General features: G+C 44.1%; 46 protein-coding genes. 43 read left to right on the top strand and 3 right to left on the bottom strand.

Going from position 1 to position 41,817, the window contains the following annotated elements; all coding sequences use genetic code 11:
* The 8 genes from PGZ10_RS08275 to PGZ10_RS08240 all read left to right on the top strand — a co-directional run.
* Positions 1 to 986: acyltransferase family protein (locus PGZ10_RS08275; protein WP_270541109.1), on the top strand; the 986-nt coding region annotated here is incomplete at its 5' end.
* A 154-nt stretch (positions 987 to 1,140) separates the two neighbouring features.
* The gene (locus tag PGZ10_RS08270; protein WP_118618477.1) at positions 1,141 to 1,341 is read left to right on the top strand and encodes a 4Fe-4S binding protein; all 201 of its coding nucleotides are present in this window, start codon (positions 1,141 to 1,143) and stop codon (positions 1,339 to 1,341) included.
* An 8-nt stretch (positions 1,342 to 1,349) separates the two neighbouring features.
* Positions 1,350 to 2,252, top strand: a complete 903-nt coding sequence (locus PGZ10_RS08265) for a sugar phosphate nucleotidyltransferase (protein WP_118618475.1) — start codon at positions 1,350 to 1,352, stop codon at positions 2,250 to 2,252.
* A 131-nt stretch (positions 2,253 to 2,383) separates the two neighbouring features.
* Positions 2,384 to 3,316, top strand: coding sequence for a hypothetical protein (locus tag PGZ10_RS08260; protein ID WP_055058494.1), 933 nt, complete (start codon positions 2,384 to 2,386; stop codon positions 3,314 to 3,316).
* Positions 3,317 to 3,380: 64 nt separating this feature from the next.
* Positions 3,381 to 3,710, top strand: a complete 330-nt coding sequence (locus PGZ10_RS08255) for a hypothetical protein (protein WP_118217758.1) — start codon at positions 3,381 to 3,383, stop codon at positions 3,708 to 3,710.
* A gap of 141 nt (positions 3,711 to 3,851) precedes the next feature.
* Entirely contained in the window at positions 3,852 to 4,235 is a 384-nt protein-coding gene (gene gloA2 / locus PGZ10_RS08250; RefSeq protein WP_118217759.1) for an SMU1112c/YaeR family gloxylase I-like metalloprotein, read from the top strand.
* Between the two features lies 1 nt (position 4,236).
* Positions 4,237 to 5,007: a hypothetical protein gene (locus PGZ10_RS08245; RefSeq protein WP_270541108.1), complete on the top strand. Its 771-nt coding sequence runs from the start codon at positions 4,237 to 4,239 to the stop codon at positions 5,005 to 5,007.
* Positions 5,008 to 5,118: 111 nt separating this feature from the next.
* Positions 5,119 to 5,442: a hypothetical protein gene (locus PGZ10_RS08240; RefSeq protein WP_147357692.1), complete on the top strand. Its 324-nt coding sequence runs from the start codon at positions 5,119 to 5,121 to the stop codon at positions 5,440 to 5,442.
* Positions 5,443 to 5,501: 59 nt separating this feature from the next.
* Here PGZ10_RS08240 and PGZ10_RS08235 read toward each other — a convergent pair whose 3' ends face one another.
* Positions 5,502 to 5,693 carry a DUF6219 family protein gene (locus PGZ10_RS08235; RefSeq protein ID WP_055247149.1) on the bottom strand — a complete coding sequence of 64 codons (192 nt, stop codon included), beginning with the start codon at positions 5,691 to 5,693 and terminating at the stop codon, positions 5,502 to 5,504.
* A gap of 57 nt (positions 5,694 to 5,750) precedes the next feature.
* The gene (locus PGZ10_RS16825) at positions 5,751 to 5,930 is read right to left on the bottom strand and encodes a Fic family protein (protein WP_334294844.1); all 180 of its coding nucleotides are present in this window, start codon (positions 5,928 to 5,930) and stop codon (positions 5,751 to 5,753) included.
* Positions 5,931 to 6,664: 734 nt separating this feature from the next.
* On the opposite strand from PGZ10_RS16825, the gene PGZ10_RS08230 reads away from it, so the two are divergent.
* The 23 genes from PGZ10_RS08230 (at position 6,665) to greA (ending at position 27,231) form a co-directional block, all read left to right on the top strand.
* A complete protein-coding gene (locus PGZ10_RS08230) occupies positions 6,665 to 8,062 on the top strand; it encodes an ATP-binding protein (RefSeq protein WP_270541107.1) in 1,398 nt (465 codons plus the stop codon).
* Positions 8,063 to 8,165: 103 nt separating this feature from the next.
* The gene (locus PGZ10_RS08225) at positions 8,166 to 8,408 is read left to right on the top strand and encodes a hypothetical protein (protein ID WP_182450933.1); all 243 of its coding nucleotides are present in this window, start codon (positions 8,166 to 8,168) and stop codon (positions 8,406 to 8,408) included.
* Between the two features lie 271 nt (positions 8,409 to 8,679).
* Positions 8,680 to 9,426: an IS1096 element passenger TnpR family protein gene (locus PGZ10_RS08220; protein WP_270541106.1), complete on the top strand. Its 747-nt coding sequence runs from the start codon at positions 8,680 to 8,682 to the stop codon at positions 9,424 to 9,426.
* A gap of 41 nt (positions 9,427 to 9,467) precedes the next feature.
* Positions 9,468 to 10,130 carry a hypothetical protein gene (locus PGZ10_RS08215; RefSeq protein ID WP_270541105.1) on the top strand — a complete coding sequence of 221 codons (663 nt, stop codon included), beginning with the start codon at positions 9,468 to 9,470 and terminating at the stop codon, positions 10,128 to 10,130.
* A 29-nt stretch (positions 10,131 to 10,159) separates the two neighbouring features.
* Complete coding sequence (locus PGZ10_RS08210; RefSeq protein ID WP_270541103.1) at positions 10,160 to 11,080, top strand: glycoside hydrolase family 25 protein; 921 nt, start codon at positions 10,160 to 10,162, stop codon at positions 11,078 to 11,080.
* A gap of 96 nt (positions 11,081 to 11,176) precedes the next feature.
* A complete protein-coding gene (locus PGZ10_RS08205; protein ID WP_270541102.1) occupies positions 11,177 to 12,694 on the top strand; it encodes a Y-family DNA polymerase in 1,518 nt (505 codons plus the stop codon).
* Entirely contained in the window at positions 12,691 to 13,110 is a 420-nt protein-coding gene (locus PGZ10_RS08200; RefSeq protein ID WP_270541100.1) for a hypothetical protein, read from the top strand. Before PGZ10_RS08205 ends, PGZ10_RS08200 begins: the two co-directional genes overlap by 4 nt.
* A gap of 172 nt (positions 13,111 to 13,282) precedes the next feature.
* Entirely contained in the window at positions 13,283 to 14,329 is a 1,047-nt protein-coding gene (gene hydE / locus PGZ10_RS08195; RefSeq protein WP_334304121.1) for a [FeFe] hydrogenase H-cluster radical SAM maturase HydE, read from the top strand.
* A gap of 666 nt (positions 14,330 to 14,995) precedes the next feature.
* Positions 14,996 to 16,426: a DUF512 domain-containing protein gene (locus tag PGZ10_RS08190; RefSeq protein ID WP_055296706.1), complete on the top strand. Its 1,431-nt coding sequence runs from the start codon at positions 14,996 to 14,998 to the stop codon at positions 16,424 to 16,426.
* Position 16,427: 1 nt separating this feature from the next.
* The gene (locus PGZ10_RS08185) at positions 16,428 to 17,102 is read left to right on the top strand and encodes a YoaK family protein (RefSeq protein WP_022220568.1); all 675 of its coding nucleotides are present in this window, start codon (positions 16,428 to 16,430) and stop codon (positions 17,100 to 17,102) included.
* Complete coding sequence (gene tsaA / locus PGZ10_RS08180; protein ID WP_270203065.1) at positions 17,093 to 17,767, top strand: tRNA (N6-threonylcarbamoyladenosine(37)-N6)-methyltransferase TrmO; 675 nt, start codon at positions 17,093 to 17,095, stop codon at positions 17,765 to 17,767. Before PGZ10_RS08185 ends, tsaA begins: the two co-directional genes overlap by 10 nt.
* Positions 17,764 to 18,699, top strand: coding sequence for a tRNA dihydrouridine synthase (locus PGZ10_RS08175; protein WP_270541096.1), 936 nt, complete (start codon positions 17,764 to 17,766; stop codon positions 18,697 to 18,699). Before tsaA ends, PGZ10_RS08175 begins: the two co-directional genes overlap by 4 nt.
* A 313-nt stretch (positions 18,700 to 19,012) precedes the next feature.
* Complete coding sequence (locus tag PGZ10_RS08170) at positions 19,013 to 19,534, top strand: CarD family transcriptional regulator (RefSeq protein WP_117556644.1); 522 nt, start codon at positions 19,013 to 19,015, stop codon at positions 19,532 to 19,534.
* 42 nt (positions 19,535 to 19,576) lie between these two features.
* Positions 19,577 to 19,708, top strand: a complete 132-nt coding sequence (locus PGZ10_RS08165) for a hypothetical protein (protein ID WP_256170983.1) — start codon at positions 19,577 to 19,579, stop codon at positions 19,706 to 19,708.
* A 2-nt stretch (positions 19,709 to 19,710) separates the two neighbouring features.
* On the top strand, positions 19,711 to 20,439 hold the full coding sequence (locus PGZ10_RS08160; protein WP_008372369.1) for an amino acid kinase family protein: 729 nt from the start codon (positions 19,711 to 19,713) through the stop codon (positions 20,437 to 20,439).
* An 11-nt stretch (positions 20,440 to 20,450) separates the two neighbouring features.
* Entirely contained in the window at positions 20,451 to 21,371 is a 921-nt protein-coding gene (locus PGZ10_RS08155) for a DMT family transporter (protein WP_182438649.1), read from the top strand.
* Positions 21,372 to 21,538: 167 nt separating this feature from the next.
* Positions 21,539 to 22,234: a UMP kinase gene (gene pyrH / locus PGZ10_RS08150; RefSeq protein WP_022220574.1), complete on the top strand. Its 696-nt coding sequence runs from the start codon at positions 21,539 to 21,541 to the stop codon at positions 22,232 to 22,234.
* Between the two features lie 27 nt (positions 22,235 to 22,261).
* Positions 22,262 to 22,813: a ribosome recycling factor gene (gene frr, locus PGZ10_RS08145; RefSeq protein ID WP_008372365.1), complete on the top strand. Its 552-nt coding sequence runs from the start codon at positions 22,262 to 22,264 to the stop codon at positions 22,811 to 22,813.
* A 90-nt stretch (positions 22,814 to 22,903) separates the two neighbouring features.
* Positions 22,904 to 23,623, top strand: coding sequence for an isoprenyl transferase (locus PGZ10_RS08140; RefSeq protein WP_055158498.1), 720 nt, complete (start codon positions 22,904 to 22,906; stop codon positions 23,621 to 23,623).
* Positions 23,616 to 24,413: a phosphatidate cytidylyltransferase gene (locus tag PGZ10_RS08135; RefSeq protein ID WP_270541095.1), complete on the top strand. Its 798-nt coding sequence runs from the start codon at positions 23,616 to 23,618 to the stop codon at positions 24,411 to 24,413. Before PGZ10_RS08140 ends, PGZ10_RS08135 begins: the two co-directional genes overlap by 8 nt.
* Before the next feature lie 18 nt (positions 24,414 to 24,431).
* Positions 24,432 to 25,577 carry a 1-deoxy-D-xylulose-5-phosphate reductoisomerase gene (locus PGZ10_RS08130; protein WP_270541093.1) on the top strand — a complete coding sequence of 382 codons (1,146 nt, stop codon included), beginning with the start codon at positions 24,432 to 24,434 and terminating at the stop codon, positions 25,575 to 25,577.
* 3 nt (positions 25,578 to 25,580) lie between these two features.
* A complete protein-coding gene (gene rseP, locus PGZ10_RS08125) occupies positions 25,581 to 26,609 on the top strand; it encodes an RIP metalloprotease RseP (RefSeq protein WP_055248262.1) in 1,029 nt (342 codons plus the stop codon).
* A 118-nt stretch (positions 26,610 to 26,727) separates the two neighbouring features.
* On the top strand, positions 26,728 to 27,231 hold the full coding sequence (greA, locus tag PGZ10_RS08120; protein ID WP_008372359.1) for a transcription elongation factor GreA: 504 nt from the start codon (positions 26,728 to 26,730) through the stop codon (positions 27,229 to 27,231).
* Between the two features lie 57 nt (positions 27,232 to 27,288).
* Here the strand turns inward: greA and PGZ10_RS08115 are convergent, their stop codons facing one another.
* Positions 27,289 to 28,011 carry a hypothetical protein gene (locus tag PGZ10_RS08115; protein WP_270541092.1) on the bottom strand — a complete coding sequence of 241 codons (723 nt, stop codon included), beginning with the start codon at positions 28,009 to 28,011 and terminating at the stop codon, positions 27,289 to 27,291.
* Positions 28,012 to 28,398: 387 nt separating this feature from the next.
* On the opposite strand from PGZ10_RS08115, the gene PGZ10_RS08110 reads away from it, so the two are divergent.
* The 12 genes from PGZ10_RS08110 (at position 28,399) to PGZ10_RS08055 (ending at position 41,577) form a co-directional block, all read left to right on the top strand.
* A complete protein-coding gene (locus PGZ10_RS08110) occupies positions 28,399 to 29,154 on the top strand; it encodes a nitrogenase iron protein NifH (protein ID WP_270541090.1) in 756 nt (251 codons plus the stop codon).
* A gap of 5 nt (positions 29,155 to 29,159) precedes the next feature.
* On the top strand, positions 29,160 to 30,440 hold the full coding sequence (locus tag PGZ10_RS08105) for a nitrogenase component 1 (RefSeq protein ID WP_270541088.1): 1,281 nt from the start codon (positions 29,160 to 29,162) through the stop codon (positions 30,438 to 30,440).
* A gap of 1 nt (position 30,441) precedes the next feature.
* The gene (locus PGZ10_RS08100) at positions 30,442 to 31,482 is read left to right on the top strand and encodes a nitrogenase component 1 (RefSeq protein WP_270541087.1); all 1,041 of its coding nucleotides are present in this window, start codon (positions 30,442 to 30,444) and stop codon (positions 31,480 to 31,482) included.
* Positions 31,483 to 33,813 (top strand): carbamoyltransferase HypF, encoded by a 2,331-nt coding sequence (hypF, locus tag PGZ10_RS08095; RefSeq protein ID WP_270541085.1) that lies wholly within the window; start codon positions 31,483 to 31,485, stop codon positions 33,811 to 33,813. It begins immediately after the preceding gene.
* A gap of 113 nt (positions 33,814 to 33,926) precedes the next feature.
* Positions 33,927 to 34,136, top strand: a complete 210-nt coding sequence (locus PGZ10_RS08090) for a HypC/HybG/HupF family hydrogenase formation chaperone (RefSeq protein WP_022220582.1) — start codon at positions 33,927 to 33,929, stop codon at positions 34,134 to 34,136.
* Positions 34,136 to 35,188: a hydrogenase formation protein HypD gene (hypD, locus tag PGZ10_RS08085; protein WP_270541083.1), complete on the top strand. Its 1,053-nt coding sequence runs from the start codon at positions 34,136 to 34,138 to the stop codon at positions 35,186 to 35,188. The genes PGZ10_RS08090 and hypD overlap by 1 nt, the downstream gene beginning before the upstream one ends.
* A 233-nt stretch (positions 35,189 to 35,421) precedes the next feature.
* On the top strand, positions 35,422 to 36,441 hold the full coding sequence (gene hypE, locus PGZ10_RS08080; protein WP_117823915.1) for a hydrogenase expression/formation protein HypE: 1,020 nt from the start codon (positions 35,422 to 35,424) through the stop codon (positions 36,439 to 36,441).
* A gap of 52 nt (positions 36,442 to 36,493) precedes the next feature.
* Positions 36,494 to 36,766 carry a TM1266 family iron-only hydrogenase system putative regulator gene (locus tag PGZ10_RS08075; protein WP_008372338.1) on the top strand — a complete coding sequence of 91 codons (273 nt, stop codon included), beginning with the start codon at positions 36,494 to 36,496 and terminating at the stop codon, positions 36,764 to 36,766.
* Entirely contained in the window at positions 36,763 to 37,530 is a 768-nt protein-coding gene (locus tag PGZ10_RS08070) for a nucleotide-binding protein (protein WP_118217775.1), read from the top strand. Before PGZ10_RS08075 ends, PGZ10_RS08070 begins: the two co-directional genes overlap by 4 nt.
* On the top strand, positions 37,524 to 38,864 hold the full coding sequence (locus tag PGZ10_RS08065; protein WP_270541080.1) for a nitrogenase component 1: 1,341 nt from the start codon (positions 37,524 to 37,526) through the stop codon (positions 38,862 to 38,864). The genes PGZ10_RS08070 and PGZ10_RS08065 overlap by 7 nt, the downstream gene beginning before the upstream one ends.
* Positions 38,861 to 39,976 carry a nitrogenase component 1 gene (locus PGZ10_RS08060; RefSeq protein ID WP_270541079.1) on the top strand — a complete coding sequence of 372 codons (1,116 nt, stop codon included), beginning with the start codon at positions 38,861 to 38,863 and terminating at the stop codon, positions 39,974 to 39,976. Before PGZ10_RS08065 ends, PGZ10_RS08060 begins: the two co-directional genes overlap by 4 nt.
* 287 nt (positions 39,977 to 40,263) lie before the next feature.
* Entirely contained in the window at positions 40,264 to 41,577 is a 1,314-nt protein-coding gene (locus PGZ10_RS08055; RefSeq protein ID WP_070100053.1) for an IS30 family transposase, read from the top strand.
* Positions 41,578 to 41,817 lie beyond the last annotated feature (240 nt).

The following is a 41,817-nucleotide window of genomic DNA, read 5'->3' as shown; positions in this document are numbered from 1 at the left end:
AGCAGAGCAGAGCAGAGCAGAGCAGAGCAGAGCAGAGCAGAGCAGAGCAGAGCAGAGCAGAGCAGAGCAGAGCAGAGCAGAGCAGAGCAGAGCAGAGCAGAGCAGAGCAGAGCAGAGCTATTGATGTCGTAAAGTTTTTAATGGCAATATGTGTCGTTGCTATTCATACACAGCCGCTGCAAAGTGTAAATGGAATTGGGAAAAATTTATATGAAACGACTGTGGCATTATCCGTTCCATTCTTTTTTATGTCGACAGGATACCTGGTATTTGGAAAATTAATTTTGCCATATGACTGTGAATATAACAAGAAAAAGGCAAAAAAACAAATACTGAAAATGTTAAGGGCTTATTTTATTTGGAGTATACTATACCTTCCTCTTGCGTTCTACGGCTTTTTCTCTGTTGATAAATATGGTATATTCAAATCCGGTATTTTATATATTAGAAATATTTTGTTCCAAGGACAAAACTATTTTTCTTATCCGCTTTGGTATTTGCTGGCAGCTATATATGCATCTATTGTATTTTATTTCCTTATCAGAAATGGATTTCAGACACCTAAGGTTATTTGGACTATTAGTATTTCCTTTATAATATCGAAAGGCACTGATTATCTGGTCATTAATCAGAATTCTTTTCATGGGTTCAGTAGATTGCTTGCAGTGTGTTTAGCAAAAACCTTTTCTGAAGGAAGAGTGTTTTCCGGAATATATCTAATGCTTATAGGAGCATTAATACAGAAGTATAGCAAGTGGATTAATAATGCTGTGGTCAGATATTCGTGCATTATTTTTGTGACTCTTTTTATATTTGATGTTTTTATTGACAATGTATTTTTGCGACTTAGCGTTTGTGTGGCTTTTTTTATCTTTGTTCAGAATCTTAAAGTTGAAAAAGTGACTGATGCACAGAGTCATTTTTTAAGACGAATGAGTACAGTCGTCTTTTATACACATATGATAATTTTTTTCTCTGGGGTTTAATTGATGGGAAAGAACCATCATATGGATTTACGGGATTTGTAGCATGTTTAATTGGGACTGTTGTATTGGCAGTGATTATTAGTGCCAATAGAATAAAGAATAGTCGTTTAGTTAGAGAGTTGTTTGGCTAACAGTAAAGGTGAAGATGAGAAAAATGGAAAGAGAAATACCAGTACTATATAAAAGAAAAGAAGAATGCTGTGGATGTACGGCTTGTTATGCCATCTGTCCGAAAGAAGCTATTTCTATGGTAGAGGACGAAGAGGGATTTGAATATCCACAGATTGATGAAAGCAAGTGCGTGCGGTGCTATCAATGCATTAAGGTATGTCCGATAAAAGCAGCACGAGCATAGGAGAGATTATGAAAACAACATTACTTATCATGGCAGCCGGAATCGGCAGCCGTTTCGGAACAGGAATCAAGCAGTTGGAGCCGGTAGACGCTTCGAATCATATCATTATGGACTACTCAATCCATGATGCAATCGAGGCCGGTTTCAACCATGTAGTTTTTATTATCCGTAAGGATATCGAGAAGGAATTCAAAGAGGTGATCGGTGATCGCATTGCCTCTATTTGCTCCTCTCACAATGTAACTGTAGACTACGCTTTCCAGGATATCAACGATATTCCGGGAGAACTTCCGGCAGGCCGTACAAAGCCGTGGGGAACCGGTCAGGCTGTGCTTGCAGCGAAGGACGTAATTAAAACTCCGTTCATCGTGATCAATGCAGATGATTACTATGGCAAGGAAGGCTTCAAGGCTGTCCATGAGTATCTAGTGAATGGCGGCAAGTCCTGCATGGCTGGTTTCGTTCTGAAGAACACTCTGTCCGATAACGGCGGTGTGACTCGCGGTATCTGCAAGATGGACGAGGATAACAACTTGACTGAGGTTGTGGAGACCAAGAACATCGTGAAGACTGCAGATGGAGCAGAGGCAGACGGAAAAGTGATTGATGTTGATTCTCTGGTTTCTATGAATATGTGGGGATTAACTCCTGATTTTCTGGATGTACTGGAAGAGGGCTTCAAAGAGTTCTTTGAGAAAGAAGTACCGAGCAATCCTCAGAAAGCCGAGTATCTGATCCCAATCTTCATCGGTGAGCTGCTGGAGCAGGGCAAGATGTCTGTGAAGGTTCTGAAGACCAACGACACCTGGTACGGCATGACCTACCATGAGGATGTCGCAGCAGTGAAAGACAGCTTCAAGAAAATGTTGGCGGATGGCGTGTATAAGGCTGATCTATTTGCAGACTTGTGATATAATGGGAGCGGTAGCTCCCCACGCTGCTCGTAATAATCACACACCTCTCCGTGGTGAGCAGCAGGCAACGATCTTATGATCGGCTGAGATGTGAGAAAAGAAATCTGTTAGATTGGAGGGATTTCGTAATGACAAGTCTTGAAATGAGAAATTTGATATTTGAAGCTCTTGCAGAAAAAAATCCAGAAAAGACTCCTTGGAAAAAGACATTTGAAATGTACGGCTATAGGGGAACTGTTTCAGCTCTGCGAGCATTAGTCGAGTATATCGGCATTGAACATGGCGTGATAGAAAAAGTGGTAGAAATCCCGACAATGGCATGGGGAGTTCCGGGTGAATATCCATATTATCTGAGCAATACAAATTTAGATAATGATAATCTGGATTTGTTTAATGAAGAAGTTCATTTGATGACATATCATAATATTTTATCTCCTGGTGCAATTGGTGGTTACGGAGATAGCCTTCCATATTTTCATGTTACGAAATATGGATTGAAATGTATAGAAGAACGCGATATTTTTCCATATGACCCAGATGCCTATATGCAGAAGATTTCTTCGATTTCATCTATTGATGAATGGGAAAAATTCTATATTGAACAAAGTTTAAAATGCTATAATGCAGATGCGTTTGAATCAGCACTTATTATGCTTGGATTGGCTGGTGAGTATTTGGCAACGCAACTTATAGAAAAAATGGAAAGCTTTCTTGCTAATAAAGAACCGACATTACAAGCAACTTATGTAAATGCTTTACAGGGGAAGAATGTGGTTTCGCAGCGGTATGCGGAATATGAAAACATATTGCTAGAAGTTCTTAAGTTGAAAGATGCGACTACAAATCAGATTAAATATCCGACAGTGAAGGGTTTGTCGCCTTCGCTTGATAATGCGGCAAAGGCAATATATGCTACATATTTAAGATTAACTCGCAATGAACTGGCACACCCGTCTGGATTAAAAGTAGACAGAGTGCAATGCCTTTCTTTGATGACAAGCTATATCAAATACTGTGAGACACAGCATAAATATTTGGATTTTTATACTGCGAATTCATGATATTGCCCGTCCCCCAACACAGTGCTATACTTAAACCACTATAAAAGGAAAGAGGTTATCACCTATGCCCAGAACAAAAGGCAGCAAAAACCGTCCCAAAACTACCCGTACCGACTACGCATCTCAGATCGCGGAGAAGCAGGAATCTATCACTTCCCTGACTGCTGAGATTTCATCCATCACCGCAAACATTGACACTTTGAAGGCTGATCTGAAAGAGAAGAAGACTGCTCTGAAGAAGGCCGAAAAAGAAGTGGCATCCCTGGAATCGAAGAAGGCAAAGGCAGATGCTAAGGCCGCTGAAGAAGCGAAGAAGACCGAAGCAGAGGCTGTGCTGAAGAGGCTGCTGGCAAGCGGGATGAGTGCGGATGAGATTCTCGAAAAACTGAAATAAACAAGAACCCAAGAAAAAAATAAATGCCGTGTGGACAAACTGAACTCCAGGAGTTTACACGGTATTTTTTGAAGGCTGTCATATAGCTTGTGATGGAAATAAAAGAAGGACAAAATTAAAAGAAATGGAGTGTGATATAAAATGAACTTATCAAAAATACATCATATTGCAATCATCGTATCTGACTACGAAGCTGCAAAGGATTTCTATGTGAACAAGCTGGGATTCTCTGTTATCAGAGAGAACTACCGTCCAGAGCGTAAGGACTGGAAGCTAGATCTGCGTGTTAACGAACACACAGAGCTGGAGATTTTTGCAGAAGAAAACCCACCGAAGCGTGTGAACCGCCCGGAGGCCTGTGGGCTGCGTCATCTTGCATTTTGTGTGGAGAGCGTGGAGCAGACAGTGAATGAGTTGGCAGAGGTAGGAATTGAATGTGAACCAATTCGTGTGGATGATTACACCGGCAAGAAGATGACTTTCTTCCATGACCCGGACGGACTGCCGTTGGAGCTGCATGAATAAAATGAAGAAAACAAGAAAACCAGGCGGTGGCCGGAAGAAGTTGAAGCCAGAGTACGATGCCGGGAAAAATCTGAAAGAGCAGATGGAAAGTGCTGTGGCACTTTATGATTCTGAGATGTCCTTGCAGGCCATCGGCGAAGAACTGGGATTAAATCCAATCAAAGTAAGAAAGCTGCTCATCACGGCCGGTGTGTATGAATCTGAAGTGGCAGAGAAGGTGCAAGGTACCTTTCAAGAATACCGTGAAACACAAGACTACAAAACCTCCATACTCTCAACATCCTCTACTCTTCAACTCTCCAAAGCCTCCGTTACCTCGTACCTGCCATATCAGAAAGGCGTGTATTTTCCAAGTACAGAGAAAGATAAAATCAGTGTTGGAGCAGAGCGGCAGCGGAGATACAGAGCGATGAAGCGGTGGAGGGCTGATCCGACAGAAGAGAACTTCTGGGGAGTGGTTCTGGCCTATGCCGGTGTGAAATTCAAAACCTACTCCGGGTTGCCATTTACTTATGAGGTGAGGAAAGGAAGAAGCGGCGAGTACACGAAAGAGCTGTGGATCGACCGCCGGGAGAAGAGTAAAAGTTTAGCGTGGAGTTCAGTGCTGCTGGCGCTGAAGAATATTAAAGGAGAAGTGGTAGACCGCCCGAAAGCTTTGGGCGATATCCGGGGAGTGACCTACATATACGGAATGTTCTATCGATTCGGGCTGATCGATGTGCCGGACAAGGTAAAGGAGAAGATGGGCCGTCCAAAAGACCGCAAAAAATAGGTTGCTATGTACAGAAGTGTGCGGTAATATGTGCCATAACTGAGGATGTGAATCTCAGTTGGGAAGGATGGTAGCATTATAGAAAAACTGAAGGAAATGCTGGAGGAGTATTTGAAGAAAACAGAGCCGGAGTATTACCCGCCGGTAGAGAACCTGCTGGATCTGATCTACGAGCATTACACGGAGAACAACCCAGTAGAGAAAAACACAGATGCCGGGAAAGCAGCAAAGGCCAAGGAAAAAGAACTGGAAGAGTGGCTGCGTAGCTTGAACGGAATGAATAGACTCGTAGATGACTATGTTGGAGATAAGATTCCGCTATGGGAAAAGATCATGGACCGGCAGGGGACGGTGTGCTGTGCATGGGAGAAGACCGCTTTTGAGGAAGGCCTGAAAGTCGGAATTCGGCTCATGATGGAAGCGTATAGTTTGTGATGGAAATAAAGTGAACTTCTGGAGTTCAAAAAAGCCCTCGCTTGTTGCGGCGTGTGTTCTTATTTTTCAGGCTTTTCAGCTTTTTTCTTCTTCGGTGCAATTTTGTGGCCTGAGTAGATTGCCATGCCCATGCAGACCAGAGAGCCACAAGCAAAATACTTGTGAGCCTGCATCAGTTTCTTGCAGCCTGTGTAGAAGCACCCTGCCATGCAGGCAAGTGCGCCGAGTGACCAATATTTATGTGCTTTCATTTTGTGTGTCCTCCTATATGTTTAGATTTCTCCGTGGTGGTGTGCCGCGGAGTTTATTTATGTCTTGACGTACTTTTGTAGTCGGCTGTTTGGCTTGTCTGGAATAGTCATTTTCAGTTTTCCAGAAGCTAAGAGTGGTTTTAAATATTTATCATTAAAGTTGTTTCTTCCGGTGAGACCAAGATATGCTTGAATCTCTTTCCTGGAACGTGGAATAGAACAAAAGTCAAGTATCACTGCAACCTTATCATCCTGTACGGTCGAGTTTGTGACTTGCCCTCTGACTTGCTCTGCCTACTGATGCGCGGCAAGCAGAGTGAGAATTACCTGAATAAGCCAACGCATTCTCTCATCGAACTTAGTATGCAGAAAATTGTCAACGAGTGTATCCGTTTGGTGTACCACGCTTTGATATTGTGATTTGACCCGATTGTCAAATCCATCAATTTCTGTGGTGTCATCAAAAGGGAGATTTAATCCGTGTGAAACCTTACATGCACGATAGTCTGATGTATTGCCACCAAAAGTCTTTCCGACTGAAGGCTGCTGGAAGGATGGTACGATAAGTTGAATAAGTGCTTCAAGTGGGCAATGCCGTTGGATGTTGTTGGTACACACCGTCTGGATCATAACAGCGACAGCCGCGAACAGAGCCACAGCGATTTCAGCCTGAGCAACGATGGTACGGACTGGGAGAATAAAGCACCCCGCTCTTTTTGCTGCGCTGTGTACAGCTCGGTATCAGCATCGCCGACCTCGACCTGCCGACCATCGGGTTGGTCAACGATATGTTCACGGAACGGCAGAATGACGACTATTCGTACAAAGAGCTGGCAAGTCAGTCGGACTTCGATTGATTCTAAAGGTTCGACTTATTTTACTTGACTTTGTAGACTATCTGATTTATTATACTCGTAAAGAAGTAACTTACGAGTTACTAACTCACGAGTATAATTATTGGAGGTGAGCAGATGAGTCAATTCTATTGCCGTGAGGATGAGCTGCGGAAACTGAATAAACGGTACGCAGGTGATAAGTTTGAGTGCATTGTCATCTACGGCAGACGGCGTGTTGGTAAAACGGCACTGATCAACGAGTTCTGCAAAGATAAGCCTACCATTTTCTTTTCTGCATTGAACACGACAGGAAAGGGAAATCTGGAAGCTCTCTCAAAGTCGATTATGAGTTTTGAGCGGCCGGATATGGAGACTGCACCGGAGTTCAGGTCCTATGATGCAGCTTTGGATGAGCTGACAGCACTTTCAAAGGAAAAGAGGATTGTCTTTGTCATTGATGAGTATCCTTATCTTGCAAAAGCAAAACCAGCTATTTCAGCGATGCTGCAGCACATCATCGATCACAAATGGACAGAGTCCAAGATGTACCTGATTCTTTGCGGCTCCTCTATGAGCTTCATGGAGAGTCAGGTGCTTGGCAAAGAAAGTCCGTTGTATGGCAGACGTACTGGTCAGTTTAAGATTGAGCCGCTAGACTATAAAGAAACCGCTGTGTTCCACTCAAATCTGTCTGCAGAAGACAATTCCCTGATTTATGGAATCACGGGAGGAGTTCCCCACTATATCAATAAGTTGGATGTGCGAGATAGTGTGGATGAAGCTCTGTTGGATAATTTCTTTGACCGCTCCAGCTATCTGTATGAGGAACCGGGAAACTTACTGAAGCAGGAACTCCGGGAGCCGGCTATTTATAATGCAATCATTAAAGCGATTGCAGAAGGTGCTTCCCGAATGAACGATATCAAGATGAAGGTCGGCGAGGAAAACTCGGTCGTATCGAAGTACCTGAAAACGCTGATCGACCTTGGCATTGCTAAGAAAGAAACACCGATTACAGAAAAACCGGGTAAGAAAACCATCTATCTGCTGGCTGATAACTTCTTCCGTTTCTGGTATCGGTTTGTGCCAATCAATATGAGTGCCATTGACTCTGGCAGAATTGCAAAGACCTATCCACACGCTGTAAAACAGTATCTTCCTGATTACATGGGTCTAATTTATGAGAAGATGTGTCAGGATTACCTGCTCTATTATTCGGATAGCCTTCCTATTGAGCTGAGTGAAATCGGCCAGTGGTGGGGGACAGACCCGAAGAAGAAAAAGCAGATACAGATTGATATCGTTGGAACTCCTGTTGAGGGCAAAGACTATATCATCGGTTCATGCAAATACCGGAATGAGAAAATCGGTGTGGATGAACTCGATTTGATTCGGGATTATGCCTCAGTTTTTGGAAAGGGCAACAACTATCACTACTATATCTTCTCGAAAGGCGGATTCACAGATGGACTTCTTCAGGCACAAGAGCGAGGTGAAGTTCGGCTGATAACGTTGGAAGACCTTTACAAGTAAAAATTCTAATCAACCTTGCTGGTGAAAGCTGGCAGGGTATTTTTATCCCCATTTTTAGTCTGTCTGCTCCGTGCAGATGGGCTTTTCTTATGCCTGTGAGGAGGTGGTTACGCAAATAGCATCCAGAATCCAGGGCATCACCGTTGAAATCGGCGGCGATACCACAAAGCTCTCCAAAGCACTGGAAAGTGTAAACAAGTCAATCGAGGGGACGCAGTCCGGACTGAAGGATGTCAACAAACTCCTGAAACTGGACCCTTCCAATGAGAAGCCTGAACGATATCCTTGCGGACTGCCGTGTGGAACTGCACGAATAATCATGGGAATTGTTCTCTCCAATCTATAGCAGATTCTCTAGACTTAAATCCAATCAAAATAAGAAAACTGCTCATCACGACAGGTGTGTACTTCCCAAGTACAGCAGCCAAATTATTCTGCTGTTCAAGCAAAGGTAAACGAACTTTTACATTAGTAACCTGATAGAAACAAAAGAGTGACAAACACATCAGAAAGCCTTACAATATAGGAAACACAGTTATCTTGGAACTATCAAAACAGTAATTTGGATTATAAATTACAGTAATATGGGTTACAAAAGTTGTGAAGGAGAACATCAAATGGGAAAAAGTACGAGAGGCTATTGTAAATATTGCGGTAAAGAATATACCAGAACAGGCATGGTAAAACATTTGCAAACGTGTAAGAAAAGAGTTGATTTATACGAAAAAGCAACAGAAACAGAGAAGTATTTTGAACTGCTGTTATATGGAGCGTACAACAAAGATTACTGGCTTATTATACAGATCAAAGAGAATGCAACATTGGATGATCTGGATCAGTTTATCCGTGATATCTGGGTAGAATGCTGTGGACATTTAAGTGCGTTTGAGATTAATGGCGTAAGCTATGAAAAGGAACCAGATGATGATTTTTGCTGGGATGAGCCGGCAGAAAGTACGGAACACAAATTAAAAGAAATACTTGAATCGGATATGTTGTTTGGATATGAGTATGATTTTGGATCTACTACGGAACTTGCGATCAAAGTATTGAATTATTATAATGCACCAAAGCAGAGTAAAAAAGTGGTGATATTATCCAGAAACAATCCACCGGAATTTCAGTGTTCGATTTGTGGGGAACACAGAGCATCCTGGATAAATGCTGTGGATATTTATGGTGAAGAACCATTTTGGTGTGACGAGTGTGCAGACAAGCTTGAAGAAGACAAATTTGAAGAAGAAATTGACAGTGAAGAGGTGTGGCTACTTCCGGTTACGAATTCGCCAAGGATGGGAGTCTGTGGATATGAAGGAAGCAGTGTGTATCCGGAGCAGTTTGAACCGGATGAAATAGTTAGATAAATGAAGGTATAATTAAAGATTATGGAGAATAATAAACAGCTATGTCGATTAAAGAACGAGAGGAGCTTTTATTTCAAAAATTAAGAGAAAAAGATACCAGTATTGTAGCCGATGGAGTGATCTGCGAGCAGGAATTTTTAAATGCCAGATATAAGATCGTATATATCTTAAAAGAAGTAAATGGCGGAAAAAGCTGGGACCTGCGGGATTTTGTTTATGAGGGTGGAAGACCACAGACATGGGATAATATTGCACGCTGGACGGAAGGAATTCTGTCCTGGGAAAAAGAATTTCTGTGGTCTGAGATGGAGACGGACAATGAACAGAGACGCTTACGGGAGTTGAAGAAAATAGCAGCGGTCAATTTGAAGAAAACTTCTGGTGGACATACTTCAAATAATGGTGAAATTTACAGGGCAGCAGTTGAACATCATGACATTATCAAGGAGCAGATTGATTTGTATAAAGCAGACTTTATTATTTGCTGTGGCACGGAGTATGCTTTTATGGATGCATGTTATAAGGACAGAGAGGTTGACTGGAAAATGACTTCAAGGGGAATCTGGTATTTCAGAGATGGCAAATCTGTTGTCATCTCATTTTCGCATCCGGAAGCAAGAGTGAAAGATGCGTATTTGTTTTATGCACTGACGGATGCGGTGAAGGAAATCATGCGCTGTGAAGAGTTTGAAGAACAACTATAAGGAGTATAAGAAAAAAGAAAAAGCCTTTTGTGGCGGTTTGGTGTGATAAAAGTGCCGGAAAATACAGTGAAGAAAATGGAGATCAGATGAGAAGAGTAAGATGGATTATTTTCGGAATGTTAGTAGCTTTGCTTGCAGGATGTTCTGGAAAGAAAACAGCAGAAACTTCTGCGGATGCAAAAAATGCGGAAAGTACAGATGAGAAAAATACGCTTGATTTTGTAGATGCACACGGAGAGTGTTATACGGTGGAAATCAATGAAGCAGTTGCGAAAAATCCGTATGATAACGCACTTTTTGTAAAAAATGAAAATAAGATGAGTTATGAGGATAAAAAATATACTTCAAGGCTTGGCGTAGACGTATCTGTTTTCCAGGGAGATATTGACTGGGAGCAGGTGAAAGCAGCGGGCTATGAGTTCGCAATTTTGCGGATCGGATATCGTGGCTATGGTGAAAAAGGTACGTTAAATGCAGACGAGAAGTTTGAACAGAATATGGAAAATGCCAGAAAAGCTGGAATAGATGTGGGCGTTTATTTTTTCTCGCAGGCGGTAAATGAAGAAGAGGCAAAGGAAGAGGCTGATTTTGTTCTGGAACATTTGAAAGGGCAGGAGCTTCAGATGCCGGTTGTGTACGATCCAGAGCATATTCTGGAAGACGAAGCACGGACGGATGATGTAACGGGAGAACAATTTACCCAAAATGCGAAGGTATTTTGTAAAGAAATAGAAGAAGCGGGATATGATGCCATGATTTACAGCAATATGCTGTGGGAAGCGTATGAACTGGATCTGGAAAAGCTGTTGGATTATCCGGTCTGGTATGCAGATTATGAAGAACTTCCGCAGACGCCGTATAGGTTCAGTATGTGGCAGTATTCCAGTACAGGAAGCGTGCCGGGGATTGAAGGAAATGTGGATCTGAATATCCAATTGCTTAAAAAATAAAAAATTTATAGTTGTAATCTTGTGGTCGGCGAAAAAATATAGTATAATTGAAAAAGAACATATGTTCTCTTGCGAAAATGTTAGGAGGTGCGGCGAATGCCGGAGCAGACACGCAGTTATGTAGCAATTGATCTGAAATCTTTCTATGCTTCGGTGGAGTGCAAGGAACGGAATTTGGATCCGCTTACGACGAATCTGGTTGTAGCCGATCCGGAGAGGACAACGAAGACGATCTGTCTTGCTGTTTCTCCTGCGCTGAAAGCATATGGGATTCCGGGAAGGGCAAGACTTTTTGAGGTTGTCCGGAAGGTGAAGGAGATTAACGACGAGCGAAAGCGGAAAAATGGAGGACATGAATTTACCGGGCAATCCTGTGACACCGGGGAATTAAAGGCAGACCAGAGCTTTGCACTGGATTATATCACGGCGGTTCCGAGGATGGCACTCTATATGAAGTACAGCACCCGGATTTATGACATTTACCTGAAGTATGTTGCACCGGAAGACATACATGTCTATTCAATCGATGAGGTTTTTATGGATGTTACCGATTATCTGCATACTTACCGACTGACACCGGAAGAACTTGCAGGAAAGATAATGCGGGAAATCTATGAGCAGACCGGGATTACGGCGACAGCTGGAATTGGTACGAATCTGTATTTGGCGAAGATTGCGATGGATATCATGGCAAAGCATAGCGAACCGGATGAGAATGGTTTCCGGTTTGCAAGTCTGGATGAGATGAGTTATCGCAGATCTTTGTGGAACCACAGACCGCTTACGGATTTTTGGCGTGTGGGAAGAGGCTATGCGAAAAAGCTGGAACAATGTGGACTGTATACCATGGGAGATATTGCCAGATGTTCGGTTGGAAAAGAGAATGAATTTTATAACGAAGAGCTTTTGTATAAAATGTTCGGTGTGAATGCAGAACTTCTGATCGATCATGCCTGGGGGTGGGAACCGTGTACGATTGCAGATGTAAAAGCGTATCAGCCGGAGCATAACAGTGTTGGTGCAGGACAGGTACTACATTGCCCGTATGATGCCCAAAAGGCGAAAATTGTGGTTAAAGAGATGTTGGATCTTTTGACGCTTGATCTTGTAGAAAAGCATCTGGTTACGGATCAGATCGTGCTGACTGTCGGATATGATATCGAGAATCTGAGAAGTGGAAAAGGTTATACAGGGGAGGTGACAGTGGACCGGTATGGAAGAAAGATTCCAAAGCATGCACATGGAACAGCGAATCTACGAGAGTATACAGCTTCTGCGAGAATGATAACCGATGCGGTGATGGAACTGTATGACCGGATTGTGAATCCGCATTTGATGGTGCGGCGGATTTCGATGGCAGCGAATCACGTATTGGATGAAAAGAAAGCGGCAGATAAGACAGAATTCCGGCAACTGGATCTGTTTACTGATTTTACCGAAGGTAATGAAAAGAAGCAGCAGGATGAGAAGCTTGAACGGGAGAAGAAGATGCAGGAGGCAGTACTTTCGATTAAGAAGAAGTATGGGAAGAATGCAATTCTGAAGGGACTTAATTTTCAGGAAGGAGCCACTACCAAAGCGCGGAATGAGCAGATCGGAGGGCATAAGGCATGACAGGATACGAGGATATCATTCATTTACCGCATCATGTATCGGTCAGACATCCGCAGATGTCAAGGCAGGACAGAGCGGCGCAGTTTGCCCCGTTTGCAGCGCTGACCGGACATAAAGATGCAATCAGGGAGATCGAAAGACTGACCGAGCGGAAACGCAGACTCAGTGAGGATTGCAGACAGATACTGGATCTGTATTTACGGGAAGTATGCCAGAGTCAGGAACCACGGGAAGTGGATTTTGAATATTTTGTACCGGATCAGAAAAAGGAAGGTGGCTCCTACCAGAAAAAGTCCGGATGTATCCGGAGGATTGACACCTATCTGAATGAAATCGTATTACAGAGCGGGGAACGGATTCCGCTTGATGAAATCGTAGACATTGATGGAGTGATTGCCGCGGCTGACGAAGTGTGATAGAATAAATTTTATGATGTTATAGACTGAGCATAGTATTGTTGATACTTGTATGACGAAATGTCTGATTTTAACTTTATGCAAGTTGTGTATGGATAATTGAGTACAGAGATAAACAGACTGCATAAAGTTAGAAAAGTTCAGAAAAGGCACAGAAAACCAGGCAGGGAGAATGGAAAGAATGAAACCAGTTTACGAAAGATTCATCGAAAATCCGGATTTTACAAAATCAGAATTTGTCGAATTGATAAAATGTGCAGAAGATCTGGAGGCAGTCCGGAGACTGAAAGAGGAAGCAGTCCGTATCCGGGAGATTTATTACGGGAAAAAGGTATTTACCAGAGGGCTGATCGAATATACCAATTATTGTAAGAATGACTGCTATTACTGCGGAATCCGTAAGAGTAATACGAATGCAAAGCGTTACCGTCTGACAGAGGATGAGATCATGGCATGCTGTGAGAATGGGTATGAGCTTGGATTCCGGACGTTTGTGCTACAGGGCGGAGAAGATGCTTATTATACGGATGACCGGATGGTAGAGATTATTAAAAAAATCAAGGAAGCATATCCGGAATGTGCACTGACTTTGTCTATCGGAGAGAAGTCTTATGAGAGTTACAAGAGATTTCGGGAAGCCGGAGCAGACCGGTATCTGCTTCGCCATGAAACGGCGAATGAGGAGCATTACCGGAAGCTACATCCGGAGAAGATGAGCCTTGCCGTTCGTAAGAATTGTCTGTATGATCTGAAGAAGCTTGGTTATCAGGTGGGGGCTGGCATGATGGTTGGTTCGCCTTATCAGACGACAGAAGATCTGGCAGAAGACCTGGTATTCTTGAAAGAATTGCAGCCGGAGATGGTGGGAATCGGACCATTTATCCCACATCATGATACGCAGTTTGCAAAAGAACCGGCAGGAAGTGTGGAGATGACACTGTTTTTGCTCGCTGTGATCCGGATTCTGCTGCCGAAGGTACTTCTTCCGGCGACAACAGCACTTGGGACGATGGATCCGCTTGGAAGAGAGAAAGGGCTGCAGGCAGGAGCCAATGTCGTGATGCCGAACCTTTCTCCGGTGAAGAACCGGAAGCAGTATGAGCTGTATGACAACAAGATCTGTACCGGTGAAGAGGCAGCAGAATGTCGCGGATGTATGGGGAGACGAGTAGCAAGTGTCGGATACGAACTGGTAACAGAGCGTGGGGATGCAGTGTAGAATCGAACGGATTTTCTGTAAAAAATCACTAAAATCATGTTTCTGATTTTAAACAGATATTACAAAGAAGAAAATTTATTTTGAAAAATTAAAAGGAATTCGGAGAAAGAAAATATTTTTCGATACATTTCGGTGGATTTCGCAAGCTGTCAAACCGGTATTTTCAGTAGCAAAAGAATCTCCCTTTTTACCACTAGGAAAGTACACCGCGAATATGCTACTATATAGAAGTCGACAATACTTATACGCGTAAGAACAGGAGGAACTTGATTTAGCCGTTTCTAATAAAAGACCGCAAGCCTTTCTTGTAACATGCGGTATCAGAAATAGAATATTTTATTTTGAAGCATATGGAAATTGTATATAGATAACCATATATACAAACCGGACACCGGGGAATGGAACCGTAAAAGATTTCGTTCTCCGGTGTTTTGTTGGAGAATGAAAGGTATCGTTTGAATTTATGGGTGAATTTTTGTTTCAGGCTTCTGTTTCAGGCTTCTGAATTTTATCCCTACCGAAATTTTCAGTTTTATGGTATGATGAAAAAGTATGTAATCATTGCAGAAAAAGTCGTTTATGATAAAAATATGAGGATTACATGAAAGAGGAAGCTAGCCTGGAAAAGGTTTTGTTTCCGATTCCGAATTTGGGGAGGAATATAATTTGAGTAAGAAAAATGAGTATCAGGGACATCTGATCCGTGAGGTTTACCCGGATTCAATTGCCGAGGCGATGGAGATCGAGCCGGGAGATGTCCTTCTACGAATAAACAACCAGAAAATAGAGGACGTTTTTGATTATCGTTACATGATCAAGGATGAGTATGTAGAAGTGCTGATCCGCAAGCCGGACGGGGAAGAATGGCTTCTGGAGATCGAGAAAGAGTATGATGATGACCTTGGCGTAGAATTTGAAAATGGTCTAATGAGTGACTACCGTTCCTGTAGCAACAAGTGTATTTTCTGTTTTATCGACCAGATGCCGCCGGGAATGCGTGAGACACTGTATTTCAAAGATGATGATTCCCGTCTTTCTTTCCTGCAGGGAAATTATATCACTCTGACGAATATGAAGCAGAAAGATGTGGACCGTATTATCGAGATGCAGCTTGCGCCGATCAATATTTCTGTGCAGACAACGAACCCGGAGCTGCGCTGCAAGATGCTCCACAATCGTTTCGCCGGAGAAAAGCTGAAATTCCTGGATGATCTGTATGCCGGACATGTGGAGATGAATGGGCAAATCGTACTGTGCAAGGGAGTTAATGATAAGGATGAGCTGAAGCGTTCTATCGAAGATCTGATGAAGTATCTGCCGTTTATGCGGAGTGTGTCAGTGGTTCCGGCAGGACTTTCCAAATACAGGGAGGGACTTTATCCACTGGAGCTTTTTGATAAAGAAGAAGCGGAAGAGGTCATTGATCTGATCGAGAGCTATCAGAAGAAGGCGTATGACGAGTTTGGACTTCATTTTATCCATGCAAGTGACGAGTGGTATATCCTTGCAGAGCGGGATTTCCCAGAGGAAGGACGTTATGACGGATATATCCAGCTGGAAAATGGTGTTGGCATGATGCGGCTTCTACGGGATGAATTTTACCATGCCTTTGAAGAGCTTCAGGAAAGTGAAGAATATCCAAAGTTAAAAGAAGGGATCGCACGGACATTTACCATTGCGACTGCAAAGCTTGCGTATCCGACAATTCAGGAATTTGCAGACAGGATCACGGAAGCATTTCCAAAAGTAAAGATCACGGTTGCCTGCATCCGTAATGATTTCTTTGGTGAGACGATCACCGTATCCGGTCTGATTACCGGACAGGATCTGGTGGCACAGTTAAAAGAGAGAAAAGAAGCAGGAGAGGATCTGGGAGATACTCTGCAGATTCCGATCAATATGCTGCGAAGCGGAGAAGAGGTCTTTCTGGATGATCTGACGGTGCAGGACGTGGAAGCGGCACTTGGCATGACGGTGAAGGCAGTGGAGTCCGGTGGTAAGGATTTTCTTGACGCGGCACTGAATTTGGATTATCATACAGAACGAAACAATGAGAATTTTGTATACATCAAAGCATACGACAGAGAGGATGAGTAACTTGAAATTTTCAAAACAGATGTCAGAATCAATTAAACTTGGTGTGATCCTTGCGATTGCCGGTGGATTTATGGATGCCTATTCCTATATGTGCAGAGGAAAAGTATTTGCCAATGCACAAACCGGAAATATTCTGCTTCTTGGAATCAATATTTCAGAGAGAAACTGGCATATGGCACTCCACTATCTGGTTCCGGTGCTGGCATTTGCCATTGGAATCGCCCTTGCGGATCTGGTGAAAATACGGACGAAAGATCTGACACTTCTGCACTGGAGACAGATTTCGGTATTCTGTGAGGCAGTGATCCTGCTGAGTGTCAGCTTTATCCCACAGGATTTTAATCTGGTGGCGAATGCACTCACATCCCTTGCGTGTGGGATTCAGGTGGAAAGCTTCCGCAAAATCCATGGAAACGGAATTGCAACCACCATGTGCATCGGAAACTTACGAAGTGCGACCCAGCATATGTGCAGTTATGCGAACACGAAGGATAAAGAGTATATCAAGAAAGGACTTTTGTACTATGGAATCATCTTCTTCTTTGTGATCGGTGCAGTTATCGGAAATGCCTGTGTGGAAATGTTTGCTGAAAAGGCACTTCTGATCGCTTCTGCAATTCTGGCAGTTGCTTTTGTGATGATGTTTGTTGATGGAGAAAAAGAACAATGCAAATAAAGCAGATCGCGTATATAAGATCTGATTTTGTGGAGAAATTCGGGATTCCGCGACAGAGTAATCTTGCGGATACCCGGGCAGAAATCCATTTTCTGCCGGAATATCAGAATGCGGATGCACTGCGGGAAATCGAGGCGTATGATTATCTGTGGCTGATCTGGGAATTTTCGGAATCTATCCGGGATACCTGGAGCCCGACAGTACGTCCACCGCGGCTTGGTGGTAACAGACGGGTGGGAGTTTTTGCCACCCGTTCTCCATTTCGCCCGAATCCGATCGGACTTTCTTCCGTAAAGCTTATTGGGGTAGAATTCCGGGAAAAAGAAGGTCCGGTGCTGATCGTGGAAGGTGCGGATCTTCTGGATATGACGCCGATCTACGATATCAAGCCCTACCTTCCATACGTGGATAGCCACCCGGAGGCAAAAGGCGGTTTCGCGGAAGAAAAGAAAGATTATAAATTGGATGTGAATTTCCCGGAAATGTATTTGGAACAGATTCCGGCTGAAAAAAGAGCAGCACTGATTCAGATCCTGGAGCAGGATCCGAGACCTTCTTATCAAAAGGATCCAGTCCGGATTTACGGCATGGCTTACGCGGGAATGGAAATTCATTTCCGGGTAGACAAAGAAACACTTTATGTGACGGAGGTAGAAAGGTTATGAAAATCTATCTGGCGCCAATGGAGGGCATTACAGGTGAGGTATACCGCAGGGCGTATCACACCTTTTTTGAACCAGTGGATAAATATTTTACACCATTTTTAAATCCAAACCCGAAAGGCAAATTCAGCAGACAGGAATGGAATGAGATCCTTCCGGAAAATAATGAGGGCATGTATACCGTTCCGCAGATCCTGACCAACCGCGCCGAGGATTTCATCCGCCTGGCCCGGCAGTTGAAAGAATTCGGATATGAAGAAGTCAATCTGAATCTCGGTTGCCCCTCCAAAACAGTCGTCAACCGGAAAAGGGGATCCGGTTTTTTGTTTTATCTCGATGAACTGAATCATTTCCTTGCCGAAGTTTTCGATCAACTCGATATGAAAATCTCTATCAAAACAAGAAGCGGTAAATATGATCAGGAAGAGTTCGAAGAACTTCTGGATATCTATAACCAATATCCTCTGGAAGAACTGATCCTTCATCCAAGAGTCCAGCAGGATTACTACAAAAACAAACCCGACTGGACCACTTTTGCCTACGCCTGCCGGAACAGCAAAAATCCTCTGGTCTATAATGGAGACATTTTTTGTGCGGAAAATTACCAAATCTTCCATCAGAAATTTCCCGAAACAGAATGCATCATGCTCGGAAGAGGAATTCTGATGAACCCATTTCTTCCGGCAGTTATAAAAGGGAAATCTACATTTGACACCAAGAAGATTGCTACATTCTGCGATCATCTTCTTGATGCCTATATCGAAAAATCTCCAGAAGAAAAAAATGCAGTAGTCAAAATGAAAGAACTCTGGTGGTATCTTGGCAAAAACTTTAAAAACAGCGAAGAATATCTGACGCAAATCCGCAAAAGCCAGACCATCCGGGAATACCGGATGGCGGTTGAATGTTTATTGAAAGAGTGCCCATATGAATAAAGCGTATCTTCAAGAAACACCTTCCACTTGGAACAACGGTCAAGCGCCCCTCCCCCGGTTTTATCAATTTCTCGTACTGTGGAAAAAGAGTAAATTTTAGTCGAGTGTCTAAGTCCCAAAAAGAATGGGGCAGGACTCTTTTTGGGACGCATCTTGCGACAAAATCCCCCTATTTTCTAGTAAAATTGCATAAAACCACAGGCGTTAGCTTTGACTAAGATTCACAAAAATCTGAAAAACATTAGAATTTAAACTAATTTTCTGATAAAATAAAGGTGTAGAGATTCGGCAAGTTTAAGAAAGAAGGAAGAGAATGTACGAAGTAGGAGATTTGATTGTTTATGGCCGGACAGGGATTTGTGAAGTGACTGAAATTACGACGCTGAAAATGGACGGAGTGCCGAAGGACAAACTGTATTATATTCTGCGACCGGTACGTGAAAAGCATGGAAAAGTATTTACACCGGTAGACAATGAGAAGATTGTCATGAGAAAAGTCATTTCCAAAGAAGAAGCAGAAGAATTGATCCGTGAGATTCCACAGATCGAAGGACTCTGGATCGGAAGCGAGAAGCAGAGAGAGGAAAAGTACAAGGAATGCATGAAAAGCTGCAAATGTGCAGAATGGGTGCGGATCATCAAGACCCTTTATCAGCGGAAGATGTCCCGCCTGAAGCAGGGAAAGAAGATCACGGCGACTGACGAACGTTATCTGAGGATGGCAGAAGGCAACCTGTATTCGGAGCTATCCATAGCACTTGGGATTCCGGAGAGTGGAATGGAAGCCTATATCACGAATCAAATAAATGAGACAGAGGAACCGGTACTTTGCTGATGCAAGGAACCGGTTCTTCCGGGTATAATGGATGTGAAAAAAATGGTGGTAGCAGCGAAAAAGGGTGATTTTACAGAACATTTGCCACTTCCTGTTTTTTGTGAAAAATGGGTTCTTCAAATAGAGATCATTCTGTGCTATACTGTTTTAGATAAAACAAAAAATGAGGTGTAATCATGGATAAAGAATTAGAACTTGTGGAGCATAAAGCTTCAATCCTGATAGATGCATTACCATATATCAGAGACTTTAATCAGAAGACAGTAGTTATCGAGTACGGATGTGCCGAGTGGCTCAGCGGAGTGGAAGAGCAGAGACTGATGCAGGATATCGTTCTTTTAAAGAGCGTTGGTATGCGTCCGATCGTGGTACATGCTACCCGTATGGGACTGGACAAATTCCGTGAAAATAAGCGGATTGCCAAGCTCCTTGAACTCTGTGGAGTTAAGGCAATTGGTATCTGCGGCGTGGATACAGAGACGATTGGTCTGATGCTGGACAATGATTATATTCCGGTCATCGTGCCAAATGATATCGACAACGAAAGCGAATATATTGATCCAAGAGAGACTGCACTTGAGATTGCAGAGAAGATGCAGGCGGACAAGCTGGTTTATCTGTCAAAATATCCTGGAATCTACAAAGACGAAGAGAGAAAAGATATTTATTATAAGATTACCGTCCCGGAAGTAGAAAAACTGCGCAAAGAACGTAATTTCCCGAAAGAATTTGACGAGATCATCGGCTATGGTCTTCAGGCATCAAAAAATGGTGTCAACCGTGTACATATTCTGGACGGAAGAATCCGTCACGTTCTTCTGATCGAATTCTTCAGTGTAAACGGAGCCGGAACGATCTTCATTGAAACAGAAGCAAAATTATATCTTCACGAACTTGGCAAATAGGAGACGGCTCGATGAAGAAAATGACAGGAAAGAATACACTGATGCTCTTTTTGACCGCATTTATCTGGGGAACAGCTTTTGTAGCACAGAGCGTGGGGATGGATTATATCGGGCCCTTTACATTTACCTGTGTACGCTCTTTGATTGGTGGGATTTTTCTGATTCCATGTATCTGTTTCCTGGACAAATGGCGTGCGAAAAATGACGGAGCAGAAAGACAGAAAAAAACAGATAGGAAAGAAGAAAAAAAGAATGTCATCCTGGGTGGAATCTGTTGTGGACTGGCACTTTGTGTGGCAAGTAACCTGCAGCAGATCGGAATACAGTACACAACGGTAGGAAAAGCCGGATTTATTACAGCACTTTATATCGTGCTTGTGCCGATCTTTGGAATTTTTCTGAAAAAGAAAGCCGGAGTGAGAATCTGGATAAGCGTGGCAATTTCTGTCGCAGGCTTGTATTTGCTGTGTATTACCGATAAGCTGGTACTTGCAAAAGGAGACATTCTGGTACTGCTATGTGCGGTTGTATTTACCATCCACATTCTGGTGATCGATTATTTTTCACCAAAAGCAGACGGTGTGCGGATCGCCTGCACCCAGTTCTTTATAACCGGAGTTTTGTCGGCAATTCCAATGTTTTTATTTGAAACACCACGGCTGTCAGATATTTTCGCAGCAGCAGTACCGGTACTTTATGCCGGAGTTCTCTCAAGTGGTGTAGCCTATACCCTCCAGATCGTGGCACAAAAAGATGCCGATCCAACCGTGGCATCCCTGATCCTCAGTCTGGAGTCCGTATTCTCTGTCCTTGGAGGCTGGGTGATATTAGGTCAGAAACTAAGTATCCGAGAAATAGCAGGATGCATTCTGATGTTCAGTGCCATCATCCTCGCCCAGTTGCCAGGAAAGCCAGAAAATAAAGAAGCATAGTTCCAATCATTTGCACATTCTGCGTCAATTCCTCCAATTCTACAAAATTTTGCGCTACCCACCCTCAATGTAATAAACTTAGAACTTCCATTTTAAACACAGGTATGCTATACTAAATCCAGGTATGCGAAAGTATCTTAAAAACCAAGAGACAGGAGCAAAGACAGATGAAAAGAGTTCTTTTAAAATTAAGCGGAGAAGCACTTGCAGGAGACAAAAAGACAGGTTTTGATGAGGCAACATGCATTGGCGTTGCAAAGCAGGTAAAGCAGATCGTAGATCAGGGAATCCAGGTTGCAATCGTAACCGGAGGCGGTAATTTCTGGAGAGGAAGAACCAGTGAGACGATCGACCGTACCAAAGCTGACCAGATTGGAATGCTTGCAACGGTGATGAACTGCATCTATGTATCCGATATTTTCAGACATGTAGGCATGAAGACAGAGGTTTTCACTCCATTTGTCTGTGGAGCATTCACTTCCCTGTTTTCAAAAGATGCAGCAGTGGAAGCACTGAACGAAGGAAAAGTAATCTTTTTCGCAGGTGGCACAGGACATCCGTATTTTTCAACAGATACAGGAGCTGTTCTCCGTGCAATTGAGATTGAAGCAGATGCAATGCTTCTTGCAAAAGCAATTGACGGAATCTATGACAGCGATCCGAAGGTGAATCCGGAAGCGAAGAAGTATGATGAGATTTCTATTCAGGAGATCATCGATAAGAAGCTTATGGCAGTAGATCTGACCGCATCGATCATGTGCCTTGAGAATAAGATGCCGATGCTGGTATTCGGACTGAACGAAGAGAACAGTATCGTAGAGACAATGAGCGGTAATTTCAACGGAACAAAGGTGACTGTATAAGCAGCACCCATTAAGGGAGGATAACATATGAACGAAAAATTAAAAATATACGATGAAAAGATGCAGAAAACCATTCATGCACTGGATACAGAGCTTGCTTCTATCCGTGCAGGACGTGCAAACCCGAATATTCTGAACAAATTAACGGTAGAATATTATGGAACACCGACACCAATCCAGCAGGTAGCGAACATTTCTGTTCCGGAAGCACGTATGATTCAGATTCAGCCATGGGAAAAGAAGATCATCAAAGATATTGAGAAAGCAATCCTGATGTCTGATATCGGAATCAATCCAACAAACGATGGTACTGTTATCCGTCTGGTATTCCCGGAACTGACAGAGGAACGAAGAAAAGAACTGGTGAAAGATGTTAAGAAAAAAGGAGAAGCATCCAAGGTTGCAGTCCGTAACATCCGCCGTGATGGAAATGATGCATTCAAGAAGCTGAAAGGCACAGACGTTTCAGAGGATGAAATTCAGGATCTTGAAGATCAGATCCAGAAGCTGACTGACAAATACATCAAGGAAGTTGATGCAGCAGTCGATGCAAAGTCAAAAGAAGTTATGACAGTATAAGAAGGAAAGATAAGGGGCGGCGAGATGTTTGGCGCCTCTTTTCCTTTTTTATATCAGCAAATTTAGTATCAATCAAGAGAGGGTTAAAAGATGAATGTACCGCAGCATATAGCCATTATCCTTGACGGTAACGGACGATGGGCGAAAGCAAAGGGAATGCCGAGAAACTACGGGCATGCGCAGGGCAGCAAGAATGTGGAAAAGATCTGTGAGGCTGCTTATAAGATGGGTGTCAAATATCTGACGGTCTATGCGTTTTCCACAGAGAACTGGAGTCGACCGAAGAGTGAAGTGGATGCACTGATGAAGCTTCTTCGTAACTATATGAAAACCTGTCTGAAGACGGCGGAAAAGAACCGGATGCGTGTCCGTGTGATCGGAGATAAGACAGGTCTGGATGAAGATATCCGTACCAGAATTAAGGAACTGGAAGAGGCATCAAAAAATAATGACGGACTGAATTTCCAGATTGCGATCAATTATGGAAGCAGAGATGAGATGATCCGTGCCATGCGAAAAATGACAAAAGACTGTGCAGATGGCAGATTTGCACCGGAAGAGATTACAGAAGAACTGTTTGAAGGATATCTGGATACACATGGGATTCCGGATCCGGATCTTCTGATCCGTACTAGCGGAGAACTCAGACTTTCCAATTATTTGTTATGGCAGCTTGCTTATGCAGAATTTTATTTTACAGATGTTCCGTGGCCGGATTTTTCAAAAGAAGAATTAGAAAAAGCAATTGAGCAATATAATAGCAGAGACAGAAGATACGGCGGAATCAAGGAGGACGAAGAAAATGTTTAAGACAAGATTACTCAGCGGAATTGTACTGGTTATCATTGCATTTGCAACGATCTTCCTTGGTGGGGATGTATTGTTTGCAACACTTCTGATCATCAGTCTGATCGGAGTTTCCGAGCTTTACAAGGTTGTAAAGATTGAGAAAGCACCACTCGGAATCGTAGGCTATATAGGTGTAGTTGGATATTATTTTCTGATCCGTGCACAGAAAAAAGAAGATCTGATGATGTTTGCAATCATTTTGCTGATCCTTGTAATGGCAGTTTATGTATTTGCCTTTCCGAAATATGTGTCTGAACAGGTAATGACTGCGTACTTTGGCGTATTTTATGTGGCGATTATGTTATCCTATATTTATCAGACACGTCTGTTGAAAGACGGACTTTTCCTCGTGGGACTTGTATTTTTATGTTCCTGGGGATGTGATACCTGTGCGTACTGTGTGGGTGTACTGATCGGAAAGCATAAGATGGCACCGAAGCTCAGCCCGAAGAAATCCATAGAGGGCGGAATCGGTGGACTTGCAGGCGCAGCACTTCTCGGCGCGCTTTACGCTCTTGCAATCAATAAATGGGGTGGTGCTTCGGCAGGAGTCGGCGAATATGCGCTGATCTGTTTCGTTGGTGGAATCATTTCCATGATCGGGGATCTTGCAGCATCTGCGATCAAGAGAAATCATGAGATCAAGGATTACGGAAAACTGATTCCGGGACACGGTGGAATCCTGGACCGTTTCGACAGTGTGATCTTCACGGCTCCGGTGATTTATTATCTGGTAGTTGCACTGATGTAATCTGACAGGAGGATTCAAATGAAAAAAATAGCAATATTAGGTTCAACAGGTTCAATCGGAACCCAGACACTTGAGGTGATCCGTGAGAACAAAGATATCGAAGTGACAGGACTTGCGGCAGGGACAAATGTGGATCTTCTGGAAAAACAGATCCGGGAATTCCAGCCAAAACTTGTGGCAATGTGGACAGAAGAGAAGGCAAAGGAACTGAAAAGCCGGATCCGGGATCTGGATGTAAAGGTTGTTTCCGGAATGGATGGACTTCTGGAGATTGCCACGATGGAGGAAAGTGAGATCCTTGTGACGGCGATCGTGGGTATGATCGGTATCCGTCCGACAATTGCAGCGATCAAAGCCGGAAAGGATATTGCCCTTGCAAATAAAGAGACACTGGTTACGGCAGGGCATATCATTATGCCGCTTGCAAAGGAATGTGGTGTGAAGATCCTTCCGGTGGACAGTGAACACAGTGCCATTTTCCAGTCTCTGCAGGGAAGCCATAGAAAGAATGAATTGAAGAAGATCCTGCTTACGGCATCCGGTGGCCCGTTCCGTGGAAAGAAGCAGGAGGATCTTCTGAATATCCGTGTGGAAGATGCTTTAAAGCATCCGAACTGGGCGATGGGACGTAAGCTTACGATCGATTCTTCGACCATGGTCAATAAAGGACTGGAAGTGATGGAAGCCAGATGGTTTTTTAATGTGGATATTGATGATGTGCAGGTGGTTGTACAGCCGCAGAGTGTGATCCATTCTATGGTAGAGTATGTGGACGGAGCAGTGATCGCACAGCTTGGTACTCCGGATATGAAGCTGCCGATCCAGTATGCACTTTATTATCCGGAAAGAAGATTTCTTCCGGGAGAACGTGTGGATTTCTGGAGTATCGGACACCTTGATTTTGAAAAGCCGGATATGGATACCTTCTACGGGCTTGCACTTGCTTACGAGGCAGGGCGATGCGGTGGAACACTTCCAACGGTATTTAACGCAGCAAATGAACTTGCAGTCAGCCAGTTCCTGAACCGGGAGATTAAATATCTGGAAATTACAGAGATTATCGAAGACTGCATGAAAGCACATAAGACAATTGCGAATCCGACTGTGGAACAGATTCTGGACACAGAGCAGGAAACGTATGACAGAATCAGAAGCAGGAGGTAGCAAATGGGAATCGTACTGGCGATTTTACTTTTTGGATTCATCGTTTTTTTCCATGAACTGGGACATTTTCTTCTGGCGAGGATTAATGGAATCAATGTGTATGAATTCTGGATCGGAATGGGACCGACACTGGCACACAAAAAGATCGGAAATACAGACTACTGTCTGAAAATACTGCCGATCGGCGGTGCGTGTGTGATGGGGGAAGATGAGAAAGAGGATCTGTCAGAGGGAAGCTTCAACAGCAAATCGCCGTGGCGCAGGATCTCGGTCATTGCCGCAGGTCCGGTATTCAACTTTATTCTTGCCTTTATTGGTGCATTCATTATTATCTGCTTTGTCGGTGTAGACAAACCGGTCATAGGAACGGTAAATGCAGGAACGCCTGCAGCAGAGGCAGGGCTTCAGGCAGGGGATGAGATTGTAAAGATCAATGATAAGAACATCCATATTTTCAAGGATATTTCTACTTACAATCAGTTTCATCAGGGACAGACGATGAAGATTGTATACAAAAGAAATGGCGAAAAAAATACGGTTTCCGTTACCCCGGAGAAGAATGACAGTGGATATTATCTGATTGGAATTACGAGTAGCAATTATGTTAAGACCAATGTATTTGAGACTGCCGCATACAGTGCGTATAATGTTAAATACTGGATTAATCTGACGATTGACAGTTTGAAACAGCTTGTGACAGGACGGATCGGAGTGGATCAGTTATCTGGACCGGTGGGCGTTGTGAGCGCGGTGGATACCACGTATAAGGAAAGCAAATCTGGTGGAGCACTGTTGATTTTCCTGAATCTTCTGCAGATGACGATCCTGCTTTCAGCGAACCTTGGAGTGATGAATTTACTTCCGCTTCCGGCACTGGATGGAGGCCGTCTGGTATTTCTGATCGTGGAAGTGATCCGCGGAAAGCGGGTGCCTCCGGAAAAAGAAGGGTATGTACATCTGGCAGGAATGGCACTTCTTCTTTGCCTGATGGTATTTGTGATGTATAATGATATCCGGAGAATCTTCTTTTAGGGATATTGGAAAATTTTACGAAGCACTTCGATTGGCTACAATTGAGGTGCTTTGTGTTAGGTGCATCAGTGGATGCATATTTTGATGGAAATTATTTTACAGAAAGAAGGATGGAAAGATGCGTGAGCAGCTTACAGAAAGTGATGTAAAGAAAATTGAAGAGGAAATCCAGCATCGCAAGCATGTGATCCGTAAGGAAGCCATTGAAGCGGTCAAGGAAGCGCGTGCGCAGGGAGACTTAAGTGAGAACTTTGAATACCATGCAGCAAAAAAATATAAGAACCAGAATGAAAGCCGGATCCGGTATCTGGAAAGAATGCTGAAAAATGCGGAGATTGTATCCGATACTTCCGAAGAAGGTGTTGCCGGAATCAATAACCGTGTGACCGTATATTTTCCGGAGGATGACGAGGAAGAAACCTATAAGCTGGTTACTTCGATTCGTGGGAATTCAATTCATAATTATATCAGTACCGAATCTCCGATCGGAAAGGCGATCTTCGGGCATAAAGCAGGAGAGACTGTGAAGGTGAAGGTTAGCGATGATTATTCGTATGAGCTTGTGATACGGAAGATTGAAGATACGACGGATGATGAGGAGGATAAGATCCGGGCGTTTTAGTTTGAAGGTGGGAGCAGAGTATGTGAGCAAGGAAGCAGAAATTTCCCAAAAGCAATGTCAATGAGAAGAATAAAAACGGATTATGAGATTCCAGGCTCCATACAAAATCCCAGCCCCTGATATAGTCGCAAGGATATAGACCAGAATTGCAGAATTATTTCCGTAGAGTTCACCGATTTTCACAAAGAAAATCTGTTCCATCCGGTAATCTGGATTAATGTAGAAAAGATTAATTTCACCAAAGGGATCCAGAATATGGTTCAGATATTCTGCGATGAGAGCAAACAGAATATAGAGCAAAGTGATGCGGGGAAAAGAAGGCAGCAGACGGCGTGAAGAAGCGTCAGTCGGCTGTCTTTTAATATTTTTTGAACAGGAAAGAGGAGTCATTGGTACAGATTTCTGTACCAGAAATATACCGGACAGGATTCCTGTGACAATTAGTAAAATATGCCAGAGATAGGAGTGAACTGTCAGGATCAGAAGTGGATAATGCATTCCACTGGTATCGAAAAAAACGGCAATTCCACCGAGAAGATTATAGGTGGAAAGGAAGCCGAGGATGGTATTTCTGGCAGGTTCTGTGTGAAAAAATGGGTAGAGAACCAGCAGATACATCGGGAGGCTGCAGAGCTGGAATGGGAAGTACCACAGGTTGTAGTGCCCATTATTCACGACGAAGGTCAGGAGTGATTGTTTCAGAATTTCGCTGGTAAGCAGAAAAATGCCGATGAAGAATAAAACTTTTTCTATACAGTGTAGTGAAAATTTTTTTATCATATGGGCTCCTCAAAATTTTGTTTTATAGGTGTAGTATACGCTGCAATAAAGTTTGTTACAAGATTTTGTGGGGAATTTGACCAGTTATTCATAGAAAAGATCTGAAAAAATATAGAAAAATACCATGATAAAACATAGTTAGAATTGACTGACCTATAGACGTGGAGATATAATTAAAAATAATGATGCAGACGGAGTGGAAGATTCCTATCTGAATGCTGAATGGAGATAATTTTATACAAGAGACTTTGACGGCAAGGTAGATCCGAGCGGGAAACAGTTGGTGATATACGAAGATGTATAGTGGGACTCGTCTACCGTTTTGGGAGGCGGGTTTTTTGTGTATACGATAAATTGCCTGCTTGGTTATAGAAAGGAAAAAGGATTATGTTAAAGGTTGCAATTTATGGAAAGGGCGGTATTGGAAAGTCTACGATTACATCCAACCTGGCGGCAGCATTTGCGGCGATGGGAAAGAAAGTAATCCAGATTGGATGTGATCCGAAGGCAGATTCTACGATCAATCTGCTTGGCGGCGAGCCGCTCAGACCGGTGATGAATTATATGAGAGAAGAGGATGAAGAACCGGAGGAGCTTTCAGATATTGCAAAAGAAGGCTATGGTGGTGTGCTCTGCATTGAAACAGGTGGACCGACACCGGGACTTGGATGCGCGGGGCGCGGGATTATTGCCACATTCCAGCTGTTAGAAGATTTGCAGTTATTTGAAACATATAAGCCGGATGTTGTACTTTATGACGTTCTTGGTGACGTGGTATGCGGTGGCTTTGCAGCACCGATCCGGGAAGGGTACGCCGAAAAGGTTCTGATCGTAACTTCCGGAGAAAAGATGGCACTTTATGCAGCAAATAATATTTCAAGTGCGGTGAGGAATTTTGAGGACAGAAGCTATGCCAGAGTATTCGGTATTGTACTGAACCACAGGAATGTGGAAAATGAGACGGAAAAAGTACAGGCATTTTCCGAAAAAAGCGGGATCCCGATCGTCGGGGAAATTCCGAGAAGTGATGAGATCATCCGCTATGAGGATCAGGGAATGACGGTGATCGAAGGGGACAAAGATTCCGCGATCAGTAAGAGATTTTTTAATCTGGCAGAGTTATTACTGAAGAGTGAGGAATAGAAGGTATGGCAAAAGAAGCATATTATTGTACCGTAAAAGAATTAAATAAACTGGGAAGAGATGCGATTCCGGCACAGCTCCGGTCGAATACGCACCTGATCTACAGCTCACCGGCAACGCTTGCATTTAACTCACCGGGAGCAGAAGGATTCGGAGTAAAAAGAGCGGGACTTGCTGTGCCGGATTCGATCATGCTGATCGTGGCACCGGGCTGCTGTGGACGAAATACTTCGCTCATCAGCTCCATGAGGGAATATGATAACCGTTTTTTCTATCTGATGATGGACGAGACCGATATCGTAACGGGACGTCATTTGAAAAAGATTCCGAAGGCAGTAGAAGAAATCTGCAATTGCTGTGAAAAGAGACCGTCCGTTGTGATGATCTGTATTACCTGTGTAGATGCTCTTCTTGGGACGGACATGGAGCGTGTGTGCAGAAAAGCGGAAGAAAGAGCCGGACTTCCGGTTCGACCATGCTACATGTACGCGCTGACAAGAGAAGGAAGAAAGCCGCCGATGGTGCATGTACGTCAGTCTTTATATTCCCTTCTGGAGCCAAAGAAGAAAAAAGGAAATGTGGTGAACCTGCTTGGATTTTTCTCGCCGCTGATCGATGAGTGTGAGCTGTATGATCTTTTGCACAGCGCAGGGGTTAAGACCATCCATGAAATCTCCAGATGCAAGGACTATGAGGAATATCAGACCATGTCTGAGGCAAATTTTAATCTGGTACTTCACCCGGAAACCAGATTTGCGGCAGAGGATTTTCATAACCGTCTGCAGATTCCGTTTATTGAACTCAGGAGACTCTACCAGACAGATAAGATCGCCAGCCAGTATCAGGCATTTGGGAAAGTGCTTGGGGTGACATTTTCTGATGAAGTTTATCGTGAAAAAGCGGAAGAAACCGTGGCAAAATTCAAAGAGAAACGGCCGGATGCAAGCTTTGCGATCGGGGAATGCATGAACGGAGATCCATTTGAAATGGCACTTGCGATGATCAAATATGGATTTAAGGTGCCGGAAATCTATGGAACACTGACAGCAGAGAATTTTATTTACCTGAACCAGTTATCCCAGCTCAGCCCGGAGACGAAGGTATTTTCCAATATGGAACCGACCATGCTGTACTACGATCCGGAAAAGAGCGGCGTGAATATGACCATTGGAAAGGATGCGGGATACTATCATCCGGATCAGCCGAATGTGATCTGGAATCAGGACAGACAGCCTTATGGTTATGCAGGTGTGACACGGTTGTTTGAAACCCTTTTGGAGGTGTAGCATGAGAGGACTTAGAAAATATCTGACACCATTTGCACCGGATCAGTCGGGCGCAGTGTCTGTGTTATATGAACTTGGCGGAATCATCGTCATCTGCGACGCGGGAGGATGCACAGGAAATGTCTGCGGTTTTGATGAGCCGAGATGGTTTGAACGGAAAAGTGCAGTATTCAGCGCAGGACTTCGTGATATGGATGCAATCCTTGGAAGAGATGACCGTCTGGTCGCAAAGCTGGTCGATGCAGCTGATAAGATTGATGCGAATTTTGCGGCGATTGTCGGCACTCCGGTTCCGGCTGTGATCGGAACGGATTACAAGGCACTGAAAAGAATGTGTGAAAAAAAGACCGACCTTCCGATTCTTGCCATTGATACCGACGGAATGGAGCTTTACGATAAAGGGGAAGAAAAAGCGTATCTTGCATTATTTACTGCATTTGCAAAGGAAAAATATGAGGTATGCAAAGAAAAAGTCGGTATCCTTGGAATGACGCCACAGGATGTAAGCGATCTGAAAGCAGCAGATAAAGTAAGAGAGGAACTGAAAAAAGAAGGAAAAGAAGCCATTTGCTATGGAATGGGCGATGGACTTGAGGCAGTAGAAAGGGCATCGGAAGCTGGCAAAAATATTGTTGTATCTGCGGCAGCACTGGAAGCAGCCAAATATTTGGAAAAGACTTTTGGTACGCCGTATGAGATCGGTTATCCGGCAGCAGGTGAGTTGGTTCCGAATCTGGACTATCAGGGAAAGAAGATCCTTGTGGTACACCAGCAGGTGATGGCGGAAGCAATCCGGCAGGAAATTCTTAAAAGAGAGAATTTGGCAGAGGTGCAGACAGCAACCTGGTTTATGAGGAAAAAAGGGCTTGCCTGTCCGCAGGATGTGTCGTTGCGTGAGGAAGATGATTATATCGATCTTGTGAAAAATGGTGGATTTGATATCATTTTCGCAGATGCATGTATGGAAAAAATGGTTCCGGATTTTCAGGGAATCTTCGTAAATACAAGACATTTTGCAGTGTCAGGGAGACTGTGTGAATAGATGAAAAATGAAGTGACAAAACAGATCCGCGTCTATGGGATCGTGCAAGGCGTAGGATTTCGTCCGACTGTGAGCAGGCATGCGGCTACGCATCAGATCCGGGGCAGCGTGTCCAATAAAGGTCCGTATGTGGAAATCTTTGCGCAGGGACCGGAAGAGGCAGTGGATGGATTTATCTCGGATATTGAGAATAAGCCGCCGAAGCGGGCAGCGATTTTGAAAATGAATATTGAGCCGGTAGAAGAAGCAGAAGACTTTACGGAGTTTACGATCATTGAAAGTGAAAAGACGAAAGGTGAGATTTTTGTCTCACCGGATATTGCAATTTGTGATGAATGCAAGGAAGAAATGTTTGATCCGAAGAACCGTAGATATCTGCATCCATTTATCAACTGTACCTGCTGTGGGCCAAGACTTACGATCCTGGATGCCCTTCCGTATGACCGGGAGCGCACCAGCATGAAAGAATTTCCGATGTGTCCGGATTGCGCAAAAGAATATTATGATCCGGCAACCCGGAGATACGATGCACAGCCAGTCTGTTGTAACGAGTGTGGTCCGGAGGTCTACCTGATCGGCAGAGAAGAACGTGGAAGAGACGCAATCATTTACACCAGACGGACCATTGCAGAAGGCGGAATTGTGGCGATTAAGGGGATTGGAGGTTTCCACCTGTGCTGCGATGCGACTAATGAAGAGGCGGTGAAGCGCCTCAGAGAACTGAAAAAACGTCCGGCGAAACCATTTGCAGTTATGGCAAAAGATCTGGAATCTGTGAAAAGAGAATGCCTGGTCAGTGAAGAACAGGAAAAAATTCTGACCGGACATCAAAAACCAATCCTGCTTCTGGACAAAAAAGAAGATGGTGAAGAAACACTTTGCGAAAGTATTGCACCTGGTAATCCAAAGGTTGGAGTAATGTTGCCGTATGCACCGGTACAGCTTCTGCTCTTTACCTATGATGATGGAATCCGGATGCCGTCTTTTTTGGTTATGACCAGTGGAAATACATCCGGTGCACCGATCTGCAGGGAGGACAAAGAAGCGATTCAGGAGCTTTCCCGTCTGTGCGACTGTATGCTTTCCCACAACCGGAAAATCCGGATCCGTGCCGATGATTCAGTGATGGATTTTTATAAAAATGAGCCATATATGATCCGCAGATCCAGAGGCTATGCGCCACTTCCGACCATGGTTCAGATGTCGTGGAAAGGGCAGGTACTTGCCACTGGAGGAGAACTGAAAAATACATTCTGTATCGGTGTGGACGGCAGATTTTACCCATCCCCTTATGTGGGAGATCTGGAAGATCTGCGCACCGTGGAAGCTTTAAAAGAAACAATCGGCAGAATGGAAACACTTCTGGAGGTAGAACCAAAGGTTGTGGCATGCGATCTGCATCCGAAATACAATGCGACAGTTGTTGCGGAAGAACTTGGACTCCCGGTTTTGAAGATACAGCACCATTTTGCACATATTCTGTCCTGTATGGCAGAAAATGACTGCGAAGATCCGGTGATCGGCGTTTCCTTTGACGGAACCGGCTATGGAACGGATGGGACCATCTGGGGTGGAGAAATTCTTCGTTGTGATTACAATGGATTTGAAAGACTTGGCAGCATTAAGCCATTCTGGCAGGTAGGTGGAGATCTTTCTGCAAAAGAAGGCTGGCGAATTGCCGGTTCTCTTCTCTATGAAGAATTGCAGGATAAAGAAAAAACGGTCGAATGGATGAAGAAACTGGAGCTTTGCACCGAACCGGAGGCAAAAGTACTGGTGACAATGACCGGACGACACCTGAATGCTGTTCAATCTACCAGTGCCGGCCGTCTCTTTGATGGAGTCAGTGCTATCCTCGGAATCCGGAAAAAATCCACTTTCGAGGGAGAAGCATCTACGGCATTAGAGTTCGCAGCAGAAGCTTACGAAAAAACAATGCAGCATCCATACGAACCCCTCATGCTTAAGCCATTTACAGAAACGGCAGAAGACCGCCTGATTCTAAATACCGGCGAATTAGTCAAAAACCTCGCAAAAAAACGTCTTGCTGGGGAAGATGCCGGACAACTTGCATACGAGTTCCACCAGGAACTTGCAAGACAGATCATATCCGCAGCCCTCACAGCAAGTCATCAGACCGGAATCCGGAAAGTTGCCCTAAGCGGCGGAGTTTTCCAGAACCGCTTACTACTACGGCTGGTAGAAGAAGGTCTGGTTAAGCACGGTCTCATCACCCTGCACCATCACCTCATTCCACCAAATGACGGAGGATTGTCACTTGGTCAGGCAGCCTACGCAATGGCATATTTACAGAAGCATGAGATAAAATAAAACCAGACTTTATAGATTTAGAAAATTAAAATCAGACATAAAAAATTTTAAACAAAGTTAATCTAAAGCTATTAGAACTTACAAATAAAAGAGGAAAAGGAGGAACTACCCACATGTGTGTTGGATTATCAGCAAAAGTTGTAAAAATCAGTAACGGAACCGCCGTCGTTGACGCAGGCGGTGCAAAAAGAGAGGTTTCATCCAAGCTCCTGGAGAATCTGGAACCAGGTGATTACGTCATGGTCCACGCCGGAGTTGCAATCGCAAAGATCACCGATGAAGATGAAAGCGAGACCGATCAGCTTATGGAGGAACTGCTGTAATGGAAGAACAAAAGAAACGAACAGCCAGAGAGATCATAGAAAATTATGACGGACCGGCAGTGCGGATCATGGAAGTATGCGGAACCCATACCCATGAAATTTTCCGTCTGGGGATCCGAAAACTTTTGCCAAAGCAGGTAGAACTGATCTCAGGACCGGGATGCCCGGTCTGCGTAACACCGGTCAGCTTTATTGATGAAGCAATTTATCTGGCGTTGGAGAAGCAGGTGACGATCTGTACATTTGGTGATCTGGTCCGCGTACCGGGAAGTCAGATGAGCCTTGCCGGAGCAAGAGAAAAAGGAGCAAAGATCCATATCGTTTATTCACCGGCAGATGCGGAAAAATATGCGAAAGATCATCCGGAAGAACAGGTGACATTTTTATCCGTTGGGTTTGAGACAACGACACCTGCAGGATGCCTTTCGGTTAAACAGGCAAAGGAAGATGGAATTTCCAATTATTCTCTTCTGGTTGCCAATAAGACGATGCCGGGAGCCTACGAGGCACTCAAAGGCAGTGCGGATGTATTTTTATATCCGGGACACGTCAATGCAATCACGGGGACCGAACTTTGTGAGGAACTGGTAAAAGAAGGAGTCAGCGGTGTGGTAGCAGGATTTACGGCAAAAGAACTGCTCACAGCACTTGCGGTCGCACTGGTACGCTTCCAGGAAGGAAAGCCGTTCTTCGTAAACTGCTATCCGAGAGTTGTCACCAGAGAAGGAAGCCGTGAGGCACATAGGCTGGTGAATGAACTGATGGAAGGATGCGACAGCGAGTGGAGAGGTCTTGGAATCATTCCGGGATCCGGTATGCAGCTGAGAGAAGAATGGGAAGCATACGATGCCAGAAAGAAATACAATATGCCAAAGATCGAAGGAAAAGCAAATCCGGCATGCCGCTGCGGAGATGTACTGCAGGGAAAATGCAAACCGTCCGACTGTAAGGTGTTTGGCAAGGTATGTACACCGCAGCACCCGGTAGGAGCCTGCATGGTATCCGGCGAGGGCGCATGCTCGGCTTACTATATGTATGATACCAGGGGATAAAAGTCAGAAGTCTGACGCAAGCTTGCTTGCAGGAAGACTTCTGACCTTTATCCCCGCCAAAACATGAGTAAGTAGCCATTTTACGAAGAAAAATGAGCGGATTACGAATGTTTTGAGGATTGTGAGAGCACGTAAGTGCGAAACAATCTGGTATCAGGGAAACAAAGGAATGGAACACCGGAACAATCCGGTATCATATATACGGAAACGATTAGGAGAGAAGGAAGTTAAAAATGGAAAATAAAATGGATAACCAGACAGTAACTATGGCACACGGAGCCGGCGGAAAGCAGACTTCAGAGCTGATCGATAAAGTATTTGCAGCACATTTTGCCAATCCGGATCTGACTGCGGATGATGCGGCAGTTCTTACACCACCAGTCGGAAAGATGGCAGTATCTACGGATGGATTTATTGTATCTCCGGCATTCTTCCCAGGAGGAAATATCGGAAAGCTTTCCATTTGCGGAACAGTTAATGACCTTGCATGTATGGGAGCAAAACCACTTTATCTGACTTGTGCATTTGTAATTGAAGAAGGATTTCCGATGGAAAAACTGGAAGAGATTGCAGCAGCAATGGAGAAAACGGCAAAAGAAGCCGGTGTCCGTATTGTATCCGGAGATACCAAGGTAGCAGGAAAGGGACAGGTAGACGGTGTATTTATCACAACAACCGGAATGGGACAGATCGAGAACGGCGTAAAAGTCGGAGGAGAACTGGCACAGCCGGGAGACGCGATCATTGTGACCGGAGATGTGGGACGTCATGGTTGTACGATCCTTCTTGCAAGAGAAGACTTCGGAATCGAAGCGGATGTGACCAGTGACTGTGCACCACTATGGCATACTGTGGAAGAAGTAATAAATGCAACACATGATCTGCATGTCATCCGTGATGCGACAAGAGGTGGAGTTGGAACAGTACTTTATGAGATTGCGGGACAAAGTAATGTTGGAATCCGTCTGAATGCTGAAAAAGTTCCGGTTGCACCGGAAGTGAAGGGAGTCTGCGGAATGCTTGGACTGGAGCCGCTTTACCTTGCGTGTGAAGGAAGAATGGTCATTATGGCACCAAAAGCAGAGGCAGAAAAGATTGTAGAAGTACTGCACAAATGTCCGTATTCACAGAATGCGGCAATTATCGGAGAAGTAACTGCAGAGCAGCCGGGGAAAGTAGTCATGACTACAGAAATCGGAACGCAGGCACTTCTTCCACAGCCGGGCGGAGAATTGCTGCCACGTATCTGCTAAACAATCTGAAATGCGGAATCGGTGACATTTCAAAAAAGAAAGGAGACTTTTCATGGACACCAGAGTAGCAGTCATTTCAATTATTGTGGAGAATCCTGCCGCGATTGAGGAACTGAACCATTACCTGCATGAAGCAGGAGAGTATATCATTGGAAGAATGGGAATTCCGTACCGGGAGAAGGGAATTAATATCATCAGCATCGCCATTGATGCACCGCAAGATATGATCAGTGCTTTGTCAGGGAAGATCGGGCGTCTGAATGGGGTATCCACAAAAACGGCGTACTCGAACGTCATTACGAAAGCGGAGGAAAAAGCGGAATGAAAAAGATAGCAGTGTACGGAAAAGGCGGGATCGGAAAATCCACAACTGTATCCAATCTTGCGGTGGCACTTGCCGAAAAAGGATACAAGGTCATGCAGATCGGCTGTGATCCGAAGGCGGATTCGACCATCCAGCTCCGACACGGAAAGGAGATTCCAACCGTACTGGAAATGTTCCAACAGAAGAAACAGAATCTAAAACTGGAAGATATGGTTACGGTTGGCTATGCAGGTGTGGTCTGTGTAGAAGCAGGTGGACCGACACCGGGACTTGGATGTGCAGGACGCGGGATTATCACCGCCCTTGAGAAGCTGGAAGAAACCGGTGCTTATGAGACCTACCAGCCGGATATCGTGTTATATGATGTACTTGGTGATGTAGTCTGCGGTGGCTTTTCCATGCCCATGCGAAAAGGCTATGCGGATCAGGTATTCATCATCACATCCGGTGAAAATATGGCGATCCATGCCGGGGCCAATATTGCAATGGCAGTAGAGAATTTCAAGAACCGGGGATATGCTTCCCTTGGCGGTATTATTTTAAATAAAAGAGAGGTTCCGAGAGAGGAAGAAAAGGTGCGGGAGCTTGCAGAGGATTTTCACACGCAGATCATTGGACGGCTTGACCGGAGCGAACTTGTGATGGAAGCAGAAGAAGCCGGCAAGGTTCTGCTGGAATACGCACCGGATTCTCAGATGGCAGAGGAATACCGGAAGCTGGCAGATCAGATCCTTGCAGTGTGCGGAGAGGAGAGACCATGTTAAAACGGGTAGGACATCCGGTGGATGAAAAAGGCGCGGCAGTAGCCATCAAGGATGCCACATTTCCGGTTCCATTTGCACCGGGGCTTGAATTTAACTCGCCGGTTCACGGCAACTGGAACATCGTACATACCGGAATGCTGATGCCGGAGGTAAGACAGATCTATGTCTGTGCAGATAACTGCATGCGAGGTGTGGTGCTGACAGCGGCGGAAATGAATGCGGCTGACCGGTTTTCCTTTGTGATCGTAAAAGAAGAGAATCTGTTAAATGGAAATCTGGAGGACATCACCATCGAAGGCGTGACGGATGTGCTGAATAAGTTGGAAGAAAAACCGAAAGCAGTTCTTTTATTTACCGTCTGTCTGCATCATTTTCTGGGATGCGATCTGGAACGGGTGTATCAGGAACTGGAGGAGAGGTTCCCGAAGATTACGTTTATCCGCTGTTATATGGATCCGATCATGCAGAAGCATGGACCTACACCGGATCAGAAGCTGAGAAAGGCGATTTATGAACCACTTCCAAAGCGAAAAGCAGATGAGAAAGCCGTGAGTTTTCTCGGCAGTGATTTCGCACTGGAAAAAAATGCAGATCTGAAACGAATCGTCCGGGCACATCAGGGAATCTTCCGGGAACTGCCGGGATGTAAAAGCTGGGAAGACTATCTGGCACTTTCCGAAGGGAAACTTTTTATATCTTCTTATCCACCATCTAAGTATGGTGCGGAAGTGCTTTCAGAGCGTCTGAAACGGCCATACCTGTATCTGCCGGGCAGCTTTGATTATAAAGATATCACAGCACAGCTGGAAAATTTCTGCCAGGCAATGGGCTATGGAAAGCTGGAGGAAACGATTTCAGTAGAAGAGGAAATTGCTGCCTGTGAAAAGGCACTGGAAAAGGCGCATGAGGTGATCGGAGACACTGCGGTTGCCATTGATTATCTGTATCATCCACGTCCACTGGGACTTGCAAAGCTTCTGCTTACTCATGGCTTCCGGGTAATACGGATCTATCTGGATTCCATCAGTCCGGAAGAAAAAGCAGAATTTGAGTGGCTGAAGGAGCATGCACCGGAGCTGCAGTTGATTGCAACAATCCAGGTGAAAATGCGTGTGCTTCCGAGAACATCGGATGAAAAAACACTGGCGATCGGACAGAAGGCGGCGTGGTTTACAGGAAGTCCGTATTTTGTCAATATGGTACAGGGCGGAGGTCTTTACGGATTTGACGGGATCCGCAGGACGGCAGAGCTTATGGCCGAAGCATTTACCGAAGAAAAAGACACGGAAGATCTGGTTGTGCGAAAAGGATGGGGGTGTGAAAGCTGTATATGAGACAATCTTATCGAATCATACCAATTTATACAGCGGATGTATCCGGTGTGTGTTCTGCACTTTATGAGCTTGGCGGCATGACAGTCATGCACGACCCGTCCGGATGCAATTCGACCTACAACACTCACGATGAGATCCGCTGGTACGATCAGGACAGTCTGATCTATATTTCCGGTCTGACAGAAATTGATGCGATCATGGGAAATGATGAAAAATTTCTGGATGATATCAAAGAGGCAACAAGGGAGCTGCATCCGAAATTTATTGCCCTTGCAGGATCCCCAATTCCGTATATGAATGGAACCGATTTTCCGGCACTGGCACAGGTACTGGAAGAAGAAACCGGGATTCCTGCATTTGCAGTACCGACGAACGGAATGCATGATTATGTGTATGGGGCAGGAATTGCATTAGAGAAGATCGCGAAAAGATTTACCGGGGAAAAGACAGGACGGATTCAGGCACGCACCGTCAATCTGCTTGGTGTGACACCACTGGACTTTGGACCGGTATCTCATGTAGAGGTGCTGAAAGAGAACCTGAAAGCCTGTGGATGGAAGGTGCTGTCTACCTGGGCAATGGGAGATGAACTGGATGCATTTTTGCAGGCAGGAGAAGCAGAGGTGAATCTGGTGGTATCTTCGGTCGGGCTTCGTGCGGCGAAAGTGCTGGAAGAAAAGTTCGGAACCCCGTATGTGATTGGAACGCCGATTGGTTCTTATACAGAGCGGATTGCGAAAGCACTGGAAGAAAAAGAGCAGATACCATATCGAAAGGATCGGATGAAGGGAAGAAAAGATCGGAAGGTGACTTTGGTCGGGGAATCTGTGATCATGGAATCCCTGGCGGCGGGAATCGAAGAAAAGTATGACTGCCGGGTGGAAGTGCTTTGTCCACTGGAAGAAACAGATGGCTTACTGGCAGATGGGGACAGATGGGTTTGCGGAGAAGAAGAGATGGAAGAGGCATTAAAAGATGCAGAGATCATTGTGGCAGATCCGTTATATAAACCGATCTGTCCGAAGAACTGTGAATTTTATGAGTTGCCGCATATTGCATTTTCCGGAAGAATTTATCTGAAAAAGCTTCCGGTGCTGGGAAAACTGGTTTAACATAATATAGCAAGAATTCTCCTTCCTCTGCAGGTGGGAGATGAATTGCACAAAAATAAAAAAGAACACTTGTTCGATAACGAATTCCGTGGTATAATAGAGTCAGTCGAAAACATAGATTAACTTAAATGAAAAACTAAATTCCGGTTTTGGACCAAATGCAAGAGTAAATTCCATATAGGTCGAAGTTACTTTTGCACACATATTTGCCATATTGTCTTTGATAATCATTACTCCGTATAATGTACTTGCAGCTGATTGCCTGCCTGTGCAGATTGGAGATAATTATGAAAAATAAAGGCAATCAGAAACATTTAACATTTGAACAGCGTGTTGATATCGAGAAAGGGCTTACTGAGAATAAAAGCTTCACTGAAATTGGACGAATTATTGGTAAAAATCCATCTACTATATCAAAGGAAGTACGTCTCCACGCACATACAAAAGAACGTCCGGATTCAGGTTACACTCACCCGCCATGTATTCATCGTAAGAACTGTAAGGTGACATGCTTGTGTGATAAGATGTGTGGCATTCATTGTAAGCTTTGCAGAAAACCATCCTTTCGCTGCACTGATATATGTCCCGCATATGAGACAGCTGAATGTGAGAAACTGAATAAACCACCCTACGTATGTAATGGCTGTGGTAAAAAGACCCATTGTCTTATGCCCAGAAAGTTTTATTCATCCAAATATGCCCATGATGAGTACCGTAGCGTGCTAGTCGATTGCAGAGTCGGCATTAACCAGACTCCGGAAAGCATTCAATCCATGAATGATTTATTGGTTCCATTGATCAAGGAGAAGCATCAGTCCATCGGTCATATTTATGCTACTCATGCAGAAGAATTGGGTTGCTCCAGAAGAACACTTTACTCCTACATCAATGATTGTGTATTCGATGTCCGCAATGGTGACTTAAGGCGTTCTGTACGTTATAAGAAACGCAAGAAACCTACACAGACCAGTGCAAAAGATCGTTCTTATCGTCAAGGTCATAACTACGAAAATTTCCAGAATTATATGAAAGATCATCCAGATATAAATGTTGTGGAAATGGACTGCGTGGAAGGAATGAAAGGCGAAAGCTGCGCCCTCTTGACCTTTACATTCCGCAACTGCAATCTTATGCTTATGTTCCTGTTGGAATATCAAGACCAGGAATGCGTGTTAGAGGTCTTTGTATGGCTTGAAACAGTGTTAGGACAGGATGCATTCAAAAAGCTTTTTCCGGTGATCCTCACGGATGGAGGTTCAGAATTCTCAGCTCGTGAAGAGATGGAGGAATTCTGTGACGGAAGTAAAAGCACGACTGTCTTTTACTGTGATCCATACAGCTTTTGGCAAAAAGGTGCCTGCGAAAAGAACCACGAGTATATCCGCTACATCCGTCCGAAAGGGAGTTCATTCGCTGATTTAAATGACGAGAAAGTCAGACTTATGATGAATCACATAAACAACGAAAAAAGAGACAGTCTTAATGGACATAGCCCATATGAACTCTCTCTTTTACTCTTGGACAACAAATTGCACAAAGCATTAGGATTAAAGGCAATCGCACCTGATGATGTTATGCTTAGTCCAAAACTTATAAAATAAAATAGTAAAGCACAGGCAGATTTCACTGCACCAGAATTTAGTCTTGCACATAAGGCATGTGGAATTTAGTCTCGCACACTATTTTCAGATGCCCGGTTAGTATGCATAAAAACATAAATCATGAGTGCTTACAAGTTTATTATAAGACAAAAAAATAGAATTGTTAAGGTGCATTACAGAATTTAATCCCGCATAGTTACTGAGATAATCCACAGCTGGAATTTAGTTTTTCATTTAAGT

Source organism: Coprococcus sp. AF102-57, from assembly GCF_027686195.1.
In the GTDB taxonomy this organism is placed as follows: Bacteria; Bacillota; Clostridia; order Lachnospirales; family Lachnospiraceae; genus Allocoprococcus; species Allocoprococcus comes.
The sequence above is the reverse complement of the archived record's forward strand: the minus strand, read 5'-3'. Positions and strand labels throughout refer to the sequence as shown.

What these genes read in the sequence shown, in the direction of transcription:
- PGZ10_RS08130 (WP_270541093.1), top strand. Translation starts at nt 24,432, where the DNA reads ATGAAAAAAATAGCAATATTAGGTTCAACAGGTTCAATCGGAACCCAG.
- hypE (WP_117823915.1), top strand. Translation starts at nt 35,422, where the DNA reads ATGGAAAATAAAATGGATAACCAGACAGTAACTATGGCACACGGAGCC.
- hypD (WP_270541083.1), top strand. Translation starts at nt 34,136, where the DNA reads ATGGAAGAACAAAAGAAACGAACAGCCAGAGAGATCATAGAAAATTAT.
- PGZ10_RS08140 (WP_055158498.1), top strand. Translation starts at nt 22,904, where the DNA reads ATGAATGTACCGCAGCATATAGCCATTATCCTTGACGGTAACGGACGA.
- frr (WP_008372365.1), top strand. Translation starts at nt 22,262, where the DNA reads ATGAACGAAAAATTAAAAATATACGATGAAAAGATGCAGAAAACCATT.
- PGZ10_RS08075 (WP_008372338.1), top strand. Translation starts at nt 36,494, where the DNA reads ATGGACACCAGAGTAGCAGTCATTTCAATTATTGTGGAGAATCCTGCC.
- greA (WP_008372359.1), top strand. Translation starts at nt 26,728, where the DNA reads ATGCGTGAGCAGCTTACAGAAAGTGATGTAAAGAAAATTGAAGAGGAA.
- rseP (WP_055248262.1), top strand. Translation starts at nt 25,581, where the DNA reads ATGGGAATCGTACTGGCGATTTTACTTTTTGGATTCATCGTTTTTTTC.
- PGZ10_RS08110 (WP_270541090.1), top strand. Translation starts at nt 28,399, where the DNA reads ATGTTAAAGGTTGCAATTTATGGAAAGGGCGGTATTGGAAAGTCTACG.
- PGZ10_RS08105 (WP_270541088.1), top strand. Translation starts at nt 29,160, where the DNA reads ATGGCAAAAGAAGCATATTATTGTACCGTAAAAGAATTAAATAAACTG.
- PGZ10_RS08220 (WP_270541106.1), top strand. Translation starts at nt 8,680, where the DNA reads ATGGGAAAAAGTACGAGAGGCTATTGTAAATATTGCGGTAAAGAATAT.
- hypF (WP_270541085.1), top strand. Translation starts at nt 31,483, where the DNA reads ATGAAAAATGAAGTGACAAAACAGATCCGCGTCTATGGGATCGTGCAA.
- pyrH (WP_022220574.1), top strand. Translation starts at nt 21,539, where the DNA reads ATGAAAAGAGTTCTTTTAAAATTAAGCGGAGAAGCACTTGCAGGAGAC.
- tsaA (WP_270203065.1), top strand. Translation starts at nt 17,093, where the DNA reads ATGCAAATAAAGCAGATCGCGTATATAAGATCTGATTTTGTGGAGAAA.
- PGZ10_RS08200 (WP_270541100.1), top strand. Translation starts at nt 12,691, where the DNA reads ATGACAGGATACGAGGATATCATTCATTTACCGCATCATGTATCGGTC.
- PGZ10_RS08070 (WP_118217775.1), top strand. Translation starts at nt 36,763, where the DNA reads ATGAAAAAGATAGCAGTGTACGGAAAAGGCGGGATCGGAAAATCCACA.
- gloA2 (WP_118217759.1), top strand. Translation starts at nt 3,852, where the DNA reads ATGAACTTATCAAAAATACATCATATTGCAATCATCGTATCTGACTAC.
- PGZ10_RS08175 (WP_270541096.1), top strand. Translation starts at nt 17,764, where the DNA reads ATGAAAATCTATCTGGCGCCAATGGAGGGCATTACAGGTGAGGTATAC.
- PGZ10_RS08055 (WP_070100053.1), top strand. Translation starts at nt 40,264, where the DNA reads ATGAAAAATAAAGGCAATCAGAAACATTTAACATTTGAACAGCGTGTT.
- PGZ10_RS08160 (WP_008372369.1), top strand. Translation starts at nt 19,711, where the DNA reads ATGGATAAAGAATTAGAACTTGTGGAGCATAAAGCTTCAATCCTGATA.
- PGZ10_RS08255 (WP_118217758.1), top strand. Translation starts at nt 3,381, where the DNA reads ATGCCCAGAACAAAAGGCAGCAAAAACCGTCCCAAAACTACCCGTACC.
- PGZ10_RS08155 (WP_182438649.1), top strand. Translation starts at nt 20,451, where the DNA reads ATGAAGAAAATGACAGGAAAGAATACACTGATGCTCTTTTTGACCGCA.
- PGZ10_RS08100 (WP_270541087.1), top strand. Translation starts at nt 30,442, where the DNA reads ATGAGAGGACTTAGAAAATATCTGACACCATTTGCACCGGATCAGTCG.
- PGZ10_RS08270 (WP_118618477.1), top strand. Translation starts at nt 1,141, where the DNA reads ATGGAAAGAGAAATACCAGTACTATATAAAAGAAAAGAAGAATGCTGT.
- hydE (WP_334304121.1), top strand. Translation starts at nt 13,283, where the DNA reads ATGGAAAGAATGAAACCAGTTTACGAAAGATTCATCGAAAATCCGGAT.
- PGZ10_RS08215 (WP_270541105.1), top strand. Translation starts at nt 9,468, where the DNA reads ATGTCGATTAAAGAACGAGAGGAGCTTTTATTTCAAAAATTAAGAGAA.
- PGZ10_RS08115 (WP_270541092.1), bottom strand. Translation starts at nt 28,011, where the DNA reads ATGATAAAAAAATTTTCACTACACTGTATAGAAAAAGTTTTATTCTTC.
- PGZ10_RS08205 (WP_270541102.1), top strand. Translation starts at nt 11,177, where the DNA reads ATGCCGGAGCAGACACGCAGTTATGTAGCAATTGATCTGAAATCTTTC.
- PGZ10_RS08065 (WP_270541080.1), top strand. Translation starts at nt 37,524, where the DNA reads ATGTTAAAACGGGTAGGACATCCGGTGGATGAAAAAGGCGCGGCAGTA.
- PGZ10_RS08245 (WP_270541108.1), top strand. Translation starts at nt 4,237, where the DNA reads ATGAAGAAAACAAGAAAACCAGGCGGTGGCCGGAAGAAGTTGAAGCCA.
- PGZ10_RS08165 (WP_256170983.1), top strand. Translation starts at nt 19,577, where the DNA reads ATGGTGGTAGCAGCGAAAAAGGGTGATTTTACAGAACATTTGCCACTT.
- PGZ10_RS08230 (WP_270541107.1), top strand. Translation starts at nt 6,665, where the DNA reads ATGAGTCAATTCTATTGCCGTGAGGATGAGCTGCGGAAACTGAATAAA.
- PGZ10_RS08090 (WP_022220582.1), top strand. Translation starts at nt 33,927, where the DNA reads ATGTGTGTTGGATTATCAGCAAAAGTTGTAAAAATCAGTAACGGAACC.
- PGZ10_RS08170 (WP_117556644.1), top strand. Translation starts at nt 19,013, where the DNA reads ATGTACGAAGTAGGAGATTTGATTGTTTATGGCCGGACAGGGATTTGT.
- PGZ10_RS08260 (WP_055058494.1), top strand. Translation starts at nt 2,384, where the DNA reads ATGACAAGTCTTGAAATGAGAAATTTGATATTTGAAGCTCTTGCAGAA.
- PGZ10_RS08235 (WP_055247149.1), bottom strand. Translation starts at nt 5,693, where the DNA reads ATGAAAGCACATAAATATTGGTCACTCGGCGCACTTGCCTGCATGGCA.
- PGZ10_RS08135 (WP_270541095.1), top strand. Translation starts at nt 23,616, where the DNA reads ATGTTTAAGACAAGATTACTCAGCGGAATTGTACTGGTTATCATTGCA.
- PGZ10_RS08265 (WP_118618475.1), top strand. Translation starts at nt 1,350, where the DNA reads ATGAAAACAACATTACTTATCATGGCAGCCGGAATCGGCAGCCGTTTC.
- PGZ10_RS08060 (WP_270541079.1), top strand. Translation starts at nt 38,861, where the DNA reads ATGAGACAATCTTATCGAATCATACCAATTTATACAGCGGATGTATCC.